The organism is Amycolatopsis sp. QT-25, from assembly GCF_029369745.1.
Taxonomy (GTDB): Bacteria; Actinomycetota; Actinomycetes; order Mycobacteriales; family Pseudonocardiaceae; genus Amycolatopsis.
Map to the genome: position 1 here is coordinate 1139116 of NZ_CP120210.1, position 57671 is coordinate 1196786.

Sequence of the window (57671 nt, forward strand, 5' to 3'; positions counted from 1 at the left end):
ACCGACGAGAAGCCGTTCTTGTGCACGTAGTCGCGCAGGCCGACGACGAGCGCGTGCCACACCTCCGCCTCGTCCGACAGCGGCTCGCTGATCGAGGATCCGCCGCTCGCGCTGTACGCCGGAACCGGGTCCTCGCTGAGTACGCGGCGCTTCACCCGGAGACCCTCGAACTCGCCCTCGGCGGTGTGCCCACCCGACTCGAGGTCCGTGTCGACGACGAGCAGGTGCTCGACGAACTGCGGCGCGCGTGCCAGCAGCCGGCCGTCCGCGCCGACCACGATCGAGTCGCCGTCGAAAACGAGGTCGTCCTGCCCGCCGATCTGGTTCGTGTACACCAGCGGCGCGCCGGCCTCGGCCGCGCGGCGGGCGATGAGCGGTAGACGGATGTCGTCCTTCGCGCGCTCGTAAGGCGAAGCGTTGGGCGCGACCACGAGGTCCACTCCGGCCTCGCCCAGTGCGGAGATCGGGCCGCCGTCCTGCCAGACGTCCTCGCAGATCACCATGCCGACGTCGACACCGTGAAAGCGGACGACCTCGAGGTCGTGGCCCGGCTTGAACCAACGGTGCTCGTCGAAGACGCCGTAGTTGGGCAGGTGGTGCTTGAACTGGCGGGCGACCACTTCGCCGCGGTACAGCGCGGCCGCCGCGTCGCGCGGGCCTGCCTCGTCCAGGTCGAGGTACCCGATATAGGTGAGCACCTCGCCGCATCCGGCGTCTTCGAGCCGCTTGGCGAGCGCTTCGACCATCTGCTTCGAGGCGGACGCGAAGGTCGGGCGGAGAGAGAGGTCCTCGACGGGGTAACCGGTGAGGGACATCTCCGGGAAGACGACGATGTGGGCGCCTGCTTCGGCGGCTTTACGAGTCCACGCGACGGTGAGCTCGGCGTTGCCTTCGAGGTCCCCGACGGTGGTGTTGACCTGGGCCAGTGCGATGCGCAGTTGCGGCATGCCGACATTCTCACCCACCGGCGTCCGCGGGGACGACTGGATGTGCCGAATCGCCCACCTGGGGACGGCCGGGCGAAAGGAGAGCGGGGGACCTTTGCTGTCGCTCTCCGAGAGAGAGTGATAGCAAAGGTCCCCCGCTCCCCGCGCAGGACCGTGGGCTATTTCCGCTTGATCATGCTCCGCACCTTTTTGATGGTCTGCTCGAAGTCGGAGTCGAACGGGTTGTCGTGCACCAGGTAGGTCCACGTCGTGTTCGCCCGCCGCACGCCCGCGTCACCGAGGTCGATGCCGTTCTCGGTGATCTCGGCCTCCTCGAGCGTCTTCGCCGCCCGCTCGGCCGCCTCCGGGATGATCTTGTGGAACTCGGGGATCGCCGCGCGGTGGAACTCGTCGATCGGCGTCTCCCGTGCCAGCGCCCGCAGGTGGATGCTCTCCCGTACGTCCGTCAGGAACGCCAGATGGTCCGACCACAGCTGGTCGATGTGGAACAGCAGCACCTCCCGGCACAGCTGGTGGACGCGGTCCTCGTCGTCGACGGCCTCCGAAAGCTCCTTGAACTTCTCCGGGTGCGCCTTCTCCAGCACCTCCGCCGCGTGCGCGGTCCGCAGCACCTTGTCCCGGTGCTCGAGCAGTTCACCGCGCTGCCGCTCGATCAGCCGCGTGTAGCGCCAGGTGTTGCGGTGAATCTCCAGGTCGACGCCCTCGGCGACGCGCTGCGCGTGGTTGATCTGCCGCAGCGCCGCCGGGTCGACGATCTCGCCGCTGCCCACGTCGGAGCTGATGCCCTCGGGGATGTCCGGCGCGTTCGACAGCACGAGTTCGTCGTTCAGGCTGGCGAAGAACACCGCGCTGCCCGGGTCGCCCTGCCGTCCGGACCGGCCGCGCAGCTGGCCGTCCAGCCTGCTCGACGGGTAGCGCGCGGTGCCGATCACGTGCAGACCGCCCAGTTCGACGACCTCGTCGCGGCCGGCACCGTCCTTGCCGCCCAGCCGGATGTCGGTACCGCGGCCGGCCATCTGGGTCGAGACGGTGACCGCGCCCTTCTTGCCGGCGTCGGCGATGATCTCGGCTTCCTCGGCGTCGTTGCGCGCGTTGAGCACGACGCATTCGAGGTCGGCCTTCGCCAGCTTCTCGGCCAGCTCTTCGGATTCGGCGACGTCCTGGGTGCCGACGAGAATCGGCCGCCCGCTCTCGTGCACCCGCCGGATCTCCTCCTCGATCGCGCGCAGCTTCTGCGACGGCGACCCGAAGATCCGGTCCTCCTGGTCTTCACGGATGTTCGGCGTGTTCGGCGGGATGACCGCGACCTCGAGCTTGTAGAACTCGCGCAGCTGCTCGGCGACCGCGACCGCGGTACCGGTCATCCCCGCGACCTCCGGATATCGCGCGAGCAGTGCCTGCACGGTGATCGAGTCGAGGATCTCGCCCCGGTCGGTCGCCTTGACCTGCTCCTTCGCCTCGACGGCGGCCTGGAGCCCGTCCGGCCAGCGCTGCAGTTCGGCGACGCGGCCGCGCGCGGCGTTGATCAGCTGCACCTTGCCGTCGCGCACCAGGTAGTCGACGTCGCGGGTGAGCAGCGCGTGCGCGTGCAGCGCCACGTTCACCGCGGGCAGCCTGTCCGAGCCCGTGTCGTCGTAGAGGTTGATGTCGTCGCCGAGGGCCTTCTCGACCACCGACGCGCCCGCCTTGGTCAACCAGGCGTTGCGGCCGTCGGCGTCGGTTTCGTAGTGCAGCCCGAGCCGCAGCCGCCGGACGATGTTCGCGACCTCTTCGTCGGCGTCGGTGTGGTCGATCGACCCCGCCATCACCAACGGCACGCGAGCCTCGTCGACCAGCACGGAGTCCGCCTCGTCGACGATCGCCACCTCGGGCGCGCGCTGGACCAGGTCCTCTTCGCGGGTCACCAAGCGGTCGCGCAGCACGTCGAAGCCGATTTCGCTCACGGCGCCGTACGTGACTTCCTTCGCGTACGCCTCGCGGCGCTCGTCGCGGGAGTGAGCGGGCTCGACCCAGCCGACGGAGACGCCGAGCAGGTCGTAGATCGGGCCCATCCACTCCGCGTCACGACGGGCGAGGTAGTCGTTCACCGTGACGACGTGGACGTGCTTACCGCGCAGGGCGTACCCGGCGCCCGCCAGCGCACCGGCCAGCGTCTTGCCCTCACCGGTCTCCATCTGCACGATATGCCCGCTGAGCAGGCCCATCGTGCCCAGCAGCTGGACGTCGAAGGCACGCTCGCCGAGGGCCCGCCGCGCGGCCTCACGACCGAGCGCGCAAACCTCGATCAGCTGGTCGTTGCCGAAGGAAGCGGCGTCGCGAAGCTTGCCGGCCCGCTCTGTCAGCTCCTCGTCGGAGAGCTTCTCCAACTCGGGCTCGAGCTTCTCGATGGCCGGCAGCAGCGCTTCGTAGCGGGTCAGCTCGACGCTGCCCGGCCGCTGGATGATCCGGCGCAGCTTCTTGCCCACCCGGCTGATCAGTGCTGCCACCCCTGTGCTCCCGTCTGCTCTTCTGCCGTCCGCACCCGTACCACCCCAACGCGGTGGGGGTGCGGCCGAGTTCCACGGCCGATGGCACGATCCAACCGTGTCCACTCATGTCAGCGCCAGGTCCCGTGCCCGTCGATTCGCCGCGATCACGCTGTCCGGCCTGCTCGCCGTCACTTCCGCCGCGTGCTCGTCGGGAGAGGGTAGAACCCAGCCCCCGCCTCCGGCCACCGAGTCGCACGCTCCGACCGGGCCGGTGCCGTCCGGCCTCGAGAAGTTCTACGGACAGAGCCTGACCTGGGCCGACTGTGCACCCTACGCGACATCCGATGACGCGAAAGCGGCGTTTCGAGTGAAGGACGCACAATGCGCCCGGTTGACCGTCCCGCTCGACTACGCGAAACCCGAAGGCGACTCGGTCACGCTCGGCCTCCTGCGCCGGAAGGCACTGGAAACCGACGAAAGGATTGGAGCGCTCGTGGTCAATCCCGGTGGTCCCGGCGCTTCCGGGATGGCGGCCGCGGCCGGTCTCGCCTCCCGGACGGCGACGAACGCCCTGGGCAAACGCTTCGACATCGTCGGCTTCGACCCGCGCGGCATCGGCGCGAGCCAGCCGCAGATCCGCTGCCTGACCGACGCCGAACGCGACGCGGACCGGGCGGACGACAGCGAGACGGACGGGTCACCCGAGGGAGTGAAAAAGCAGGAGACCGAGTCCCAGTATTTCGCGGCCAAGTGCGCCGAGCGGACCGATCACGGCCCCTCGATGCTCGCGAACGTGGGCACCCGTGACGTCGTCAAGGACATGGACGTCCTGCGGTCGGTCCTCGGCGATCCGAAACTGAACTACCTCGGCTACTCCTACGGGACACGGATCGGATCCGCCTACGCCGAAGCGTTCCCGGCGAACGTCCGCGCGCTGGTGCTCGACGGGGCCGTCGACCCGGAGCAGGACGCGGTGGAGTCGCTCGTCGCGCAGGGAGAGGGCTTCGGCAAGGCGTTCGGGGAGTTTTCGAACTGGTGCGCCGCGCGCGAGGACTGCGCTCTGGGGCGCGACGCCGCCGGCGTGACGAAGGCGTTCCAGGATTTGGTGCGGCCGTTGATCGATTTCCCGGTGCCGGTCAGCGACGGCCGGAAACTGTCGTACGAGGACGCGACGACAGGCGTGATACAGGCTCTCTACCAGGAAGATCTCTGGGAACCGCTGAACACCGCGCTCAACGACCTGAAGCGCCAGCGCGGCGACGGTCTGGAGAAGCTGGCCGACCTCTACAACGAACGCGGCGCCGACGGCCGCTACGGGACGACGCAGGACGCGTTCGTCGCGATCAGGTGCGTCGACGACCCGCGAGTCACCGATCCGGCGAAGCTCCTCGACGCGCAGAAGCGATACGCGCAGGCGGCGCCGTTCCTCGACGACGGCAAGCCGGACGGTTCCGCGCGCGACGCCTGCGCCTTCTGGCCGGTGCCGAACACCTCGGAGCCGCACCTGCCCAACGTCGAGGGCCTGCCGAAGACGCTGGTCATCTCGACCACGAACGACCCGGCGACCCCTTATCAGGCGGGCGTCAACCTCGCGAAAGCGATCAAGGGAGCTTTGCTGACGTTCGAGGGCAACCAGCACACGGTGTTCCTCCAGGGCGTCTCGTGCGTCGACCAGATCGGCATCGATTACCTGGTAAACGGCGCCCTGCCGGACGAAGGCACCCGCTGCGCCGCCAAGTAACGCCTTTGGCGCGAAGGGCCCTGACCGGCCGGGACGCGTGAAGATCCGCGTCCCGGCCGTGCTCGTCGCCGCCGCGCCGGTCGCCTCCTGCGCCAGCCGCAACCCGCGCCGGCGGTGTCTCCGACGACCACCGCGTCGCCGACCCCGGACCCGGAGGCGCTCGAGAAGTTCACTCGGCAGAAGCCGGCGTGGGGCGCCGGTGCGTCCTCCGCGGACAAGGGGCCCGACTGCGCGCAGCACACCGTCTTCCTCGACGGCAGCGAGTGCGTCGACAGCTCCGGTCTCGCGTACTTGATCGACGGCGAACTACCCGCTCCGGACACCCGCCGCTCCTGGCGGAAGAGCAAGGGACCTTTGCTATCGCCAGCCCCGCTGACCAGGTTTTTCCCGCCAAAAGGGAGCAAGGGACCTTTGCTATCGCCCGTTCCCCACGACGACCGCGTTATGCCTGGTCAACGCCAGCTCCAGCATCACCGCGAACTCCTCGGGCTTCGTCGGCGGCACCTGCAGCCACACCCGCACCAGCCGCCGCGGCTCGTCCCGCGAAATCCACAGCTTCGCGAACACGTCCGACTTGATCTCCGGCACGATCCCGCCGATCACCGCGGCCGGCACCTTCGCGGCGATCCGGAACGAATCGGTGTCCTGTACGCGCTCCCACCGTTCGCCCCGCAAGTCGGTCGCCCCGGTCAGCAGCCGCCGAAGCCCACCTTCGGCCCCGAGCATCGCTTCAGGAGTGTACGGTGCCGAAGCCGCAAGCACCCGCTCCCCAGCAGGCCCGCTGAGCGTGATCTCCGAGCCGGACAGCCGGTATTCGACCTTCACCCGTTCGAAGTCGTCCTGCAAGTCGGCCTTTCCGACCGCGCCACCCTCGCGACTGATCTCGCCGTCGAGCCCGCGCACCGGCAGCCCCGTGACGACGCCGTTCACTCCGAGCGTGAACCGCACGCTGCGCAACGAGACGAGGGAGTCGGCCGCCGCGCTCACGTAATCCTCGGCAGGCGGCAACGGGGGTGACCCCGCGCAGCCGCCGACGAGCCCGATCGTGAGCAGCAGCGCCGGCACGAGGTGACGGCAGCGCATGGCCAGAGCCTAGGTCCTTGGCCCGAATCTTTCGCACAGTGTCCTTCCAGCCGCTTCCGCCGGAAGCTGTCGCCGATGACGCTGTACCCGTGCAACCTCAGACCCGGCTCCACCGCGCGTGGTTCGTCGCAGCCGCCGCCTTCATCGCCCTGCTCGCCGCCGCCGGTTTCCGCGCGGCACCCGGCGTGCTCATCGACCCGCTTCACGACGAGTTCGGCTGGTCGCGTGCGACGATCGCGTCGGCCGTCTCGGTGAACCTCGTGCTCTACGGCCTCTTCTCGCCCTTCGCAGCAGCTCTCATGGAGCGCTTCGGCATGCGACGCGTCGCCTCGACGGCGCTGTGCGTCGTCGCGATCGGCGCGGGCGGCACCGTCTTCATGAATTCGAGCTGGCAGCTCATCCTCTGCTGGGGTGTCCTGGTCGGCGTCGGCACCGGCTCGATGGCGATGAGTTTCGCCGCGACGGTCGCCGCCCGCTGGTTCGTCCGCAGCCGCGGTGTCGTCACCGGGGTCCTCACCGCGGCGGGCGCCACGGGCCAGCTGATCTTCCTCCCGATCGTGGCGAACCTCGCCGTCGACGAGGGCTGGCGCACGGCGTCACTCGTCATCGCCATCGCCGCGCTGGCCGTCGTCCCCGTCGTCCTTCTGGTGGTCCGCGATCACCCGTCCGACATCGGAACGACCGCTTACGGCGCGGAGCCCGGCGAAGTCACTCCCGTCATTCCCACGGGTGGTTCCGTTCGTCGCGCGCTCTCGGTCCTCGGCTCGGCGGCGCGCACGAGGACGTTCTGGCTGCTCGCCGTCGGTTTCGCGATCTGCGGTGCCACGACGAACGGCCTGGTCAGCACCCATTTCGTCCCTGCGGCGCACGACCACGGCATGCCGCAGACGACCGCCGCCGGCCTTCTCGCCCTCGTCGGGATCTTCGACGTCGCGGGCACGATCGCCTCCGGCTGGCTCACCGACCGCGTGGACCCACGGATCCTGCTCGGCGTCTACTACGCCCTTCGCGGCGTTTCGCTCGCCCTGCTCCCCCAGTTGTTGAGCGGATCGGTGGAACCCAGCATGTGGGCGTTCATCGTCTTCTACGGACTCGACTGGGTCGCGACGGTCCCGCCCACCGTCGCGCTCTGCGTCCGGCAATACGGCGCCGCCGGCCCGATCGTCTTCGGCTGGGTCTTCGCCAGCCACCAGCTCGGCGCTGGTCTGGCGGCTGTCGGCGCCGGCGCGATCCGCGATACGTCGGGCAGCTACGCGCTCGCCTGGTACATCGCGGCAGGCCTCGCCGTGCTCGCTTCGATCGCTTCGCTGTCGATTTCCAAGGCGACCGAACCCGAACCGATCCTCGTGGCGTGATCCACCACTTCCGTTCGATCGGCGCGTCGCGAAACATGTCGTTAACACGGCCTCGTTAGGGTGCGGCCATGGATCGCCAGCAGGAGTTCGTGCTCCGTACCTTGGAAGAGCGCGACATCCGTTTCGTCAGGCTCTGGTTCACGGATGTGCTGGGGTTCCTCAAGTCCGTCGCGGTGGCGCCGGCCGAACTCGAGGGCGCCTTCAGCGAGGGGATCGGCTTCGACGGATCGGCCATCGAAGGCTTCGCGCGTGTCTACGAGTCCGACATGGTCGCGAAGCCCGACCCGGCCACCTTCCAAGTCCTTCCCTGGGAGACCCCGGACGGCGGCCCGTACTCGGCGCGCATGTTCTGCGACATCGCGATGCCGGACGGATCCCCGTCCTGGGCGGACCCCCGGCACGTCCTGCGCAGGCAGCTCTCGAAGGCGGCCGAAGCGGGTTTCACCTGCTACGTCCATCCCGAAATCGAGTTCTTCCTGCTCGCGAGCCTGCCGGACGACGGCAGCGAACCCGAGCCCGCGGACAACGGCGGCTACTTCGACCAGGCCAGCCACGCGACGGCGACGCACTTCCGCCGTCACGCCATCGAGACGCTCGAAGCGATGGGGATCTCCGTCGAATTCAGCCACCACGAGGGCGCGCCCGGTCAGCAGGAGATCGACCTCAGGTACGCGGACGCGCTGACCATGGCCGACAACGTGATGACCTTCCGGTACGTCGTCAAGGAGGTCGCGCTCACCCAGGGTGTCCGCGCGACCTTCATGCCGAAGCCGTTCACCAACCAGCCGGGTTCCGGGATGCACACCCACGTGAGCCTGTTCGAGGGTGACCGCAACGCCTTCTACGACGCCGAAGACCCGTACGAGTTGTCGGCGACGGGTAAAGCTTTCGTGGCGGGGTTGTTGCACCACGCGAAGGAGATCTCGGCGGTCACCAACCAATGGGTGAACTCCTACAAACGGCTGATCAGCGGCAGCGAAGCCCCGACGACCGTGTCGTGGGGCCGCGCGAACCGCTCCGCGCTGGTCAGGGTGCCGATGTACTCGCCCGGCAAGGCGTCGTCACGCCGCGTCGAGATCCGCACACTGGACTCCGCGTGCAACCCCTATCTGGCGTACTCGGTCATCCTGGCCGCCGGCCTCAAGGGCATCGAGAAGGGCTACGAGCTACCTCCCCCCGCCGAGGACAACATCTGGCAGCTCTCGGACGCCGAGCGTCGCGCGGCCGGATACGCCCAGCTCCCGCAGAACCTCGGCGAGGCGCTGTCCGAGATGGAAAAATCGGAACTTCTGCCCGAAGCGCTCGGAGAGCACGTTTACGACTTCTTTCTGCGTAACAAACGTGTTGAATGGGATAACTACCGCAGCGCGGTGACCCCGTACGAGCTGCGGACCCTGCTTCCGGTTCTCTAGACGAAGGAGACCTGATGGTGCGGCGACCGGTATTCGGAGTTCTGACGACCTTGGTCGCCGCGACCGTCGCGGCCACAGCCGTGCCGGCGGCTTCCGCAGTCGGAAAACCTCTCGATCTCGACGCCGCGGACATCCCCGCGCTCCAGGCCCGGATGTCCTCCGGACGGCTGACCGCGGTCGGGCTGACCTCGGCTTATCTCGAGCGCATCCATCGGGTCGACCGCAAGGTGAACGCGGTCATCGCGGTCAATCCGGCCGCGATCGTGCAAGCCGCCGAGAGTGACGTCCGGCGTCGCGCGGGCAAGACGCGGGGGCCGTTGGACGGCATCCCTGTCCTGGTGAAGGACAACGTCGACACCCGCTCCATGCAGACGACGGCGGGTTCGCGCGCACTGCGCAGCAAGCCCGCGAAGGACGCGACGTTGATCCGCCGTCTGCGTGACACGGGCGCGGTCGTCCTCGGCAAGGCGAACCTGTCCGAATGGGCGAACTTCCGTGCCGCCAAACCCACTTCCGGGTGGTCCGGCGTCGGTGGGCAGACGAACAACCCATACGTGCTCGATCGCAACCCTTGTGGGTCGTCCGCCGGGTCCGCCGTGAGTGTCGCCGCGTCGCTCGCCCAGGTCTCGATCGGCAGCGAAACCGACGGTTCGATCGTCTGCCCGGCCGGGATGACCTCGACGGTGGGGCACAAACCGAGCCTCGGCCTGGTGAGCCGCACCGGCGTGGTGCCTATCTCGGCCGAACAGGACACCGCCGGCCCGATGGCCAGGCACGTCGTCGACGTCGCGTTGACCCTGTCCGCGCTCCAAGGCCGCGACCCGAGCGACCCGGCCACCGGCGCCTACCCGCCGAACCAGCCGACCGACTACGCCGCGCATCTCCGGCCCGGCGTGCTGAAGGGCTCCCGGATCGGGCTCTGGCGCCTGCCGGTTCTCGGTCCGGATGTCGACGCCGTAGTGACGCGAACCAAGAATTCGCTGGTCAAGGCGGGTGCCGAGGTCGTCGAGGTGACGCCGCCGTACCAGGCGAGGCTCGGCGAACTGGAATTTCCGGCCCTGCTCACCGAGTTCCACCGGGACATCGATCGCTACCTGGCCACGCGCCCCGAAGGACCGCGCGACCTCGCCGCGTTGATCGAGTACAACCGCTCCGATCCGCTGGAGCAGACCTGCTTCGCCGGGCAGGAGCTCTTCGAACAAGCACTCGTCGCGCCCGGTCCCTCCGATCCCGGCTATCAGGCCATGCGGCGCGAACTCACCGATCTGGCGAAACGCTCGATCGACGAGACCCTCGCCAAGTACCGCCTGGACGCGATCGCCGCGCCCACGAACCCGCCCGCCTGGAAGACCGACTGCAAAACCGGCGACAACGACGTGATCCCGTCGTCGACGCCGGCCGCGGTCTCCGGCTACCCAGCGGTGACCGTGCCCGCCGGTTTCGTCGGCGAACTCCCGGTGGGGGTCTCGTTCATGGCGGGGCAGTGGACCGACGCCCGGGTGCTCGCCTACGCGGCCGACTTCGAACGCATCGTGCCCGCCCGTAAACCGCCCCGCTACCTGAAGACCGTCGGGTGAGGGTGGTTCACCCCGGCTGACCTGCGTCGATGTCGTTAAGTGACCCCCCTGTTTTCAGGGGGTTCCGGAGCATGTAATCTTCTCTTCGTCGCCAGGAACACCGGGCCACCGGGGCCGAAAGCCCCGAGGCAAGGAACCAGGGCCGAGCGGGTTGACACCGCGAACCGGACCAGGTAATGTTCAGCGTCGGCCCACGAGCGGCCGCCGACCCCCTACGAGTAATACTGTAGGATTCGGCATGCTCGACCAAAGCTTGTGAATATCGCTTTGAAACAAAGCGTGTTGCTTGAGAACTCAACAGTGTGCTAGTGAACTAAGCCAGTAGAGCTTATGTATTTGAACCTCGTTTGAGGTTCCTTTGAGAGCAAGTATTTGCCTCGATTGAATTCGAAGACATTGTTGGAGAGTTTGATCCTGGCTCAGGACGAACGCTGGCGGCGTGCTTAACACATGCAAGTCGAACGATGAAGCCTTCGGGTGGATTAGTGGCGAACGGGTGAGTAACACGTGGGCAATCTGCCCTGTACTTTGGGATAAGCCTGGGAAACTGGGTCTAATACCGGATATCACTATTCCTCGCATGGGGGGTGGTTGAAAGTTCTGGCGGTACAGGATGAGCCCGCGGCCTATCAGCTTGTTGGTGGGGTAATGGCCTACCAAGGCGACGACGGGTAGCCGGCCTGAGAGGGTGACCGGCCACACTGGGACTGAGACACGGCCCAGACTCCTACGGGAGGCAGCAGTGGGGAATATTGCACAATGGGCGCAAGCCTGATGCAGCGACGCCGCGTGAGGGATGACGGCCTTCGGGTTGTAAACCTCTTTCGCCAGGGACGAAGCGCAAGTGACGGTACCTGGATAAGAAGCACCGGCTAACTACGTGCCAGCAGCCGCGGTAATACGTAGGGTGCGAGCGTTGTCCGGAATTATTGGGCGTAAAGAGCTCGTAGGCGGTTTGTCGCGTCGTTCGTGAAAACTCCACGCTTAACGTGGAGCGTGCGGGCGATACGGGCAGACTTGAGTTCGGTAGGGGAGACTGGAATTCCTGGTGTAGCGGTGAAATGCGCAGATATCAGGAGGAACACCGGTGGCGAAGGCGGGTCTCTGGGCCGATACTGACGCTGAGGAGCGAAAGCGTGGGGAGCGAACAGGATTAGATACCCTGGTAGTCCACGCTGTAAACGTTGGGCGCTAGGTGTGGGCGACATCCACGTTGTCCGTGCCGTAGCTAACGCATTAAGCGCCCCGCCTGGGGAGTACGGCCGCAAGGCTAAAACTCAAAGGAATTGACGGGGGCCCGCACAAGCGGCGGAGCATGTGGATTAATTCGATGCAACGCGAAGAACCTTACCTGGGCTTGACATGTGCCAGACATCCCTAGAGATAGGGCTTCCCTTGTGGTTGGTGTACAGGTGGTGCATGGCTGTCGTCAGCTCGTGTCGTGAGATGTTGGGTTAAGTCCCGCAACGAGCGCAACCCTTATCCTACGTTGCCAGCGCGTCATGGCGGGGACTCGTGGGAGACTGCCGGGGTCAACTCGGAGGAAGGTGGGGATGACGTCAAGTCATCATGCCCCTTATGTCCAGGGCTTCACACATGCTACAATGGCTGGTACAGAGGGCTGCGATACCGCGAGGTGGAGCGAATCCCTTAAAGCCGGTCTCAGTTCGGATCGCAGTCTGCAACTCGACTGCGTGAAGTCGGAGTCGCTAGTAATCGCAGATCAGCAACGCTGCGGTGAATACGTTCCCGGGCCTTGTACACACCGCCCGTCACGTCATGAAAGTCGGTAACACCCGAAGCCCATGGCCCAACCCGCAAGGGGGGGAGTGGTCGAAGGTGGGACTGGCGATTGGGACGAAGTCGTAACAAGGTAGCCGTACCGGAAGGTGCGGCTGGATCACCTCCTTTCTAAGGAGCAACACATCCATCGTTCCCGGGATACCCGGAACCAGAACGATGGAGTGGCCAGGGTTTCAGCACCGACCGTGTGTTGGCACTGGTTGCTCAAGGAATTGTGGAACTACTGGTTATGGTGTCGCCGGCTTTTGCTGGGACGCTCAAGTACTGGACGAGTCGTGAGACGAGTTCGTGGAACGGGTGTTTCCGGGAAGTCGGGGAGATTGTTCGCTGGCATGCTGTTGGGTCCTGAGGCAACACGCCGAGGGGTTCACACGAGCTCCGGGAGTGGTTTGTTTCTGGTGTGGTGTTTGAGAACTGTAGAGTGGATGCGAGCATCTTTGTGGTCAAGTTGTTAAGGGCACATGGTGGATGTCTTGGCTTCAGGAGCCGATGAAGGACGTGGGAGGCTGCGATATGCCTCGGGGAGCTGTCAACCGAGCTGTGATCCGAGGATTTCCGAATGGGGAAACCCAGCACCAGTTATGTGGTGTTACCCGCATCTGAATATATAGGGTGTGTGGAGGGAACGCGGGGAAGTGAAACATCTCAGTACCCGTAGGAAGAGAAAACAACCGTGATTCCGTGAGTAGTGGCGAGCGAAAGCGGAAGAGGCTAAACCATGCACATGTCAAGCTGTCAGGCGTTGTGTGTGTGGTGTTGTGGGACCCGCCTTGAGAATTCTGACAGGTTCTCGGGTTTACGCGTGTGTTAGTGGAACGCCTTGGGATGGGCGACCGGAGTGGGTGAGAGTCCCGTACGCGAAAACACATGTTTGTGAATCTTGGTGGTGTTCCCGAGTAGCAGCGAGCTCGTGGAATTTGCTGTGAATCTGCCGGGACCACCCGGTAAGCCTAAATACTTCCTGAAGACCGATAGCGGACTAGTACCGTGAGGGAAAGATGAAAAGTACCCCGGGAGGGGAGTGAAAGAGTACCTGAAACCGTGTGCCTACAAGCCGTCAGAGCCCGAGTACATCCTTGTGGTGTTGAGGTGATGGCGTGCCTTTTGAAGAATGAGCCTGCGAGTTAGTGCTGCGTGGCGAGGTTAACCCGTGTGGGGTAGCCGTAGCGAAAGCGAGTCTGAATAGGGCGAATGAGTCGCGTGGTCTAGACCCGAAGCGGAGTGATCTACCCATGGCCAGGCTGAAGCGTCGGTAAGACGACGTGGAGGGCCGAACCCACTTAGGTTGAAAACTGAGGGGATGAGCTGTGGGTAGGGGTGAAAGGCCAATCAAACTCCGTGATAGCTGGTTCTCCCCGAAATGCATTTAGGTGCAGCGTCACATGTTTCACCACGGGGGTAGAGCTACTGGATGGTCTAGGGGCCTTACCGGGTTACCGAAATCAACCAAACTCCGAATACCGTGGTGTGAGAGTGTGGCAGTGAGACGGCGGGGGATAAGCTTCGTCGTCGAGAGGGAAACAGCCCAGAACACCAGCTAAGGCCCCCAAGTGTGTGCTCAGTGGGAAAGGATGTGGGATTGCCCAGACAACCAGGAGGTTGGCTTAGAAGCAGCCACCCTTGAAAGAGTGCGTAATAGCTCACTGGTCAAGTGGTCCTGCGCCGACAATGTAGCGGGGCTTAAGCACACCGCCGAAGCTGTGTCATTCGCACATATACATCCATCACCTCCTTGAGAGTGTGATGCAGTGGTGTGGATGGGTAGGGGAGCGTCCTGCATCCGGGGAAGCGGCGGCGGAAGCCAGTCGTGGAGGGTGTGGGAGTGAGAATGCAGGCATGAGTAGCGAATGCAGAGTGAGAAACTCTGCCGCCGGATGACCAAGGGTTCCTGGGCCAGGCTAATCCGCCCAGGGTAAGTCGGGACCTAAGGCGAGGCCGACAGGCGTAGTCGATGGATAACGGGTTGATATTCCCGTACCCGAGCACGTGCGCCCAGGATGAGGCGGTTGATACTAACCACCCAAAGCCAGTGATTGAAGTCTTCGGATGGAGGTTGCTGTGTGGAGCGTGGGATCTGATTCCGTAGTAGTCGAGTGATGGGGTGACGCAGGAAGGTAGCTCCGCCAGTGAGTGGTAGTACTGGTGTAAGCGTGTAGGCCGGAGTGTAGGTAAATCCGCACTCTATATAGGCTGAGACGTGATGCGTAGCCGATTGAGGTGAAGTAGAGTGATCCTATGCTGCCGAGAAAAGCCTCTAGCGAGTGCGTGCACGGCCCGTACCCCAAACCAACACAGGTGGTCAGGTAGAGAATACTAAGGCGATCGGGTGAACTGTGGTTAAGGAACTCGGCAAAATGCCCCCGTAACTTCGGGAGAAGGGGGGCCAGGGTTCTTGAAGCTTCTTGCAAGCTAGGGAATCGTGGCCGCAGAGACCAGCGGAAAGCGACTGTTTACTAAAAACACAGGTCCATGCGAAGTCGCAAGACGATGTATATGGACTGACGCCTGCCCGGTGCTGGAACGTTAAGAGGACCGGTTAACCCTTTCGGGGGTGAAGCTGAGAATTTAAGCGCCAGTAAACGGCGGTGGTAACTATAACCATCCTAAGGTAGCGAAATTCCTTGTCGGGTAAGTTCCGACCTGCACGAATGGCGTAACGACTTTCCGGCTGTCTCAACCACAGGCCCGGCGAAATTGCACTACGAGTAAAGATGCTCGTTACGCGCGGCAGGACGGAAAGACCCCGGGACCTTTACTATAGTTTGGTATTGGTTTTCGGTTCGGCTTGTGTAGGATAGGTGGGAGACTGTGAAGCTGGCACGCTAGTGTTGGTGGAGTCGTTGTTGAAATACCACTCTGGTCGGATTGGGAATCTGAACCTCGGACCATGATCTGGTTCAGGGACAGTGCCTGATGGGTAGTTTAACTGGGGCGGTTGCCTCCTAAAGAGTAACGGAGGCGCCCAAAGGTTCCCTCAGCCTGGTTGGCAATCAGGTGTCGAGTGCAAGTGCACAAGGGAGCTTGACTGTGAGACAGACATGTCGAGCAGGGACGAAAGTCGGGACTAGTGATCCGGCACCACCTGGTGGAAGGGGTGTCGCTCAACGGATAAAAGGTACCCCGGGGATAACAGGCTGATCTTGCCCAAGAGTCCATATCGACGGCATGGTTTGGCACCTCGATGTCGGCTCGTCGCATCCTGGGGCCGGAGTAGGTCCCAAGGGTTGGGCTGTTCGCCCATTAAAGCGGCACGCGAGCTGGGTTTAGAACGTCGTGAGACAGTTCGGTCCCTATCCGCCGCGCGCGTAGGATACTTGAGGAAGGCTGTCCCTAGTACGAGAGGACCGGGACGGACGAACCTCTGGTATGCCAGTTGTCACGCCAGTGGCATGGCTGGTTGGCCACGTTCGGAAGGGATAACCGCTGAAGGCATCTAAGCGGGAAGCCTGTTCCAAGATGAGGTATCCCACCCCTTGTGGGTTAAGGCCCCCAACAGACCATTGGGTTGATAGGCCAGAAATGGAAGCACAGTAATGTGTTGTCGAGTTGACTGGTACTAATAGGCCGAGGACTTGCCCACGAAGATGTTACGCATCCACTCTACAGCTCTGAAACACCACACCGATCTGGAAACAGACTCAGTGTGTGTTGTTTCGTAGTGTTTCGGTGGTTATAGCGTCAGGGAAACGCCCGGTCCCATTCCGAACCCGGAAGCTAAGCCTGACAGCGCCGATGGTACTGCAACCGAAGGGTTGTGGGAGAGTAGGACACCGCCGAACCCACCTTGAACAGGGTCCAGGCCCCGGTCGAGAACCACGAGTTCTCCCGGGGCCTGAACCCTATCCCCATACCCAGGCCCCGCCCGTGACAGCAAAGGTCCCTTGCTCTCCGCGGCCTCGCTCAGTAGCTCCATCGGCCGACCGTGCGTCGGCGTACAGGCGACGAGAAGACCAACGAAGTCGTCGTTTCCCCATAGCGCTGCATCCGCTCGATAAGCTTCTCTAATTCTGCGTTGTTCCGGCACGCCACCCGTGACGTGATCGGCGTCGAGCATTTGTGGCAGCGCCAGGATGGTTTCGCGGAAGCGAGTCGTAGCGAGTCGTGTCGAGGCTCCGCACCTTCGCCCGGACTATCGCCTCGATCGGTAGCCCGAGTTTCGCCAGGTCGATGCTGGCCGAGTATCCGTTGATGACTCCGTTCTCCTCGAGCCGGCGGATCCGCTCGGTTACTGCGGGCGCGGACAGCGACACCCGCCGGCCGAGTTCCGAGAAGGTCAGCCAGCCGTCGGCCTGGAGCAGTTCGAGTAACTGCCAGTCGACGTCATCGAGGTTCATGGAACTCCAGGTCGATCGTCATACCAGCCAGAGATCTCTAGGCTAACCGCCGGTGAGACCGGGATTTTCCGATGTTCGGATTGATCAGTGACCACCAGGATTGAGACATGACGACCGAGCCCCGTGTACTGATGTTCCCGGCCCTGAACAGCGCGATCGCAGCCGCGCACTTACGAGCCGAACTCGCACACTTGAGGTGGACCCCGACGATCTTGCTCGAGACCTCACGTCTGATGCTCGGCACGGATACGTGATTGTCGAGACTCGAGTGCCTGAAGCCTTCGCGTCGGCCCGCATCCCCGGGGCGGTCAACCTCCCGTACCGGGACATGACTCTCGAGTCGGTCAGCAAGCTGGATAGCGACCTTGTGTACATCTGCTCCTGCGAAAGCATCCACTGCAACGCCGCCACCAAGGGAGCCCTGAAACTCGCAGAGCTCGGCTCCAAGGTCAAACGCCTGTCCGGTGGCATCACCGCGTGGCAAGCAGCTGGCTATCCCGTTGACCGGGACATTTCGACGACTGCCCTCACTGCCGTGACCCCTTCACGCTGCACCTGCTGACCAGAGGAGAGCAGGGGACCTTTGCTACCGCCTCGCTCCGGAGCGATAGCAAAGGTCCCCTGCTCTCTCGACGGTCGTAGGCTGGCGGGGTGACCGCCCTCAAGTTGCTCGTCATCCAGCTGGATGCATCAGACCCGATCGGCCCGCTCGGCGACTGGCTCACCGAGGCGGGAGCCGAACTCGACGTCCGGTTGCTGCCCGATCGAACGCTTCCCGCCGACCTTGATGGATACGGGGGCGCCGTATGTCTCGGCGGCGGGATGGGCGCCAACGATGACGCCGCACATCCGTGGCTCGCGGATGTGCGGAAGGTTCTTTCGAAGGCTGCTGGCGCGCGCATCCCGACGCTGGGAATCTGCCTCGGTGGTCAGCTCCTGGCGGTGGCGTTGGGCGGCAGTGTCGCCACAGGTGATCGAGGGCCTGAAGTCGGCCCGGGACTCGTGTCCAAGAAGGACGCTGCTTGGACCGACCCGCTCTTCGCGGACCTACCGCTCATGCAAGACGTCCTGCAGTTCCACAACGACGCGATCACCCGGTTGCCCGCGGGTGCCGAACTCCTGGCTTCTTCGCCGCGGTATGCCTACCAGGCGTTCCGTTTCGACCGTTGTGCCTACGGTGTCCAGTTCCATGTCGAGACGACGCCGGACGTGGTCCTCGACTGGGCGCGGCAATCGCCGGAAATGGCGGAACTCACCCGGCCGGGCGTACTGACTCCGGAAAACCTCGCCCGGGTGCATGCCGATATCACCGAAACCTGGCGACCGTTCGCCCACCGCTTCGTCCGACTGGTGTCCGGTGACCTCGCCCCGGCTGCGGACCGTCAACGTACATTGCCGATGGCTTAACGACTTATGTCTCAAATGCGTATGGGTTGTTAACACTCCGGGCTTGCCGTCAGGTACCTTGCGAAGGGAATTTCGAAGGGTTCGGAGGTCAGGGTGGAGCCCTCACTGTTGGTCGTGCTCGTCGTCGTCACGGCCCTGATTTTCGATTTCACGAACGGGTTCCACGACACGGCCAACTCGATGGCGACGTCGATCGCCACCGGAGCGTTGCGTCCCAAAGTCGCGGTGACGATCTCCGCGGTCCTGAACCTGGTCGGTGCCTTCCTCTCCGTCGAAGTGGCCAAGACCATCTCGAATGGATTGGTTGACGACACCAAGATCGGACCGGCGATCGTGTTCGGTGGTCTGATCGGGGCGATCGTGTGGAATCTGGTCACCTGGTTCGTCGGACTACCGTCCAGTTCGTCCCATGCGCTGTTCGGTGGCCTGATCGGCGCTACATGGGTGTCGGCAGGGACGGACTCCGTCCATTTCGGAAAGATCGTCGAGAAGGTGCTGGTTCCAGCGGCCCTGTCGCCGGTCTTGGCCGGCCTCTTCGCGATGATCGTGACTTACTTCGTCTACCGGATCTTCGTCCGCCGCGGCCGGACTGCCGGCTTCCGAGTCGGGCAGATCATCTCGGCTTCGCTGGTCTCGCTCGCCCATGGCACGAACGACGCGCAGAAGACCATGGGTGTGATCACGTTGACGATGATCACGGCCGGAACCCTTCCCGCGGGGGCCGGACCACCGCTCTGGGTGATCGTCAGCGCGGCACTCGCGCTGGCGCTCGGCACGTACCTGGGCGGCTGGCGAATCACCTACACCCTGGGTAAAGGGCTAACGGACATCGATGGGCCGCAGGGCTTCGCCGCGCAGACCAGCTCGGCTGCGGTCATCCTCGCTTCGACGAACTTCGGTTTCCCGCTTTCGACCACGCACGTCTGTTCTGGTGGCATCGTCGGCTCGGGCGTGGGCAGGAACGAGTCACCGGTCCGCTGGCGTACGGCCGGCCGCATGGTGATCGCCTGGCTGTTCACGCTTCCGGCAGCGGCCATCGTCGGTGCTGGGGCCGGTCTCGTGACCTCGACAGGCACGGTGGGCACGATCTCCGTCGGTGTGGTCGGCCTAGCGATCGGCGTCGGGATCTACTTCCTTTCCCGGCGAAGCCCGGTCAACGCCGGCAGCTTCACCACTCCCGTCCCGCCCCTTCCTGAACCGGAAGTCGGCAGGATCGCCGCCTAGCGAAGCAAGGGACCTTTGGTATCGTCGTGCGAAGGTGACACCAAAGGTCCCTTGCTCCTTGCGCGTCCGCCTGGCCATGGCCGGAAGAGCGACTACGGTGGAAGCCGATGGTTGAGCGAGCCAGGCCGACCGCTTCCGTGGCGAGATACGGCTTCACCGACCCCCGCGCCGACGGGCAGCTACGTGCTGCCGGTTGGTGGACCGAATCCGGCCCGGAAGGCTCCGCCGCCGACGTGTTGTCGGCACTGTCCCGCACGGCGGATCCCGATCTCGCCCTGAGCGGACTGGACCGGATCCGAGAAGCAGACTTGTCCGCCTGGGACGAGCTGGACCAGGCGCTACGCTCCAATCGCACCTTCCGCGGTCGAATGCTCGGTGTCTTGGGTACTTCGAGCGCGCTCGCGGACTTTCTGGTCGCGAACACCGACCGTTGGAAGACCCTCGCACACGAGAAGAGCGCTGAGCCGAATCAGTACGTGAGGAGTCTCCTCAAGCACCTACGGCCGCAAGAGGAACTGCTTACAGGGCTTGAGTCGGAGCATGCTCTTCGCGTCGGATATCGCGAGCTGCTCCTCGGAATCGCGGCCGCGGACCTCGGTCATTTGGTCGAGCCAGGCCTCCGCCAGCCGCCCTACGCCGAGATCGGCGCTCAGCTCACCAAGCTGGCCGAGGCCGCGCTGACGGTAGGACTTCTGGTCGCGGAGGCTGAGGTGGGCGCCGGGGCCGAGGATCGGCTTGCCGTGATCGCGATGGGTAAATGCGGTGGTCGAGAGCTGAACTATGTGAGCGACGTGGACGTCATCTTCATCGGTGACGGAGATCTCTCGGTTTCCACGCGGCTGGCCAGCACGATGATGCGTGTGGTCGGCAAAGCCTGTTTCGAGGTCGATGCCGCGTTGCGTCCCGAGGGCAAGGCGGGCGCCTTGGTCCGGACTCTCGACGGACATGCCGCCTACTATCAGAAGTGGGCCAAGACTTGGGAGTTCCAGGCCTTACTCAAGGCACGGCCGGTCGCGGGCGATGCCGAGCTCGGGCGCCAGTACGCGGAGATGGTCGCGCCGAAGGTGTGGGCAGCGGCCGATCGGGAGAACTTCGTCCCCGAGGTGCACAAGATGCGGCGCCGCGTCGAAGGTCATGTGCCTTCCGCGCATGCCGAGCGGGAGCTGAAGCTAGGGCGTGGAGGCCTTCGCGACGTCGAGTTCGCCGTGCAGTTGCTGCAACTGGTCCATGGCCGGATCGACGCGGAGCTACGTTCTTCATCCACGATGGACGCGCTCGCCGCCTTGGGAGAAGGCGGGTACGTCGGCCGTACGGATGCCGCGGAGCTCGCCTCCTCGTACGAGTTCCTCCGGACCATCGAGCATCGGCTCCAGCTTCGCCGACTACGGCGTACGCATCTGTTCCCTGCCGCTTCGGACTCCAGCGAGCTGCGAACGATCGCGAGGGCGAGCGGTGTACGACCCGCCCGTGGCAGAAGCGAGGGCGACGCGTTGCTGGCGGAATTCCGTCGCCACCTGCAAAACATCCGCCGTCTTCACGAGAAGCTCTTTTACCGCCCACTGCTGCAGTCGGTCGCGAACGTGCCGACCGAAGCACTACGGCTGACTACGAAACAGGCGGAGAGCCGTCTCGCCGCGCTTGGTTATGCCGCGCCGGACGGGGCCTTGCAGCACATCAAGGCACTGACCGCGGGAATGTCCCGTCGGGCGGCCATCCAGCAGGCGCTGCTGCCGGTTCTGCTGGATCTTCTCGCCGACACCCCGGATCCTGACCGCGGACTTCTCTCTTACCGGAAGGTGTCGGAAGCGCTCGAAGAAACGCCTTGGTATCTCAGGGTCCTCCGTGATGAGGGTGCCGTTGTCGAGCGGCTGGCTTTCCTGCTGGGTACGTCGCGGTTGGTGCCCGACTTGCTTGCGAGAGCGCCGGAAGTTCTGCAACTGCTCGGTGATCCCGCGCGGTTGGCCGGTCGCACTCCGGCTGAAGTGGCCACTTCGCTACGAGCCACGGTGCGGCGCCAACCAGGCTTGAACGCCGCGGTCGCGGCAGCGAGATCGCTTCGCCGGCATGAGATGTTGCGGATCGCCTCGGCGGACCTGCTGGGGCTGCTCGACGTCCCAGCGGTCTGCGAGGCGTTGTCGAGTGTGTGGGCCGCCGTATTGCAGGGTGCCTTGGCCGCTGCTTTTCGTCAGCGTCAGGCGGAACTCGGCCAGACGCCTGCGACGATCGCTGTCATCGGTATGGGGCGTCTCGGTGGGGCCGAACTCGGCTACGGGTCCGACGCGGACGTCCTGTTCGTATGCGAACCTGCCGAAGGGGTGTCGGACTCCGAAGCAGCGAAGTTCGCTTCCTCTGTCGCCGAGACGGTGCGCAAAACCCTCGGTGCGCCCAGCCCCGACCCGGCGTTGGTCGTCGACGCCGATCTTCGGCCGGAGGGGCGGAGCGGCCCGTTGGTGCGAACTCTCGAGTCCTATCGCAGCTACTACGGGCGATGGGCCGAGGTCTGGGAATCGCAGGCGCTGCTCCGCGCCCGGTTCATCGCCGGTGACGACGACCTCGGGGCACGGTTCATCGAGATGATCGACCCCATTCGGTACCCGCAGGAGGGCCTCGACGCGATCCGGGTGAGGGAGATCAGGCGAATCAAGGCGCGGGTGGAGACGGAGCGAATGCCCAAGGGCGCTGACCCGACACGGCACACGAAGCTCGGGCGCGGGGGGCTCGCCGACGTGGAGTGGACCGTGCAGCTCATGCAGCTGCGTCACGGGCATCGGGTCGAAGGGCTTCGGACCACTTCGACAATCGAGGCGCTGAAAGCCGCGGCGGAGGCCGGGCTCGCCGAGATCGCCGAGATCGAATCCCTGACCGAGGCGTGGTTGCTGGCCACGCGTGTCCGTAACGCCGGAATGCTGGTCAGAGGTAAGGCCGTCAACGAGATCCCCAGCTCTGGTCGAGACCTCGCCGCGGTCGCACGAGTGCTCGGTTACTCGGCCGACGACGATCCAGGCGAATTCCTCGATGCCTACCGGCGGACGACGCGACGCGCCCGCGCAGTCGTGGAGACCCTCTTTTACCAGGGCTGATCAGCTCTGATCTACGGCAAGTGAGCAAGGGACCTTTGCTGTCACTTGCCACGGGATGGGCGAGCGTGGCAGCAAAGGTCCCTTGCTCACACTCAGCGTCGCGGACGGAGGGGGGCACTTACAGTGGAGCGGTGACTGTGCGCGAGCCATTTCGCACCCGGATCAAGGTGCGCCACTACGAGCTGGACACGCTGGGCCATCTCAACCACGCCGTCTACCACTCGTACGGCGAGGTTTCCAGACTTGAGCTGATGGAGCTCGCAGGTGGCCTCAACTCGGGCATGCGCGACGCGAATCTCGCCTTCGTGCTGCTCGAATCCCACATCGTGTTCCGGCGCGAGCTTCGGGCCGGCGATGTCGTCGACGTGACCTGTGACGCCAAGTTCGGTGCCGGCAAGACCTTCCACATGGACTCGAACATTTACAAGCTCGACGGCACCCTCTCCGCGGAGATCACCTGCACCTTGGGGCTGATGGATCTCGAGCGGCGCAAACTCGTGGACGACCCGCGTGGCCGTATCGAGCGGGCGGGCGTCGATCTGAGGGTTCTCTCAACTTCGGAGTAACGCGCCGCGTAGATCACATAAAGAAACGCCGGTGGTGAGGGCGCTTCCGCACCTCACCACCGGCGTGCTCTTGGTGTTTCCTACCGCACGATCACACGTCGTAGTACAGCGAGAACTCGTACGGGTGCGGGCGCAGCCGCAGCGGATCGATCTCGTTCTCACGCTTGTAGGAGATCCACGTGTCGATCACGTCCGGGGTGAACACGCCACCCTCGAGCAGGTAGTCGTGGTCGGCTTCCAGCGTGTCGAGAACCGCGCCGAGATCGCCAGGAACGAGCTTGACGTTCTGCGCCTCTTCCGGCGGCAGCTCGTAGAGGTCCTTGTCGATGGGCTCCGGCGGCTCGATCTTGTTCTTGATGCCGTCGAGACCGGCCATCATCATCGCCGAGAACGCCAAGTACGGGTTACCGGACGAGTCCGGGCACCGGAACTCGGCACGCTTGGCCTTCGGGTTGTTGCCCGTGATGGGGATACGGACACAAGCCGACCGGTTCCGCTGCGAGTACACCAGGCTGACCGGAGCCTCGAAGCCCGGCACGAGCCGGTGGTACGAGTTGACGGTCGGGTTGGTGAAGGCGAGCAGGCTCGGCGCGTGCTTGAGCAGGCCACCGATGTAGTGACGGGCCGTGTCGGACAGGCCCGCGTATCCCGACTCGTCGTGGAACAGCGGCGTGCCGTCCTTCCACAGCGACTGGTGGCAGTGCATGCCCGAGCCGTTGTCGCCGGCGAGCGGCTTCGGCATGAAGGTCGCGGTCTTGCCGGCGGCGAACACGGTGTTCTTCACGATGTACTTGAACAGCTGCAGGTCGTCGGCAGCGTGAAGCAGGGTGTTGAACTTGTAGTTGATCTCGGTCTGACCGGCGGTGCCCACTTCGTGGTGCGCGCGTTCGATCTCGAAACCGGAGCCCTGCAGGTTACGGACGATCTCGTCGCGCAGGTCGGCGAAGTGGTCGACCGGCGGGACGGGGAAGTAGCCGCCCTTGAACTTCGTCTTGTAACCCTGGTTGCCGCCCGGCACGTCGGCACCGGTGTTCCACCAGCCCTCGACGGAGTCGATCTCGTGGAACGAGGCGTGCTCGGCGGAGTCGAACCGGATCGAGTCGAAGATGTAGAACTCGGCTTCCGGACCGAAGAACACGTTGTCGGCGACGCCGTACTCGGCGATGTACTGCTCGGCCTTGCGCGCGATGTTGCGCGGGTCGCGGCTGTACGCCTCACGGGTGAACGGGTCATGCACGAAGAAGTTCAGCGAGAGCGTCTTTGCCTTGCGGAACGGGTCGATACGCGCCGTTTCGGGGTCGGGGAGGAGCAGCATGTCGGATTCGTGGATCGACTGGAACCCGCGCACCGAGGAGCCGTCGAAGGCCAGGCCTTCTTCATACGCTTCCTCGTTGAACGCCTTCGCCGGAACGGTGAAGTGCTGCATAACGCCGGGCAGGTCGCAGAACCTGACGTCGACGACTTCTACGTTCTCGTCGGCGATAAGGCGCTGAATGTCGTCTGGAGTAGTGGGCACCCTCGGTGACTCCTTCTCGTTCGTTGCCGGCGGCAGTACTCTCTTCGGCTCACGCTAAGAGCGCGGTGTTGCCCGACCGTCACCCGTATGTTTCGCCGGTGTTAACGGGGCGGCGATATCAGGTAGCCGACCAGGGCGAATGTGGCCCGCGCCACCGGCATACCCTGGACGGGTGGCGAGATGGACCGGAGAATGGCTACCCGGAGCCGGGGATGAAACGACGGCCGGTGGCGAGGGTACGCAGCGGTGGCGTGGCGAGCGACTCGGCTTGCCCCAATCGGGCGTCGGCTCGGTGGCGGGCGGTGGTGCACGTTTTCTCGGGCTGATCATCGACTTGGTTCTCGCCTCGCTGGTCACCACTCTCTTCGTGACTCCCAGCCTTCAAGATCCGGCCGTCATGCAGACGTTCAATCTCTGGTCGGTCGGCGTCTGGGCGGCGATCACGGCCATTCCGGCGGCCTTCTTCGGCTTCACGCCCGGTATGGCAGCGGTCGGAATCCGCGTCGCCCGGCTCGACGGCGCGCAAATGGTCGGCGTGTGGCGTGCCATCGTGCGGGCGGCGCTGACCTTCGTGATCATTCCGGCGGCGATCCGCAACATCGACGGCCGAAGCTGGCTCGACCGGCTGACCGGCACCGTCGTGATCCGCATGCGATGACCTCGGATGACGAGCAAAGGACCTTTGCTCTCGCCGAAGGGAGCGGCTGCCGAACCGGCTGTGGTCAGGCGGCCGGTGCCGCAGGAGTGCAGCTGACATCCGGAGGCGGTCGTTGGCGAGCACGGCGGTGGGCAGTTCGTAGCTCTTGAATCACTACCAGCGGCTCGTCTCGTAGTCGCGCGGGACTTACCCGGACGACGATGAGGCCCGGTGCGGCAAGAGCCGGCGTTTCGGACACCTTCTCCGGTTCGAGAGCGACCTCGTCGTGACGAACTTGCACGGCGACGCCGACCTGCGACCACCAGGCGTCGGCGACACCGACTACGTGCCCGTCCGAAGTTCGTAGCTCTGCATTTCGCGCTGGACTGGGCAAGCCGCTGCGCTCGAGCACGGATTCCAGCCATTGCTCGACGGCGGAGTCGACGCCGTCCTGAAGGGCGTTGACGACGATTCGGGGTAGTGCCGAGCCGATCGTGCTGGCTTGCGCCAGCTCGTCTCGGAGTTCCTCTGGAGTGCAGAGCCCACGATGGACCGCGTCGTGGATCATCTCGCGCACCGTCTTGAGTTCGTCCATGCGCCGAGCCGCGTCGATCAGGGCCCGGGCGAGTGGTGCTACGGGAAGCCCCTCGATCTCAACTGGTTCCGGCAGATGGATCGTCCGTTCGACGACGGCGAACCCCCAGGTGGCGACCTTGCTTCGATGAGGAATCAAGGTGTGGGCCCGTCTTTCGGGCGGGAGTCTTCGGACTCCGTACAGCCTGGCGGCTTGCACTCCGGTGAGCATCGCGTCTGAGCCTGCATGGGTGAGGGCCACCTTCAAGAGTTGACGCCTGGTCGGTGTGGCATTGGTCAGGAGGATGACGCCGGGGATCGGACGCCGCCAAGGGCCACTTTCGCGGCAACGGCGAGAAATCCAGGAATGGGAGTGCCCCAGGGCGACGAGGTTCGCCCGGGCGGCCACGCCGTCCGGGAACATCGCTGCCAGCGCCGTCTCCCGGGCGCTCGAAGTTCTGTCCACTCGGTGATCATGCGACCACCCACCGACAGTTTTCGCCCGGAGATGAATCAGGGGTCCTTTGCTACCGCGTGCGATAGCAAAGGACCCCTGATTCTCGCTTGGTCAGCGGCGGCGGATGGTGCGCTGAACGTTGCGCATCTTCGCGCCGGCAGGCATCGGCCCCTTGGGCATCGCGGCGCCGCGGCTGCCAAGGGCGGCCAGCTTCGCTTCCAGCGCGTCGACCTGGGCGGGCTTGAGGTTCCGCGGAAGCTTCATGAGATAACTCTGCAGCTTCTTCAGCGGTACCTGCTGGTCTTCGTTCCCGATGATCACGTTGTAGATCGGGGTCTCACCGATCAAGCGGGACACACGCTTCTTCTCCTGCGCGAGCAGGGACTTCACGCGGTGGGGCGCGCCCTCGGCGACGAGCACGACGCCCGGCCCGCCGAGTACCCGGTGCACGGCGTCGAGCTGAGTCGTGGCCGCGACGGTCGGCGTCACCTTCCAGCGGCCTCGCATGTTCTCGAGCGCCCAGGCAGCGGCGCCCGGCTGTCCGTCGGCCTTCGAGTACACGGTCTTCTGGACCCGCCTGCCGAAGATGATCACAGCGGCGAGTGCGCCGAGCAGAATGCCCAGCGGCAGCACGACCCAGTGGACATCGAAGATGAACCCGATGCCGAACACGACACCCGTGATGATCAGGAGCGATCCGACCATCCAGGGGATGAGCGCCTTGTCTTCCTTGCGCTGCATCTTGAAGGCTTCGAAGATCTGCCCGCGGCGAGCCTTGCTCGCGGCACGCTTCTCCTTCTTGGCCAGCTTCGCTGCTTCCTTGTCCTGCTTTCCCGCCATGTGTCCAGGATACGGCCGCGTGCCCAGCGACGATCCCGTCGGGCCCTCTGCGAGGATCGGGGCGTGGCTAGCGCATCGTCCTCGAAGAGTCGTCCAGGCCTGCTCGATGGGCTCGATCCCGAGCAGCGCGCCGCAGCCTGCGCGCCGAGAGGGCCGGTCTGCGTCCTGGCCGGAGCGGGGACCGGCAAGACACGGACGATCACGCACCGCATCGCCCACCTGGTCCGTTCCGGCCATGTCGCCGCTGGTCAGGTGCTCGCAGTCACTTTCACGACCCGCGCCGCGGGCGAGATGCGGGCTCGCCTTCGGGGGTTGGGTGTCGACGCCGCCCAGGCACTCACCTTCCACGCGGCTGCCCGCCGCCAGCTTCGGTACTTTTGGCCGCAGGTGGTCGGGGACAGGCCTTGGGAGCTGCTCGAGAACAAGTTCCGATACATCAGTCAAGCCGCCAACAAGGCCGGCCTCGGCACCGAGACAGAGCTGCTACGCGACCTCGCCAGTGAGATCGAGTGGAGCAAGGCCTCTTTGGTGTCGCCCGACGACTATCCGGCGGTCGCCGCACGGACGCAGCGGGACACGCCGACGCCCGCGTCGCAGGTAGCGGAGGTCTACCGCAACTACGAGAAGGTCAAGAACGCCGCCCAGGTTCTCGACTTCGACGATCTTCTCCTGCACACCACCGCCGTCCTCGAGGAGCACACGGTGGTGGCCCAGGAGTTCCGCGAGCGCTACCGCTGCTTCGTCGTCGACGAGTACCAGGACGTCACCCCGCTGCAGCAGCGGCTGCTCGACGCGTGGCTCGGTGGACGCGACGACTTGACCGTCGTCGGCGACGCCAATCAGACCATCTATTCGTTCGGTGGGGCTTCTCCGCGGCCGCTGTTGGAGTTCACCCGAAGGTTCCCTGAGGCGACGGTGGTGAGGCTCGAGCGGGACTACCGGTCAACGCCGGAGGTCGTGGCTCTTGCCAACCAGGTGATCGGTGCCGCGCGCGGCCGTCCCGCGGGGTCGAGGCTGAAACTTGTCGGCCAGCGTCCTTCGGGCCCGGTCCCGCGTTTCGCCGAGTACGACGACGAAACCGCCGAGGCCGCCGCTGTCGCACGCAGGATCCGCGATCTGCTGGACAGTGGGGTGGCGGCCAGCGAGATCGCGGTGCTTTACCGCGTGAACGCCCAGTCGGAGGCCTATGAGCAGGCGCTGGCGGAGGTGGGCATCCCGTACCTGGTCCGTGGTGGCGAGCGCTTCTTCGCCAGGGCCGAGGTCCGGCAGGCGATGTCCGCGTTGCGGATGGCGTCGACCGATGCCGACACCGGTGAGTTGGTGACCAGGGTTCGCTCCGTCCTGGCGAAGGTCGGGCTCACCGACCAGCCACCTGCCGGAGGTGCGGCGAAAGAGCGGTGGGACGCGCTTCTGTCGATCGTCGAGTTGGCCGAGGAGCTGGCTTCCACCGTCGATGACGCGGATCTGCCACGCTTCGTGGCGGAGCTTGAGCAGCGGGCGACCGCGCAGCATCCACCGACAGTGGAGGGCATCACTCTGGCCTCTCTTCATGCGGCGAAGGGCCTCGAATGGGACGCAGTGTTCCTGGTGGGACTCGCCGAGGGCACGATGCCGATCCTGCACGCTGACGGTGACGACGCGGCCATCGAAGAAGAGCGCCGTCTCTTCTATGTCGGTGTCACCCGAGCGCGAGAGCACCTCTCGCTTTCGTGGGCCCTGGCCAGGACAGCGGGAAACCGTCGCAATCGGCGGCGCAGCCGCTTCCTCTACGGCCTCATTCCCGAAGATCATCCAGCGGCGAGGGTCGCCCGATCGCAACAGCCGAAGCAGTCCGGCAACAAGGCGCGGTGCCGGGTGTGCGGCGGCCCGCTGCTGGAGACGCTGGACATCAAGTTGGGACGTTGCTCCCGTTGCCCGTCCAACGTGGACGAGCGGCTGCTCGAGAAGTTGAAGTCTTGGCGAGGCGAGCGTTCGCGTGAGCTCAAGGTGCCGGCTTTCGTTGTTTTCACGGACGCGACACTGGTCGCCATCGCCGAGCAGCGACCGACCGACGACACGGCCTTGTGCGCCATCTCCGGGATCGGCGCGACGAAGCTGGAACGCTTCGGAGCGGAGGTTCTCGACGTCGTACGGGCCTCGGTGGGGACTTGACCGCGTTCCAGGCTTGATCCACGCGGCGAACCCGCTGCTCAGAGCCGATCTTCGCAACTTCGACGGATTTTCTGGAAAATAAGTTGCCCCGGTGCGGCCGGTGGCAATAACCTGCAGGTACCGGGCGGGAAGCGCCTGGCTGGGGAAGAACTTCTACAACACAGCGTAGACCGCAGGGCGGCTCGCGCGCGACAGAGAAAGGTGGTGTCAGTGAAATGAGGATCAACATGAAGCTCACGAACCCTGGCACCCGTCTGTCTTGCGTCGCGGAAGTCCCGCAGGCACAGCGCCAGGGCACCTTCATGCCCGTGAGCATCCTTGCCGCCCGCGGCACTCAGCGTCTCGACCGGCGCTGGGTTACCGCCGACGAGACCTTCATGCACGCTGCCGCCTTCGGCGGGGCGTACCTGAACGGTGGCGTTGATCTGCCGGTCATCAAGCAGTTCCGTGTTCCGTTGTCCAAACGGGAGCGAAGTTCCTGACCTAGTCAGGATCAGAGGCTCACGAAGGCCGCGGAACCGGTTACCGGTTCCGCGGCCTTCGTGTTTTTGCTGCACAAACAAGTTGGCTGCACAACCTAATTGGGGTTCAGCGTTGTCCAGTTCCACCGTGAGTACGAAATCCGTTACCGCACAGAGGAGTGCACCTATGTCATCGGCCATAGCTTTCGCGCCGGGAGAGGCTCTGCCTTTCGCTGACGCAGGCGTCGTCGACCTGCTCGACGCCATCGACTCGCCCGAGTCGATGCTCCCCTGCCGTTCGGGCGACGCGGACCTTTGGTTCGCCGAGTCGCCGGCAGAGCTCGAGCGCGCGAAGGCGTTCTGCGTGGACTGCCCGGTCCGGTCAGCCTGCCTCGCGGGCGCCCTCTCGCGGCGGGAGCCGTGGGGTGTCTGGGGTGGCGAAATCTTCGAGCGTGGCGTTGTCGTCGCGCGGAAGCGGCCCCGTGGCCGTCCCCGGAAGAACCCGGTCGTCGAGCCCGCCGCCGAGGCTCGCCCCGTCGCCCGCAAGGTCGAGCGGAGCGCAGCGGCATGACCGTCGAACTCATCACGACCAGGGATTACGAGGCGCGGACGGGTTACCGCACTGTCACGCCGGCCAAGTTGAACGAGATCAAGGTCGAGGAGACCAGCGAAATGTTGCTTTATGAAGAACTGTCCAGGGCCCGAATACGAGACCTCGAGGAGGGAGTCCGCGCTCAGCGGGCTCGGAGCGGCCCACGCGCCGCACGCAGGTGGACCAAGGTCGCCCGCTGGGCGACCCGGCGAGCCGAGCGCTTTCAGGCCTGACCACTCGGGGGGAGCGGGGGACCTTTGCTGTCGCGGCGCGAGAGCAAAGGTCCCCCGCTCCCTTTTGGACGTGGCGCGGCCTGGCGTGGTGTTCACTGGGGGAATGGCCGTACACACGCATGACGACATCGACTGGGCCGATCGGCTTCGATCGCTTCGCTTGGCCGAGGCACTCGACACCGAGCCGATGCGGGTGGCGGCCCGGCGGCTGCTGGAGGGCATGCCGGACGGGCCGACCATCCTCGACGTCGGCTGTGGCGCGGGCGGGATGAGCGTGCTTTTCGCCGAGGAGCTCGCTTCTGCCGGCGCCAAGATCGTGCTGGTCGACGCGACCGAGCACCTGCTGGCCGAAGCACACCGGGTGGTCAGTGCGGCCGCGGGAGACAGGGCCGCCATCGAAACGATCCATGCCGACGTGGCCGACGACGAGTTACCCGCCAAGCTCCCTCCGGCCGATCTGGTCTGGGCTTCCCGCGTAGTCCATCACCTGCCTGATCAGCAAGCGGCCATCGACACCCTCGCCCGGCTCGCCCGCCCTGGCGGGCTGGTCGCCATCGCCGAGGGCGGCTTGGACTTCAACTGCCTTCCCTGGGATCTCGGCATCGGTCGTCCCGGGCTGGAGGAGAGGCTGCTCGCCGCACGCGGCGAATGGTTCGCCGAGATGCGGGCAGGAATTCCGGGCTCCGTTTCCATGCCCTACGGCTGGAGCATCGCGCTCCAACGGGCCGGCCTGGATGACGTCGATTCCTTCGGCGTGCTCGTTCACCACCCGGCGCCCGGACCGGAACTGCTGCGAGAGTTCGTCCTCGAACGGGTGTCTTGGTTGAACGAGTTGGCAGGCGACCGCATCGACGCTGAGGATCACGAGACCGCGGCAGCGTTGGTGGATCCGGCGAACCCCGCCTTCCTCGGCGCACGCCGGGACCTGTTCCTGCTGGGGGCGAAAACAATCCACTGTGGACGGCGATCGTGAGTGATCAGACCGGCTGCTCCTTGTGTGGCCGGATCCGCGGCATCGACGAGGAGCCCGCCCGGACGCTCGCCTGGGTTTCCACCCGCGAGAAGAACGGCGTGCGCTGGATGTGCCCCACCTGCGCCCGCCGCCACGCCCGCGACATCGAGGGAAAACTGCCCGACGAGTACTGGTGAGCCACTCAGGCGGCGTCGATCCGGCCGATCGTGCGGACCTTCGGCCGCGGTGTCCGTGCCGCTTCGCCGAACGCCCTGACGAGTTCCGCCGCGACTTCCATCGGGATCTTCTTCAGCTGGTCGATGGTGCAGCGGACCAGGACGATTCCGGTCGCGGTCAGCGCCAGCGGGTGGAAGTTCGCGGCACCCTTTTTCGGGGCGCGGAACTGCCACGCCAGTCCGATGTCGTCCCACCAGGCGTCGGCAGAGCCGATGGGACGCCCTCGTCTGTCGCAGAGCATCGTGTTCCACGACGGCGAGGGCAGTGGGCAGCTGGTGAGGACCTTCTTCGCCAGCCCATGCGCATAGGTCTCTTCGGGATCGACGTGCCGCAGAGCCGCGCGGACCGCCGCCGAGCCTCGCCGGTTACCGGACTCGAGCTCCTCGCTGAGTTCTTCGAACGTGCACAGACCCCAGTACAGAGGTAGCGAGATCAGCTCGTCGATTCGCGCGGGATCGAGTTCCAGCCGGGCCAGATCGAGTGCGGCCCGGGCAGGCGGGGCGAACGGGACGCCGTCGATCCAGGTCGGCGGCGGCATTCGCGTGGTTCGTCGGGGCAGCATGCCGGGCTCCGCCGGGACGCGTCGATAGTCGGGGACGAGGAGATGGACCTCCCGCGTCCCCGGGCAGTCGACGCCTCGGGCGCGCAGTGCGTCGGCACCCGTCACCACCACGTCCGGTCCGAACCGTGCGACGGCGGCTTGTAACAACTGAAGCCGGGTGGGCGCGGAGTCGCGCAACAGGATCACACCCGGCATCAGCCTTCGCCAAGGACCACCCGGCCCGCAGAGCTTCGCGGCGTGACGTGCGGTGACGCCCGCCTTTCGCAGCTCGCGGCTGGTGACGATCCCTGATTCGCTAGTGTTACTGAGCGCCATGAGCCGGGCGCTTCGTGTAGTGGCCATGCATCGAGGATGACCGCTGCGCCGACCGGGTGGAACCACTTCCGCGAACTTGTGGACAACTGACCCGAACTAACCCGATTTCGGCCCAGCCACGCCGTTCCCTGTGGATAACTTCTCAGGCCGCGAAGCCCGGCTGCCACCGTTCGACGATCGCGCGAGCGGGAATCTCGGCGTCAAGCTGGCAGAGGATGCCGGTCGATCCGGCGGTCACCCGGTGGATCATCAGATACTCGGGCGGCAGGTTGAGGGAGCGGCCGATCCGGAAATCCCGGCCGCGGGTGTCGCCGACCCGGCCCGCCTGTCGTTGCATCCAGCGGCGCGTGAAGTGGAATGTGTCACCCGCCAGCGGCTCGGTGAACGGCGCCAGGTACGCGAGCACATCATCGGCCTGCAGATCCGCGTCGCCCCGGATGAAACCGGACTCCCTGAGCAGCCGCATGAGCTTCGCGGACTCGCCGTCGAGCGCCAGCCTGGTCATCTCGCCGAGGTGCTGCGGAATACCCTCGGGCAGCCGGGACACGCCACCGAAGTCGATGACGCACAACCTGCCGTCAGCGGTGAGCATGAAGTTGCCGGGATGCGGGTCCGAATGCAGGAGCCTGGCACGTTCCGGCGACGAATAGTGGAACTCGGTGAGCAGCCGGCCCGCCCGGTCTCGCGTCTCCTTGTCGCCGCCGGCGATGATCTTCGACAGTGGAGTGCCGGTGACCCACTCCGTGACGACGACCTTGGGAGCGCTGGCGACCACGCGAGGGATCAGGAATCCGGAGACGCCTTCGAACGCCTTCACGAAAGCACGCTGGTTCCGGGCTTCCGCCTGGTAGTCGAGTTCTTCGTTCATCCGCTCGGCGAGTTCCGCCAGGAGCGGTTTCACCTCGGTCCCCGGTACGAAGGCCTGGAACAGCCTGCTGAAACGCTGGAGCTGTCGAAGGTCACTCCGCAGGGCGTCGTCAGCTCCGGGATATTGCACCTTGACGGCGACTTCGCGGCCGTCGTGCCAGGTCGCGCGGTGGACCTGGCCGATGCTCGCCGATGCGGCCGGTTCGTCGTCGAAGGCCGCGAATCGCTGCTTCCAGGTGCGTCCCAGCTGCTCGGCGAGCACCCGATGGGTCTGCCGGGCGGGCATGGGCGGTGCGGCTGCCTGCAGCTTCGTCAAGGCCTCGCGGTAGGGCTTGGCCATCTCGTCCGGCACCGCGGCCTCGAACACGCTCAGCGCCTGGCCGAACTTCATCGCACCGCCCTTGAGCGTGCCCAGGACCTCGAAGAGCTGCTCCGCCGCCTTGGCGGACAGCGTCGCGTTGACCTCTTCGGCGCTTTGTCCGGTCAGCCGCCTTCCCCAGCCGCCGACCGCCCGCCCCGCTATGCCGAGCGGGATACTGGCCAGCTTCGCCGTTCGCGCGGCCCCGTTGCGGGGGATGGCGGCTTCACGGTCCTCGGCGTTGCGGGAGTCGGTCACCTTCGCGATTCTGCCTTGATTCACTACGCCCGCGCAGCCTGCCGAGGGGGTGTGTGTGGCTACATCGCTCGTGGCGTCAACGAGCGCCACAACCGCATCCGGTGTGCGGTGGCCAGTCGCGATGGCGGATCGCGCCGTCGAAGAAGTCGATCTCGAGGGTGGCGTTCCACGCGGGCGGCGCCTGATCGATGGGGGAGAGAAGCCGGAGTGCTTGCGCCGAGGCCAGCGCGGCGCACGCTTGTACGGCGCCCAGGTCCGGCCGTTGCACGCGGCCCGCGAGCTGGGTCGCCACCCTCGGCCAGGAATCGTCGCGGGCGGCGCGATGCAGATCGGCGCAGCGCAGGCAGCTGCTCCTGCCGGGTACCACGAGCGGTCCGACGATGCCGATCCCGTCGCGGACGCGCACCGGCAGGTGGCTGACCCCGTCCCGGACGAGTTCGTCGACCACCTCGGGAGCCGGTACCACCGCGTCGGTGAGCAGGACAAGCTCTGGCTGACGGTCCGAGTAGAGCCGGGTGGTCGACGTGTCCGCCCTGGCGCGGTGCACCACCTGCGCCATCGCATCCCGGCGTGGCATGCCGACTTCGGCTTCGGTGTAGCCCGAGCCCAGGTCGCGTTCGCGAACCGTGCCCGACGCCCGGATGTCGATATGCCCGACTCCGCCGTTCGCGAGCAGGACGGCGATGGCCACGGCCAGCCTGCCGTCACCGTGGATCGCCACCGCGGCGCGGTTGCGGCGTGCCGTCATGGCCGCTTGATGATGGCGGGCACGGAGCGACCAGAGCCCTGTTTCCGCCCTTGGTCTCGGATGGCGCTGAGGCTGCCCCGCGTCGGTCACGAGCCCGCGGGCCGTCAGGTCCGTCATGAGGTCCCGCAGCTGTTCGTCGTGTTCGCTCTGCGCGAGCACGATGTCGTCCACGGCTCGCGTCCCGTCCAGTCCGCGGAGTGCCTCGGCCACCTCGGTGGCCACTCCGGTGAGCACCACCGCGTGCGCGGGGTCGAGGCCGATCTGAAGCTCACCGCTTTCCCGTTCCAGCACCTCCAGGCCGGTAAGCAAGGTAGGGAAGGCGGGCAGGATGATCGATCGCAGATCCGGTTCGCGCAGGTTCATGATCGCAGGATCGCACCGGCCCGCTAACCGCTCGCTAAGAAAAACCCGAGTTATCCACAGGTTGACCCCATTGTGGACAACTCAAGGCTGTGACCTTCCGGCCCTCGGAGTTGTCGGTGACTGGCCTTACCGTGGTCGAGTGGTCGAAGCACGGACGCCCTCGCTGAGGGGCCGGGACACGACGAATCCGTCGGACACTCCCGAACACAAGGTCGAGGTACGGCGTAGCCAGCGCCGTCACCGGACCGTCACCGCGTATTGGGACGAGGACACCCTCGTCGTGCTGATCCCTGCCCGGATGACCCGGGCCGAGGAGAAGCACTGGGTAGCCGAGATGCAGCGCAAGCTGCTGCGCAAGGGCCCGCGGCAGGCCTCGCCGCCGAAGGCTTCCGACGAGGCGCTGCTGGCGCGCTGCGCCGTGCTCTCGGCGAAGTATCTGGACGGAAAGGCGATACCCGCGAGCGTTCGCTGGGTGCCGCCGATGCGGACGAGGTGGGCGTCCTGTACGCCGGTCGACGCGACGATCAGGGTCAGTGATCGCCTGCGCCGGGTGCCGGGTTGGGTGCTGGACTACGTCCTCGTGCACGAACTCGCGCATCTGAAGGAACCAGGGCACAACGCGGCGTTCTGGGAACTCGTTCGCCGTTATCCCAAGACCGAACGCGCCATCGGCTACCTGGAGGGTCTGTCCTCCGCCGCCGGTTGGGGCATCGCGGCGGAGGACTGACGTGCCTCAGCTGTTGTCTTCGTCGCCCTTGGGCTTGTTCTTCTCACGCTCGGTGCGTTCGATCTCGGCGATCGGATCGATGCCTTCCAGCGTCGACTCGCCATCGCCGAGACGTTCGGAGAAGTCAAGCGGCTCGTCGAGATCTTCGGCCGTCGGCATGAGGTCGGGGTGGGACCAGAGGCCGTCCCGCTTCTCGATGCCGTGCTGGTCTCCGACGAGCTTCCACAGCGAGGAGGCCGCCCGCATCCGCCTGGGCCGGAGCTCGAGGCCGACCAAGGTGGCGAAGGTCTGCTCGGCCGGACCACCCGTGGCGCGGCGGCGGCGCAGCGTCTCCCGGAGCGCGTCCGCGCCCGGAAGGCGATCGCCGATCGCCTCGGCGACCACGACGTCGACCCAGCCTTCGACCAGTGCGAGCAGGGTCTCCAGTCGGTTCAGCGCCGCCTTCTGCTCGGGCGAGGTCTGCGGCTCGAGCAGGCCGGAGGACATGGCTTCTTCGATGCTGGCCGGGTTCGACGGGTCGATCTGGCCCGCGAGCTGCTCCAGCGCCGAGGTGTCGACGGAGATGCCGCTCGCGAACTCCTCGACAGTGGCCAGCAGCCGCTGCCGCAGCCAAGGAACGTGGGCGAAGAGCCGCTGGTGGGCGGCCTCGCGCGCGGCGATGAAGACCAGCACCTCGCTGATCGGCAGCTCCAGGCCCTCGGTGAACTTCTCGATGTTCGCCGGCAGCAGCGCGGAGGTGGCCGCGGGGCCGAGCGGAAGACCGACCTCGGTGGAGGTGAGCACCTCGGAAGCCAACTGAGCCAGGGCATTACCGAGCTGGGAGCCGAAGGCCATCCCGCCCATTTGCCCCATCATCGAGAGAAGCGGGCCGGCGGCCTGCTTGGCCTCCTCGGGCAGGGCCTGGACCCATGCGCCCGAGACCTGCTGGGCGACGGGGTCGCAGAGGCGCTGCCAGGTGGGCAGGGTCTTCTCGACCCAGGTGCGCGCGGACCAGGCGACAGTCGACGTCGCTCCGGCGGGCAGGATCGTCGCGGCGTCGAGCCACAGCTCTGCCAGGTGGGCGGCATCGCGGACGGCTGTGCTCGAGTCGCCGCCGCTGGATGACGAAAAGCCGAGCTTGACGTCGTCGCCGTCGCTGCTGCTGAGGTTCTGCAACGCGATCTGTTTCGCCAGGTCGTAGTTGACCGGTCCGGTCGAGCTGCCGGCCTGGCTGAGCATCTGACCCAGCTGGCTGAGCATCTGACCGAGCTGATTGAAGGCCTCGGCGCCGGAGGGCTGGCCGCCGGAATCCGACGGCTCGTTCTCGCCTCGTTTGTCGGGATCGGGCGGTCCGAAGCCGAACGGGGGTTTGCTCATGGCACCACCGTACGCGGGTCATGGGAGCCAGAGCTCGTCAACTGGAGTGATGAGTGTGGCCTTCACCGAGAAGCGAACACAGTCACCGTACGCTGTCACGCGTGACAGAGCCCTCGGAGCAGACCACAGCAACGCGGAGCCGTGCGGGCTCCGCGAGGGACCAGGACCGCTCCGAGCGGCGACTGACCCGGCGCGGTTGGACGCTACTGGTCAGCGGGGCACTGTTCGTCACCTTCGCACTGGTCGGGTTCTTCATCCCGGTGCCGTACGTGGCGATCAGCCCCGGACCGACCTACGACACGCTCGGCAAGGACGCTGCCGGACAGCCCGTGATCCAGGTCAACGGGCACGAGATCTTCCAGACCTCCGGTGAGCTGCGGATGACGACCGTCTCCCTGCGCGATGGCGGCATCACCCTGTTCAACGCGCTCGGGCTCTGGGCGAGTGGCCGGTACGCGCTGGCGCCGCGCGAGGAGTATTTCAAGCCGGGCGAGACCAACGAGCAGGTCCGCCAGGAGAACATCCAGCAGTTGCAGGACTCGCAGAGCGCCGCCCAAGTCGCCGCGCTGCGCCGCAAGGCCCCGGTGAAGGTGCTCGCGAAGACGATCGTCTCCGGCAGCCCGGCCGACAAGGTGCTCGCTCCGGGCGACCGGCTGCTGGTGGTCAACGGGAAGACGGTCACCGAGGCGGCCGACGTGCGGGCCGCTCTGAACGGCACGAAACCGGGACAGACCGTCCAGATCACCTTCAAATCCGACGGGCAGGCCGAACGCACCGTGCCGCTCACTCTTGCGCAGCGGCCCGATGGCCCCGAGGGTTTCATGGGCCTGACGGCGGTGGACCGCGCCGATGTTCCCTTCGATGTGAAAATTTCGCTGCAAGACGTCGGCGGCCCGTCGGCGGGCCTGATGTTCGCGCTCGCGATCGTCGACAAGATGGAACCCGGCGACCTCGCCGGTGGCAGGCACATCGCCGGGACGGGCGAGATCACGGAGAAGGGCGTCGTCGGTGCGATCGGCGGCATCTCGTTCAAGGTGGTCGGCGCCCGCGAGGCCGGTGCCACCGATTTCCTCGTGCCCGCGCACAACTGCGCCGAGGCGAAGACCGCGGCGCCCGATGGCCTGAACCTGATCCAGGTGTCCACGCTGGACGAAGCGATAGCGCAGCTGGAGAACCTCAAGGCGGGCCGGCCCACCGCCTCCTGCTGACTGCCGGGGGAGCAAGGGACCTTTGCTAGCGCCTCGCGGGGTTGACCGAAGAGAGCAAGGGACCTTTGCTACTGCACGCCTCACGACGCGGGCGGGCGGTAGCAAAGGTCCCTTGCTCTCTTTCCGCAGGTCAGGGGAGAAGGGTCGCCCTCAGGGCTTCGAGCAGGTTGGGGGCCAGCTCCGGGTTCTCGATGATCTCGTCGACAGGGACATCACCGGGCTCTTCGGACTGCCCGGCGCCGCGAAGCCGCATGACGCACGCGCCGGCGCCATCTCGCAGGACAGCGGCGACAAGTCGGGCTTCAGTACGGCGCGGGTGGTCGGCGGCCGCTTGACGCAAGCGTTCGGCATCGGTCTCGGGCGCGGCCGGAAGCTCGGCTTCGGCGTCCGGCGGCAGCACGATGATCTCCTGCGCGAGCGCGCATCCCAGCACCAGATCGGGCCACGCGATCTGCGCCAGCGCTTCACCGAGGTCACCCTCCGGCAGCGCCTCCTGGGCGACCGGCGTCAGCGGGGCCGACGCGTCGAGCTGACCGGCCAGTTCGGGCTGTTCGTCCAGCAGTGCCGCGGTCGGCACCAGCGCGAACAACTGCGGCGGCTGATCCCATCCTCCGGAGGCGACGAACTCCTCGACTTCGCGGGCCAGGCCGGCCACGCCCTGCTGCTCACTCGATGCCATTGGCACATCGTTCCAGGCGGCCGGGACGGCGGCCTTCCGAGTCCGGTTTGGGCGGGTTCCGGGAACTTCCGACGGCATCCGTAGAGTTAGAGCAACAGGGGCCGCGCGCGGTACGCGCGCCCCAGCGAAAAGTTCACCAAACCAGGAGCGTGTGCAGTGGCCACTCGGCCCCCCGTGAGCCTGCCGAAGCTGTCCCGGCGCAGCCGGATACTGCTCATCATCGCCGCAGTGGTCATTCTGGCCCTCCTGCTGGGCGCGAGACTGCTGGACACCTACGTCGACTGGTTGTGGTTCGGCGAGGTCGGCGCCCGGACGGTGTTCAGCACGGTGTTGCTCACTCGTGTCGTCTTGTTCTTCGCCGTAGGGCTCTTGGTGGGAGGTTCGCTCGCGGTCAGTTTGATGATCGCGTACCGGTCCAGGCCCGTCTTCGTGCCGATCTCCGGCAACGACGATCCGCTCGCGCGCTATCGGTCGGCGATCGTCGGCCGGATCCGGCTGTTCGGCATCGGCATCCCGGTGCTCACCGGGCTCATCGCCGGCGCGTCCGCGCAGAGCGACTGGCAGGTCGTGCAGCTGTTCCTGAACGGCACGCCGTTCGGTCAGACTGATCCCGAATTCGGCAACGACGTCGGCTTCTACGCCTTCGACCTGCCGTTCTACAACTGGCTACTGGGCTGGCTGTTCATCTCCGTCGTCATCGCGTTCTTCGGCGCGCTGATCTCGCACTACATCTTCGGTGGCATCCGGCTCGCGGGCAAGGGCGGCCAGCTCGCCGGCCCGACGCGCGCCCAGCTCGCCATCACCATCGGCATCTTCGTGCTGCTGAAGGCTGTCGAGTACTTCTTCGACCGCTACAACCTATTGCTGTCGGATCGGGGATTGCCGCTGTTCGTCGGCGCGACCTACACCGACCTGAACGCGGTCCTGCCCGCGAAGCTGATCCTTCTGTGCATTTCGGTGATCTGCGCCGTCGCGTTCTTCGCCGGCGCGTTCCTGCGCAACCTGCAGCTGCCCGCGATCGCGTTGGTGCTGCTGATTCTGTCGAACGTGCTCGTCGGCGTCGCGTGGCCCGCGGTGCTCGACCAGTTCTCGGTCAAGCCCAACGCGAACGAAAAGGAATCCGCGTCGATCCAGCGCAACATGGACGCGACCCGGCAGGCGTTCGGCCTGACCAACGTCGAGTACAAGGATTACACCGGCAAGTCCGAGGCGACCTCCGCGGAGATCAAGGCGGACAAGGGGACTGTGCCGAATATCCGGCTTCTCGATCCGAACATCCTCAGTGACACCTTCACCCAGCGCGTCGGCCGTGAGAACTTCTACGGCTTCCCGTCCAAGCTCGACATCGACCGCTACACCCTGAACGGGGTCACGCAGGACTACATCGTCGCGGCCAAGGAGATCAAGACCGAGGGTCTCACCGGCAACCAGACGAACTGGATCAACAAGCACCTCGTCTACACCCACGGAAACGGTTTCGTCGCCGCGCCGGCCAACACGATCGACCGCGCGCTCAAGGACGCCAACTCCGACGGCGGTTACCCGATCGCCACCACGAGCGACACCCAGAACCAGGCAGGCGCCGGTTCGACCGACCCGAACAAGCCGGGCATCAGGGTGGAAGAGCCTCGCATCTACTATGGCGAGCTCGCGACCGACGCCGCGTACGCGATCGTCGGCGGCAAGGCGGGGCAGGCTCCCGGCGAGTACGACACGGCCGTCGACCGCGCCTACATCTACAAGGGCTCCGGTGGCGTGCCGATCGACAACTGGTTCAACCGGCTGGTCTTCGCCGCCGAGTACGGAGAGCGGAACATTCTCTTCTCCGACGCCATCGGCGACGGATCCAAGATCATGTTCAACCGCGAACCGCGGGATCGGGTCGCCAAGATCGCCCCGTGGCTGACCCTCGACGGTGACCCCTACCCGGCGGTCGTCGATGGCAAGATCAAGTGGATCGTCGACGGCTACACGACGATGAACAACTTCCCGTACGCCCAGCAGACCCAGCTCGGCCAGGCGACCAACGACTCGCTCAGTGGCACCACCCGCCAGGCGAACTCCTCGATCAACTACATCCGCAACTCGGTCAAGGCCACCGTCGACGCGTTCGACGGCACGGTGAGCTTGTACGGCGTCGAGGACAACGAGCCGGTGCTCAACGCCTGGAAGAAGGTCTTCCCGGGCCTGGTCAAGCCGAGCAGTGAGATCTCTCCGGACCTGCGGTCGCACTTCCGCTACCCCGAAGACCTCTTCAAGGTGCAGCGCGAACTCCTGTCGAAGTATCACGTGAACAACCCCGCGGAGTTCTACGCTCAGCAGGCCTTCTGGAGTGTTCCGCAGGACCCGACGCAGGAGGGCGGCGTGAACGCGTCCGCCTCCGGGATCGCCAACCAGCCCGGCTACTACGTCCTGGCCACCGCGCCGGGCGACACCAAGTCGCGGTTCCAGCTCACCAGTTCGCTGACCGGTCTCCAACGGCAGTACCTGGCGGCCTGGATGTCCGTGTCCTCGGATCCCGAGGACTACGGGAAGATGCGGGTCTTGAGACTGCCGACAGGGGCGAGTGGCTCGACTCAGGTCGACGGTCCCGTCCAGGTCCAGAACAGATTCCAAAGTGACCCGCGGGTCGCGCAGGACCGAACCCTGTTCAACAACCCGAACGTCACCGTCACCTACGGAAACCTGATCACGCTGCCCGTCGCCAACGGTTTCCTCTACGTGGAACCGGTCTACATCCGGCAACGGAACCAGCTGAGCTATCCGCAGCTGGCCCGTGTCCTGGTCTCCTACGGCACCAAGATCGGCTTCGCGCCGACACTGAACGAAGCGCTCGACCAGGTCTTCGGCGCGGGTACCGGCTCCGGCGTCAAGCCGCCGCAGAGCGGTGATACACCGGGGCCCACGGCGCCGCCTCCGGGCACGGCGACACCGCCTCCGGCCGCCGGCGGCAACCCGGCCCTCGACAAGGCGGCGGGCGACATGCACGACGCCTGGCTCAAGTTCCGCGCCGCCCAGCAATCCGGCAACTACGCCGACCAGGGTGCCGCCCTGGCCGCCCTTGAAGCAGCTTCCAAGGCTTACGAATCGGCCAAGGCCAACCCGACGGCGACCAGCGCGCCGCCGGCCTCCGGCCAGCCCGGAGGGTGACGTCGCTTACTAAAGGGCACCTGCTTTGCGCCTGCTGGAAACGTAGGCGTAAGGTAGGTGTCACGACGCGGGGTGGAGCAGCTCGGTAGCTCGCTGGGCTCATAACCCAGAGGTCGCAGGTTCAAATCCTGTCCCCGCTACAGAGGTTGGAGGCGTGTGTCTGCGAAAACGCAGACACACGCCTCTTTCGCATTTCTACGCGAATCGAACCCCCGGGGCCCCGCCAGGAGGGCTCCGCCCCCTGGACCCCCGTGTGGTCGGCTGCGTAGGTGCCCGAGGTAGCGGGGGACCTTTGCTGCCGCCGGGCCGCTAAGGAAGCAGGGGACCTTTGGTATCGCCGGAGTGGCGGGGGAGCGGGGGACCTTTGCTATCGCGTGGGGGCGACCCAGCAGGCGTAGCCGTCGGGCCGGTACAGGACGGCCTCGGTGGAGGGCCACGGCAGGTCGGTGACCATCTGGACGGTCAGGTGCGGCGAGTGGGCGCGAGCGGCCTCGACATGGGCCGGAGTGGTCGTCAGGAGCACGAAGTCGCCGGTGTGGAAGAGCGTGCTCGGGCGAAGCGGTCCGGACTCGGTGGTGACGTCCTGGTCGTCGAGCCGCGAGCCGAGCGCGGGATGCGACGTCCCGTAGGTCGGGTAGCGGATCCCGAGCCCGGAAACCATGCCCGCCAGATACCGGTTCACCTCGGGCAGCGTGGTCAGTTCGGCGAAAAAGTCCCGAAGCGCGCGAGCCTCGTGAGACCGCGGAGTCAGTCCTAATTGAGCGGCGACGTTGTGCAGGACTTGAGCGCCGACAGGGTGCCGCTCGGCCTCGTAGGTGTCGAGCAGGTCGTCACCGGCCCAGCCGCGCACTGTCGCGGCGAGCTTCCAGCCCAGGTTCATGGCGTCCTGTACGCCGAGGTTCAGCCCCTGGCCCCCGGCCGGGAAGTGGATGTGCGCGGAATCGCCCGCCAGCAGCACTCGTCCGACGCGGTAGTGCTCCACCTGCCGCGCGGCGTCGGAGAACTGTGACGCCCATCGGATTTCCGACCCGGTCGCGGAGTCGCCGTACGAGTCGAGCAGCGCCTGCCTGACTTCGTCGTGGGAGATGGCGGACCGGAGGTCCGCGGGCCGCGAGGCCCTGTCGCCGTATATGAAGCGGTAGAGCCCGGGTTCTCCCAGCGGGATCAGGCCTTTGAACGTGGTCGCACCGGTCGGCTGCCCGAAGTTCCGCATCGTTCGCCATTGTTTCTGCGCGCTGTCAGGGATTTTGTCGAACAGGACGTCCGCGACCACGCCGAAACCTTCACCTTCCACGCCGGGGAAGGCCACGTCGAGTCCTTTGCGTACAACGCTTCGAGAGCCGTCGCAGCCGACGAGGAACCTCGCGCGCATCCGGTTTTCGCCACTGTCTGTTCGGTACCGGACGGAAACAGAGTCTTTGTCCTGCACGAAATCGATTACTTCGGCGCCCCGGAGCACCTTCGTTCCTCGTGTGGCCAGCCGTTCTTCCAGGTACTCCTCGATCTCAGCCTGCGGAATGCCGAGCTGATAAGGGAATCGAGTGTCCCACCCTGCATAGTCGACAGGGATCATCGCGAAATGTCCGTCCCGCACCGTCGCATACGAACGCTCCTCGACGTCGTCCAGAAGTCCGCGCAGCGCGAACATTTCCGCGGTGCGCGGCTGCACGTTCAGTGCCTTCGACAGTCCTGTGCGCTCCTGAAGCCGTTCCAGTACCACGACGTCGACACCGGCGAGCGCGAGTTCGTGGGCCAGCATCAGCCCGGTGGGGCCCGCCCCGGCCACGATCACGTCCGTCCCCAGGTTGTTCATACCACTCCTTAACGACGTTAAATTGACCTGCGCACAGCGTGCCCTTAACATCGTTAAATTGTCAAGGTGCTACCGCTGGAAGAAGGTTGACTGTGGGTTTGACCAGGCAGGACATCGTCCGGGCCGGGCTCCGGTTGCTCAACGACGTCGGGCTCAACGGGCTGACGCTCCGCCTGATCGCGCAGGAACTCGGGGTCAAGGCGCCGGCGTTGTACTGGCACGTGAAGAACAAGCAGGAGCTGCTCGACGAGATGGCGACGCGGATGTACGCCGACGCGATGCCGGGCCGTGTGCCGGAAGGCACCGGGGAGCGGGAGTCGCTCGAGCTGGCGTCACGGGGCTTACGGCGCATGATGCTCGCTTACCGTGACGGGGCGAAGGTCTTCTCCGGCTCTTTCATGACCGACGACAGCCTTCTCGGTGACAATCCGTTTCAAGGGCGCGTCGACGCGGGGCTCGAACCGCACCTGGCGGGCCGGGCGTTGTTCACCGTCTACAGCTATGTCGTCGGTTTCACCATCGAAGAGCAGGCCGTCTATCCGATTCCGGGCGAACGCGACCCTCGTTACGACACCACGCCCACGGCGTGGGTCTTCGACGAGGACGTCGAGGGCAGGTTCAGCGACGGGCTGACCATGGTCCTCAACGGCGTCTTCGGCTGGCTGGATGACAAAGTCGCGCCATAAGGGCAGGTCAAGGACCCTTTGTCGAGTTAAGGGCACCCCCCTGAAACCGGGTTTCGCCCCCGTGTAATCTATTGACACAACGACGCGGGGTGGAGCAGCTCGGTAGCTCGCTGGGCTCATAACCCAGAGGTCGCAGGTTCAAATCCTGTCCCCGCTACAGAGAAAACGAAGCGCGGATCTGCGGAAATCGCAGATCCGCGCTTCTTGTTTTCCGGTTCCGTGGTCTGCGTGCCCTCCGGGGCGATCATCCGCTGTCGTTGGTCGGGGCGGGGGACGCGTACCGCTGTCCGTGGCCGACATCGGTCGCGCAGCGTGTCCGGTCCTTTGTGGACAGGCGTAGTGCGTTGGGCCGAATGAGCGCATATCACTAGCCACAATGGACAGATGTGCTGACCACAGTGGACACAGGTGCCGAAAAGTGGGACCGTGGAGTGCGTGTCCGAATTGAATGCAACAGCCGCCGCACTGCTCGGTCTTCTCCACGACGGTCCCGCCACGGGCGGGCAACTGGTCGCGGGGGCGGGTGAGCGTTTCGGCGCCTTCTTCAGCGTGACCCGCAGCCAGGTGTACCGGGAGCTCCCCGCCTTGTCGAAGGAGGGCCTCGTCCGCCTCGGCAAGCAGGGGCCGCGGTCGAGTCAGCAGTACCTCATCACCGCGGCGGGCAAGAAGGCGTTCAAGACGTGGCTGACCTCCGAAGCCGGTCCTGACCACCTCCGCAGTCCGCTGATCCTGCGTCTCGTGCACGCCGGTTCGTTGACGGTGAAGCAGCGCTCGGCGCTGCTCGAGTCGGCGCGCGCCAGCTACACCCAGCAGCTCGACGAGGCCAAGGCCGCCACCAAGGCCGCCGACGGTCCCTACGCCAAGGCCGTCGCCGAGTTCGCCCAGGCGCAGGCCAAAGCGGCACTGAAACTGCTGGATTCCATCCCCCAGTCCTGACCCGGACAGGTGCCCACGACCGGTTCCCCGCAACCGGTCGTGGGTTTTGCCGTAACCTTGGCCGACGTGAGTGATGAGTTCGATGCGGCACTGAAGGACCTGGCCGGCAAGCTGAAGCAGATCGAGTCGGTGATGGACCTGGATGCGCTGCGTGCCCAGGTGGCCGAGCTGGAGGAACAGGCATCCAGCCCGAACCTCTGGGACGACCCCGAAGCGGCGCAGAAGGTCACCAGCCAGTTGTCCCACCGGCAGAGTGAGCTGCGACGCATCTCCGAGCTGCGGCAGCGGCTCGACGACCTGGGTGTCCTCTACGAGCTGGCCGAGGCCGAGGGCGATTCCGCCAGTGTGGCCGAGTCCGAATCCGAGCTCACGGCGCTCACCAAGGACATCGACGGGCTCGAGGTCCGCACCCTGCTGTCGGGTGAGTACGACCCGCGGAACGCCGTGGTCACCATCCGGTCCGAAGCGGGCGGGGTCGACGCGGCCGACTGGGCCGAGATGCTGCTCCGGATGTACCTGCGGTGGGCCGAGCGGCACAACTACCCGACCGACGTCTACGACATCTCCTACGCCGAAGAGGCGGGCATCAAGTCCGCCACGTTCAAGGTGACGGCGCCCTACGTCTACGGCACGCTCTCGGTCGAGCAGGGCACGCACCGGCTGGTGCGCATCTCGCCCTTCGACAACCAGAGCCGCCGCCAGACCTCCTTCGCGCACGTCGAGGTGATGCCCGAAGTGGAGGAGGTCGACCACGTCGACATCCCCGAGAAGGACATCCGGGTCGACGTGTACCGCTCGTCCGGACCCGGCGGCCAGAGCGTCAACACGACGGACTCGGCGGTGCGGATCACGCATATCCCGACCGGTGTGGTCGTGTCGTGTCAGAACGAGAAGTCGCAGCTGCAGAACAAGGCCGCCGCGATGAAGGTCCTCCAGGCGCGGCTGCTGCTGCGGAAGAAGGAGGAGGAGCGCGCCGAGATGGACGCGCTCAAGGACGGCGGCTCCAGCTGGGGCAACCAGATGCGCTCCTACGTGCTGCACCCGTACCAGATGGTCAAGGACCTGCGGACCGAATTCGAGGTCGGCAACCCGTCGTCCGTGCTCGACGGCGATATCGACGGTTTCCTCGAGGCGGGCATCCGTTGGCGCAAGCAGTCCGGAGCCGCGTAGCGACCCTGCGTGAGAGAGCAAGGGACCTTTGCTATCGCTCTCTTCCGGAGAGCGATAGCAAAGGTCCCTTGCTCGCTTGGCCGCCGGGACCGGGCTACCCGGGCTTGACGGCGGGCATGGGTAGTATGCCGAACCGTGATCCGGCTCGAAGAGGTTTCCAAGGTCTACAAGACCTCGACCCGTCCCGCCCTCGAAAGGGTGTCGGTCGAGATCGACAAAGGTGAGTTCGTCTTCCTGATCGGTCCCTCGGGGTCCGGGAAGTCGACGTTCCTGCGTCTCCTGCTGCGCGAAGAGGTGCCGAGCAAGGGTCGCGTGATGGTTTCCAACTTCGACGTCGCCAAGCTCGCCCGCCGCCGGGTGCCGCGTCTGCGGCAGACCATCGGCTGCGTTTTCCAGGACTTCCGCCTGCTGTCGAACAAGACCGTCGCCGAGAACGTCGCCTTCGCGCTCGAAGTCATCGGCAAGCCGCGCCCCACGATCCGCAAGGTCGTGCCCGAGGTGCTCGAGCTCGTCGGCCTCGACGGCAAGGCCGACCGCCTCCCCAACGAACTCTCCGGTGGTGAGCAGCAGCGCGTCGCGATCGCCCGCGCGTTCGTGAACCGCCCGCTCGTGCTTCTCGCCGACGAGCCGACCGGGAACCTGGATCCCGACACCAGCCAGGACATCATGCTGCTGCTGGAGCGGATCAACCGCACCGGCACGACGGTGCTGATGGCCACCCACGACCATTCGATCGTGGACTCGATGCGGCGAAGGGTCGTCGAGCTCCAGCTCGGCAAGGTCATCCGTGACGACGCCCGAGGCGTCTACGGCATCGGCCGCTGACCGGCCCCGCCCTCCTCCGTTACCCACGACTTCCAAGGGACATCAACCCCGATGCGCGCCAGTTTCGTCTTCAGCGAGGTAGTCACCGGCTTGCGCCGGAACGTCACGATGACCATCGCGATGATCCTCACCACCGCGGTCTCCCTCGCCATGCTCGGCTTCGGCCTGCTGGCCGTCGGCACGATCGACAAGATGAAGGCCAACTTCCTCGCCGACGTCGAGGTTTCGGTCTATCTGGTCAACGACATCAGCTCCGGTGACCCGAACTGCTCCCAGTCCGCCTGCCAGGCGTTGCGCCAGGACCTGCAGGGCAACGACGGCGTCGAGTCGGTCGTGTTCGAGAACCGCGAGCAGTCCTACGAGCGGTTCAAGAAGATGTTCGAGAGCCAGCCGGAACTGCTCGCGCTGACCGGGCCGGAGGCGCTCCCCGCGTCGCTGCACGTCAAGCTGAAGAACCCCGAGCGCAGCCAGGCGATCATCCAGGAGTACAGCGGCAAACCCGGCGTCAGCAAGGTCGACGACCAGCAGAAGGCACTGGACCGCGTGTTCAACGCGCTCAACGGCGTGCGGAACCTGGCCTTCGGTGCCGCGCTGATCATGGCCATCGCCGCACTGCTGCTGATCGCCAACACGATCCAGGTGTCGGCGTTCACCCGGCGCACCGAGGTCGGCATCATGCGGCTGGTGGGCGCGACCCGCTGGTACACGCAGCTGCCGTTCCTCCTGGAGGCGGTGGTCGCCGGCCTGGTCGGTGCGATCATCGGTATCGTCTTCCTGGTGCTCACCAAGGTGTTGCTGCTCGACTTGGTGCTCACCGGGGACGTGTTCCCCGCGGTCGGCATGCTCGAATTGCTGTTCCCGGTGGCGCCGATCCTGCTCGCCGTCTCGGTCATCATTTCCGCGATCACCGGCTATGTGACGCTGCGCCTGTACGTGCGCCACTAGCCGCCCCGATAACCACCTGCCCGAACACAGAAACTCACGTAGAGTCGCCGCTATGCCCAAGGAACGTGGACGCAAGGTGATCGTGTCGAACCGCAAGGCTCGCCACGATTACTCCATCCTCGACACCTACGAAGCCGGTCTCGTGCTCGTCGGTACCGAGGTGAAGAGCCTGCGTGAGGGACGGGCATCGCTGGCCGACGCGTTCGCCACGGTGGACGACGGCGAGGTCTGGCTGCGCAACGTGCACATCCCGGAGTACGTGCAGGGCACGTGGACGAACCACACGCCGCGCCGCACCCGGAAACTGCTGTTGCACCGCCAGGAGATCGAGCGGCTCATCGGCAAGACCAAGGAGAGCGGGCTTTCCCTGGTCCCGCTGTCGATGTACTTCAAGGACGGCAAGGTCAAGGTCGAGATCGCGCTGGCCAAGGGCAAGAAGTCCTACGACAAGCGGCAGGACATCTCCAAGCGCGACGCGGAGCGCACCATCAGCCGGGCCCTGGGCCGGGCGCTGAAGGGCCGGTACAACGATTGATCCACGGGCCCGCTTCCGACGCCGAGATCCCTGGCTGGATCGCGGCGCTGGGCATCGACGGGCTCGTGGACCTTCACCTGCATTTCCTGCCGAAGCCGGTCATGGACAAGGTGTGGGCCTACTTCGACCAGGCCGAAGAGCACTACGGTATGGCCTGGCCGGTGTACTACCGCACGTCGGAAGAAGAACGCGTCGAAACCCTGCGCTCCTTCGGTGTGCGCAAGTTCGCCCCACTGGTCTATCCGCACAAGCCCGGGATGGCCGAATGGCTGACGTCGTGGGCGCTGGAGTTCGCCGAACGCGTCCCGGACGCCGTGCCGACGGGCACCTTCTACCCGGAACCCTCGGCGTTGTCCGTTGTGGACGGTGCGCTGCGGGCGGGTGCGCGCTGTTTCAAGGCGCACGTCCAGGTCGGCGCCTACGACCCGCGTGACGAACTGCTGGACGGCGTCTGGGGCGCGCTGGCGGACGCCGGTGTCCCCGTGGTCGTCCACTGTGGACACGGTCCGTTGAAGGGTGCCTACACCGGGCTACGGTTGTTCGAGGAGATCCTGGTGCGGCATCCGGATCTGACGCTGGTCCTGGCGCACGCGGGAATGCCGGAGATCGATTTCGCGTTCGAGCTGGCCAGGAAGTATCCGCGCGTGTACCTCGACACCACGATGGTCGGCGTGGAGTTCACCTCGCGTGGCAACCCGCTGCCGCCGGACTGGACCGATCTGCTGGCCGAGTTCCCGGATCGCGTCGTATTCGGCACCGACTTCCCCAACATCCCGTACTCGTACGCCACACAGCTTCAGGCGATCGCCGGCTGGGCCGCCGACGATCGCCTGGGTGAGCCGTTCCTGCGGGCGGTGCTGCACGACACCCCCGCTCAACTGCTCAGCGTTTGAGCTGCGCCACCTCGGTGACCGAGACGGCGCGGCCGAGCAGCCGCGTCCCCAGTTCCGTGACCGGGATCTGCTTGCCCGCCAAAAGGAATCCGCCCGTCGCCAGCGCCACCCACGGCACCGGGCCCTGCGCGAGACCGTCGCTCAGCGGGGCGAAACCGTGCGCGGCGAGGCCGAGCAGGCCGCCGGCGATCGCCAGTCCGGCCAGCACCAGCTGAGGCGTGTGCGCCGTCGAGGCCGGACCGGAGCTCTGTGTCTCGAACCGGGCGAACATCCGCAGCAGGCCGAGGAGCACCAGCCCGCAGGCACCGAGCCAGGCCGGGACCATCGTCAGCCACAGCACGGAACCCGGTTCGGGGGTCTCGTAACCCAGGCCGTAGACCGCGACGCCGGAGACGACGATCAGCGCCGGCATGTGCCACAGGTAGACGCTCATGAACCGCGGGCCGATCCACTTCAGGGCGGCGTCGAGGTTCGGCCGGGCGGCGAGGGCGTTCAACTGCGGTTTGCAGGCGAGCAGGAGTCCGATCTGGCCGATCGCGAGGAAGGCCAGCAGTACGGTCGGCGGGCTCATGTTCGACACCGGGGCGCCCGGCATGCCGATCATGCTGGCCGGGTACGGACCGAAGGCGACCATCAGCGCGGTGATACCGAAACCGGCGGCGGACATGCCCAGCGCGGCGCGGCGGCCGAGCGAGCCGAGCCGGCCTTGCGTGTAGTGGAAGCCGAGCTGGTGCACGGCCATCCAGACGAAGACCGCGTTCGCGAAACCGATCAGGCCGAGGTCGTTGAAGCGGGCGACGTCGACGAGGACGGCGGCGGCGAGCATCACGAGCGGGACCTTCAGGCCCCAGCGGCGATGTGCCGCGGCCAGCAGCGGGGTGAGCAGCACGGTGAGCACGTACACGGCCAGGAACCACAGCAGCTGCGCGGCGATCGCACCGCCCACCTGCAACGGCTGCTCCGGAATGCCCATCCCCCGCAGGATGTCCGGGACGAACAGCCAGACCGCCACCAGCGGCAGCACCGGGATCATCAGCCGCTTGAGCCGGGCCGCGAGCCAGGAACGGGAACTTTTCGCGCGGCTCAGCGAGATCAGGTTGGCCGCGCCGCCCGCGAAGAAGACCAGCGGCATGACCTGACTGAGCCAGGTGACGACCCACCAGCCGGGCGTCGCGAGGGCGTTCCCGGACGAGAGATGGCCGTCGGCGTACGAGAGCACCGGCATTCCCCAGTGCTGAACGACGACCGCGAGGATCGCGACCGCTCGGACGATGTCCAGGAACCTGTCCCGGCCCTGTTTCTGGCTCGTGTGCATGGAAAGGAGCCTGGTGCTTCAGGGCCGCGAAATCAGCGGTGCGGGCCGCCGTATCGATCTTCCTGTTTTCGCCCTCGGCAGGTGGAGTTTTCCCTACCCCACGCCGTCGGTCTCGGGTTCCGGGAGCGGGGCGGAGCTCAGCCGGAATTCCCAGCAGTCGTCCTCGGCACGGCCGAGCTCGTACCGGGTCTCGATCTTCGGCCCGTCGTGCAGGTGGACATGCTTGAGGACGGTGCCCTCGACCGGTTCGGTGTCACCGAGTTCCTGGACGCGGCCGTCGAGCGGCCCGCCGAAGAAGCGGACGCTCCGGGAGGGCCTGCCGGTCATGGGTCCTCCTCGTTTCGGCTCGTCGCTCACCATCAGTCTGCCCATGTTAGGTGAGTGACGGGTTCGCCACCAAGAGCTACTTCAGCGTCCTAAGTAAGTGAGCACCGCGCGGACCCGGCGATGTTCCACCGAACTCGCTTCGAGGCCGAGCTTCGAGAAGATGTTGCCGATGTGTTTCTCGACCGCGCCGTGCGAGACGACGAGCGAGTTCGCGATCGCGGTGTTGGACAGGCCCTGCGCCATCAGCCCGAGAACCTCGGACTCGCGGGCGGTGAGCGCGTCGAGCGGGTTCTTGCGGCCACGGGCCATCAGCTGCGCGATGACGTCCGGGTCGATGGCCGTGCCGCCGCCGGCGACGCGTTTGACCGCGTCGAGGAAGTCCCCGACGTCGGCGACGCGTTCCTTGAGCAGGTACCCGACTCCGCCCGCCCCGCCGGACAGCAGTTCGACGGCGTAGCTCTCCTCGACGTACTGGGAAAGCACGAGAACGGGCAGGCCAGGGATGACCTCACGGGCGCCCAGCGCCGCGCGCAGGCCCTCGTCGGTGAAGGTGGGCGGCATCCGCACGTCGACGATCGCCAGATCCGGCCGGTGTTCCTTGACCGCACCCAGCAGGTCGTCACCGTTGTCCACGGCCGCGACGGTCTCGATGTCCTCGTCGGCGAGGAGGCGAATCACCCCCGCGCGCAACAGAACCGCGTCTTCGGCGATGACAACCCGCATGCTGCCCCCAGCGTCGTGAGTGAATGGCAGGGCCTATTCACTCACGAGCGGATCACCACTGGCACGGCAGGTCCGCACGAATCACCGTCGGGCCGCCGGGCGGGCTGACGACGGTGATCACACCGTCGATCGTGGCCGCCCGGTCGGCGAGACCCGCCAGGCCGCCACCTGGCCGGACTTCGGCGCCACCGTGCCCGTTGTCGGTGATCTCGACGATGACCATCGAGTCCGTGCGCCACACCTTCACACCCGCTTCGGACGCTCCCGAGTGCTTCGCGATGTTCGTCAGCGTCTCCCCGACGATGAAGTACGCCGTCGTCTCGACCGCCGCCGGCGGCCTCGGCTCGACGTCCACCTCGACGTCGACGTGGATCGGCGACTTCGCGGCCTGAGCGGACAAGGCGGCGTCGAGGCCGCGGTCGCCAAGCACCGCCGGGTAGATCCCCCGGGCGAGATCGCGTAGCTCCGACACCGCGAGCTTGGCGTCGAGGTGCGCTTCGTCGATCAGTTCACGCACGGCGTCCGGGTCGTGGTCGAACTTCGACTTCGCGCGGCCCAGGCTCATCGCGACGGCGACCAGGCGCTGCTGGGCGCCGTCGTGCAGATCACGTTCGATGCGGCGGCGTTCGGCCTCGGCGGCGTCGACCCCGCGAGCCCGCGACGCCTGCAGCCGCTCGGCCTTCTGCTCCAGTTTCGCGGCGCGGTTCGGGCCGAGCAGCGAGTACGCCAGATTGCCGTGCAGCCACCCCACCCACGGGGTCACCCAGATCGCCATCGGCAGCAGCACGATCGACGCGATCGCGATCGGAAGCTCCAGACAGGCCAGCGGAAACGCCGCCATCAGGTAGGCGAGGTCACGCCACGTCGTCGCGTCGGTCAGCCGGGTCAGCCAGCGCTTGACCAGCGAAAGCCCCTCGACGGGGAGCCGTTCGACCGGTTCCAGCGGAGTTTCGAGCATCGTCCGCGCCCAGCCCCGCTCCCGATCGGCGGACCAGCGGATGAAGCTGGTCGTGGCCATGAGGATCGGGAAGCCGATCCACACCACCGCCGTCGCGATGCCGACCGTCAGGCCCACGACGATCAAGATGAACTGGAGCAACCGGAACACGAAGCTGACGATCATGTAGCCGATCGACCGCAACGGCCGCGGCCGGGGAATCCCCACCTGCTGTACCTGCTGGTCGATCGTCATCCGTGCACCTCGCCCCATGAATTCTCCAGACGGCGGCGCTGGGCGCGGGTCGGCCCGAGCAGCGCCGTCGCCAGCCGGGCATGCGAGCCCGCCAGCGCCTTCGTCAACGCTACCGACAGGGCGATGCACAGCACTCCGAGCGCCGCCCAAGGCAGGGCCGAGACCGTCGAATCGACGGTGAACCAGGCGTTTTCCCAGGTCGGGAAGCGGTACTCGCCACCAGGCAGGAAGCGGTAGTGAATCGGCAGGGCCGCGAGCCCGAGACTGGTCGACCAGAACACCGTGACCAGCACGAACTCGATGATCCCGAGTGGGAAGAGCAGGAAGAAGTAGCCGAGGTCGCGCCACGTCGAGTGGTCCTTCAGCCGCGCCTTCCACCGCACGGACTGACCCGCGTCGGGCAACGGAAGATACGGCAGGTCGATGTAGCGGTCCAGCAACGCGTACACCCTGGCGCGCTCCATCCGGGCCGCCCCGCGGACCGACAGGACCACCAGCGCGAGGATCGGCAGCCCGAGCCAGACGATCACCGTGCCGATGCCCGCCGAGATGAGGGACATCAAGAGCGCGAAGGCCAGGACACCCATCGGCAGGTTCATCAGCAGATAGACGAGCGAGCCGCCGAACGACGGATCGGCCCTGCTCAGCTCCCGCTCGGCCGCTAGCGAGCTCATGGTCGTGCTCCTCTCTGGTGCGAGGAGTTCAGCATCGCGCCCGCGAACGCTCGCTGACATGGTGCCCGCGGGCATCTCCCCAGTGGGGCTAGCCCCACCTGCGGGAACAATCTGGTTGCCGACCGGGTTATGATGTAGAGGTTGTGTCCCACCAAGGGGGTGAACGGTTTCGACTTTGGACGTTGAATCAGGAGAAGCGTGCCGGTGCAGGCGAGAGACCACCGTAAGCGTCATCGCAAACCAATAAGCGCCGAGCCTAAGAGCCAGCGCGAGTTCGCTCTTGCTGCCTAAGCAGTAGAGCAACTCTGTCGGTCCGGGGTCGCCTCCGACCCGGTCACCGGCATCAGCTAGGAGGCTTACCGCCACACTCGGCTGCGGGGTGTGGTTGGGAATCGAACAGTGGCTGGGCTCGTCACTTCAGCTTGTTCGCGTGACTGAAGGGGCCAAGTAGAGACATAGCGGACTGCGCACGGAGAAGCCCTGGTGATACGCCAGAGGACCCGGGTTCAATTCCCGGCACCTCCACTGGTCGACGGAAGCGGCTCTGCCCCTCGGGGTGGGGCCGCTTCTTCCATGTCCGGCTTGCTGTGGCGTGGTGTTGCTCGGCCGTTGGTGGCCTAGAGGGTTCTTCTGGGGCGACTCCCAGCGACGCTTGGTCCGGCAGCAGGCCCCGGCGATCGACGGCGGGCTTCGTGTGGTTTCGATCCGTCCTTCGCTTGGCGCGGCCATGTGACGAGGTTCGGACGCGGATCTAACGCGAAGCGCTTTTAGCGGCTTATGGTCCTTCGCGCTTTAAGCGCCCTTCGCTGCCTTCTTTGCACGTGCATTTCGGATTTTTTACGCTAGGCCGTCAGGGTTGGCACATCTGTTCGATTCGGAGTAGTCTGGAGCTGTGGACAGCGAAGACGCATCTCCGAAGATGTTCACCGAGTGGTGGCGCGTCGACACCGCGACGCTGCATGCCCGTAAGCAGGAATTAGAAATGCGGAAGCGTCAGTTGGCTGTGGAGCAGAACGCGATCCTGGCGGAAATCAATGCCCGTGGGGTGCGCGGGTGCTCGGGTCATTCGACGTTGCGGCGTTGATTTTCGAGGACTTTCGTGTGGCGGACAAGGAAGCCCATGCCCGTGCCGATCGTGTCCTGGCCCTGCATGTGCGTCCGTCGATCGGGGGAGCTCCTGAGCCGCCACTGGCGCCGTTGACCGCTCACGCCGCGGCGGAGGGGGTGATCGGGGGTTCGCAGATCGACGCGATCATCCGCACCCTCGCCAGGATTCCGTCCTCTGTGCCGGAGGATGTGCGGGCCGGGGAGAAGATCCTCGTCGACCTCGCCCGGCACGCCGGACCGCGGCAGATTGCCCGCGCCGGACGCCGGCTGCTGGACACACTCGACGCCCACGGGAAAGAACTCGTAACGGGGATCCGAAGGACGTTCGGCCGGCGGTGGTCCGAACGCTCACCGTGTCGAGCCGTCCGCGGCTGGAGTCGTTCGTGGTCACGAGGTCGTCAATGCTTGGGACGCCGAACTGTGGCAGCTCCTCACGGGCTCGCTGGAAGATGCTCCTGAGGTCTTCAGGGTCTTCTTCTTGCTCGCCGGTGTGCCGCGGCCCATCCCGGATCCGGTGCCGGAAAACACTGCGGTGGGGGACCCGCGCGCTGATCGGGGTGCGGCCGCCGGGAGACGCGGACTCACCGCTCGATGCGTTGGCGGCGGCTTTCCCGGTGCTCGTGATCATCGGCCGGAGTACGAGGTCATCGCCGACGCGATCGCGGACCGGGCCGGCGTGGTCCGCGACGTCGTGACCGGGATGGGGCATTTGATGGCGACATCGGCGAGCCGTTCAATGCCCGGATTGAGTCCTTCTTGAACCACGGAGAGTAGCGGAAACTAGATCATTTTCGTCTCAATTCACCCGCGCCGGGAACTGCCGCGGGCAGGGATGTCATGCTTAGTGTCCGACCATGGCCCTCTTTCGAACCGACCCCGTGTCGCCGGAGGGCCGGAAGAAGGTGGCAGATGACCTGGGCTAGGCATTCCAGTCGTCCCGATCCCGCAGAAGACCAGAGCCGCATGGCAGGTGTGCGGGCTGAAGAAGAAATCCGCCTCACCGTGCAGAACGGCAGGGCCGCAAGGACCGTCGCCGGGCACTCTTCGGACGCGCTCGACTGCGCCGAACTGCTGGCGATGCTCGGGCTCGAGGGAGTTCAGAAGAGGCACGCTCAGCGCGCCTGACCCCCGATCCGGGTGGTCAGTTCGGCCGCGGTCAGGCGGACCTCTTCGGCGAGGTCGGGCCAAGTTTCCTCGCATCCCTCCGCTCCTGGGCAGAGGTGGCGGAGGGTCACGCTGATCGCGGCCATCGGCCGGGCGCCGTGGTCGAAGACCGGGCAGGCCACCGAGGCGAATCCTTCGGTGACGTGACCGTCTTCGACCGCCCAGCCGAGCCTGCCCTCCGCGTTCAGCGTCCGGCGTAGTTCGGCGAGAGTGCGCGGACCGCGGCCGGTGCGCAGCACGAACGCCGACGCGGCCGGGAAAAGCGCGCGTATGTGCGGCGACGGCAGGTGTCGCAATATCGCCCTGCCCGATGCCGTGAGCTGGCCGGGTAGCCGCACGCCGACCTCGGTGACCAGGGTTTCCGGGCGCGTGGGGCGTTCTTTGACCAGGTAGAGCGACTCGTTGCCGTGCAGTACGCCGAGATGAGCGGTGTGGCCGACCCGGTCGGCGAGTTTACGCAGCAGCGGGACCGCGAGCCGTTCCAGCGGATCGTGCCGCAGGTAGGCCGAGCCGAGTTCGAACGCGGCGATGCCGAGGCCGTACCGGCGCTCGGCAGGCAAGTGTGCCACGAAACCGGCGGCCTCCAGTTCGGCCAGCAGGTGATACGTCGTCGAACGCGGGAGACCGAGTTCGCGTGCGATCGTGGCCGCCGACACCGGTCCAGGCCGGGCGGCAAGGGTCCGGAGGATGCCGAGGCCGCGTCGCAGAGCCGGGACTTCGCTGCTCTCTCCCATGACGACCTCCTGTTTCACTCGGCGCGAGAGCAAGGGACCTTTGCTCTCGCTTCTCTCGACGTTGAGCCAGGCGGTAGCAAGGGACCCTTGCTACCGTCCTGCGTGTCTTGAATACCAGACACAACCACCGGTTGGGGCCGCCCACCAGCGGGCATGGCGTTGTCCAATGGGGCTATGCCGGAAACCGTACTTCTGGGGTCCGAACCGCTACGGCCCGAACAGGTCGTCGCGGTCGCCCGTGACCACTCGCCCGTCGCGGTCAGCGAGGCGGTCGAGAAGAACCTCGCCGCGACGCGTCAGCACATCGACGACCTCGCCCACGCCGAGACGCCGACGTACGGTGTTTCGACGGGCTTCGGGGCGCTCGCGACCAGGCACATTCCGCTCGAAAGCCG

48 protein-coding genes, 2 tRNA genes, 3 rRNA genes, 1 other RNA gene and 1 pseudogene (2 of these 55 only partly in view) are annotated in these 57671 nt (G+C 66.0%); 36 read left to right on the plus strand and 19 right to left on the minus strand.

The window, feature by feature from the left end; genetic code table 11:
* Both P3102_RS05630 and secA2 read right to left on the minus strand, forming a co-directional pair.
* Positions 1-947 carry the 5' portion of an NAD+ synthase gene (locus P3102_RS05630; RefSeq protein WP_276367108.1) on the minus strand. Its footprint begins 811 nt before the window's first position, so only the first 947 of its 1758 coding nucleotides appear in the window; its start codon is at positions 945-947; the stop codon falls past the left edge of the window.
* 158 nt (positions 948-1105) lie between these two features.
* Positions 1106-3433, minus strand: coding sequence for an accessory Sec system translocase SecA2 (gene secA2, locus P3102_RS05635; RefSeq protein WP_276367110.1), 2328 nt, complete (start codon positions 3431-3433; stop codon positions 1106-1108).
* A gap of 97 nt (positions 3434-3530) precedes the next feature.
* Here secA2 and P3102_RS05640 point away from each other — a divergent pair, with 97 nt between their 5' ends.
* A complete protein-coding gene (locus tag P3102_RS05640) occupies positions 3531-5156 on the plus strand; it encodes an alpha/beta hydrolase (RefSeq protein WP_276367111.1) in 1626 nt (541 codons plus the stop codon).
* 414 nt (positions 5157-5570) lie between these two features.
* Here the strand turns inward: P3102_RS05640 and P3102_RS05645 are convergent, their stop codons facing one another.
* Entirely contained in the window at positions 5571-6239 is a 669-nt protein-coding gene (locus P3102_RS05645) for an LppX_LprAFG lipoprotein (protein ID WP_276367113.1), read from the minus strand.
* A gap of 89 nt (positions 6240-6328) precedes the next feature.
* On the opposite strand from P3102_RS05645, the gene P3102_RS05650 reads away from it, so the two are divergent.
* The 6 genes from P3102_RS05650 (at position 6329) to rrf (ending at position 16165) form a co-directional block, all read left to right on the plus strand.
* Positions 6329-7594: an MFS transporter gene (locus tag P3102_RS05650; RefSeq protein ID WP_276367115.1), complete on the plus strand. Its 1266-nt coding sequence runs from the start codon at positions 6329-6331 to the stop codon at positions 7592-7594.
* 68 nt (positions 7595-7662) lie between these two features.
* Entirely contained in the window at positions 7663-9006 is a 1344-nt protein-coding gene (gene glnA / locus P3102_RS05655; protein WP_037303423.1) for a type I glutamate--ammonia ligase, read from the plus strand.
* Between the two features lie 14 nt (positions 9007-9020).
* The gene (locus tag P3102_RS05660) at positions 9021-10583 is read left to right on the plus strand and encodes an amidase (protein WP_276367117.1); all 1563 of its coding nucleotides are present in this window, start codon (positions 9021-9023) and stop codon (positions 10581-10583) included.
* Between the two features lie 396 nt (positions 10584-10979).
* Positions 10980-12494: ribosomal RNA gene (locus P3102_RS05665) — 16S ribosomal RNA — on the plus strand.
* A 333-nt stretch (positions 12495-12827) separates the two neighbouring features.
* Positions 12828-15966 (plus strand): 23S ribosomal RNA (locus P3102_RS05670).
* Between the two features lie 82 nt (positions 15967-16048).
* Positions 16049-16165, plus strand: a 5S ribosomal RNA gene (gene rrf / locus P3102_RS05675).
* The 16S, 23S and 5S rRNA genes sit together here, the layout of an rRNA operon.
* 121 nt (positions 16166-16286) lie before the next feature.
* Here the strand turns inward: rrf and P3102_RS05680 are convergent.
* Positions 16287-16720 (minus strand): annotated as a pseudogene (locus P3102_RS05680) (Lrp/AsnC family transcriptional regulator).
* 268 nt (positions 16721-16988) lie between these two features.
* Here P3102_RS05680 and P3102_RS05685 point away from each other — a divergent pair.
* The 5 genes from P3102_RS05685 (at position 16989) to P3102_RS05705 (ending at position 22997) form a co-directional block, all read left to right on the plus strand.
* Positions 16989-17282: a rhodanese-like domain-containing protein gene (locus tag P3102_RS05685; RefSeq protein WP_346660158.1), complete on the plus strand. Its 294-nt coding sequence runs from the start codon at positions 16989-16991 to the stop codon at positions 17280-17282.
* An 89-nt stretch (positions 17283-17371) separates the two neighbouring features.
* Positions 17372-18127 (plus strand): type 1 glutamine amidotransferase, encoded by a 756-nt coding sequence (locus P3102_RS05690; protein WP_276367119.1) that lies wholly within the window; start codon positions 17372-17374, stop codon positions 18125-18127.
* A 93-nt stretch (positions 18128-18220) separates the two neighbouring features.
* Complete coding sequence (locus P3102_RS05695) at positions 18221-19351, plus strand: inorganic phosphate transporter (protein ID WP_276367121.1); 1131 nt, start codon at positions 18221-18223, stop codon at positions 19349-19351.
* A 107-nt stretch (positions 19352-19458) separates the two neighbouring features.
* A complete protein-coding gene (locus tag P3102_RS05700) occupies positions 19459-22431 on the plus strand; it encodes a bifunctional [glutamine synthetase] adenylyltransferase/[glutamine synthetase]-adenylyl-L-tyrosine phosphorylase (protein ID WP_276367122.1) in 2973 nt (990 codons plus the stop codon).
* Positions 22432-22562: 131 nt separating this feature from the next.
* Entirely contained in the window at positions 22563-22997 is a 435-nt protein-coding gene (locus P3102_RS05705) for an acyl-CoA thioesterase (protein WP_276367124.1), read from the plus strand.
* A gap of 91 nt (positions 22998-23088) precedes the next feature.
* Here P3102_RS05705 and glnA (P3102_RS05710) read toward each other — a convergent pair whose 3' ends face one another.
* Positions 23089-24513 carry a type I glutamate--ammonia ligase gene (gene glnA, locus P3102_RS05710; protein ID WP_276367125.1) on the minus strand — a complete coding sequence of 475 codons (1425 nt, stop codon included), beginning with the start codon at positions 24511-24513 and terminating at the stop codon, positions 23089-23091.
* Between the two features lie 172 nt (positions 24514-24685).
* Here glnA (P3102_RS05710) and P3102_RS05715 point away from each other — a divergent pair, with 172 nt between their 5' ends.
* On the plus strand, positions 24686-25171 hold the full coding sequence (locus tag P3102_RS05715; RefSeq protein WP_276367126.1) for an RDD family protein: 486 nt from the start codon (positions 24686-24688) through the stop codon (positions 25169-25171).
* Positions 25172-25235: 64 nt separating this feature from the next.
* Here the strand turns inward: P3102_RS05715 and P3102_RS05720 are convergent, their stop codons facing one another.
* Together P3102_RS05720 and P3102_RS05725 are read right to left on the minus strand one after the other, a co-directional pair.
* A complete protein-coding gene (locus P3102_RS05720) occupies positions 25236-26189 on the minus strand; it encodes a hypothetical protein (RefSeq protein WP_276367128.1) in 954 nt (317 codons plus the stop codon).
* Between the two features lie 102 nt (positions 26190-26291).
* Complete coding sequence (locus P3102_RS05725; RefSeq protein WP_276367129.1) at positions 26292-27020, minus strand: DUF4191 domain-containing protein; 729 nt, start codon at positions 27018-27020, stop codon at positions 26292-26294.
* Between the two features lie 63 nt (positions 27021-27083).
* Here P3102_RS05725 and P3102_RS05730 point away from each other — a divergent pair, with 63 nt between their 5' ends.
* The 6 genes from P3102_RS05730 (at position 27084) to P3102_RS05755 (ending at position 31606) form a co-directional block, all read left to right on the plus strand.
* Positions 27084-29171, plus strand: coding sequence for an ATP-dependent DNA helicase UvrD2 (locus P3102_RS05730; protein WP_276367132.1), 2088 nt, complete (start codon positions 27084-27086; stop codon positions 29169-29171).
* A 227-nt stretch (positions 29172-29398) separates the two neighbouring features.
* Positions 29399-29653, plus strand: a complete 255-nt coding sequence (locus P3102_RS05735; protein WP_276367135.1) for a hypothetical protein — start codon at positions 29399-29401, stop codon at positions 29651-29653.
* Positions 29654-29819: 166 nt separating this feature from the next.
* Complete coding sequence (locus tag P3102_RS05740; RefSeq protein WP_276367136.1) at positions 29820-30203, plus strand: WhiB family transcriptional regulator; 384 nt, start codon at positions 29820-29822, stop codon at positions 30201-30203.
* On the plus strand, positions 30200-30457 hold the full coding sequence (locus P3102_RS05745) for a hypothetical protein (protein WP_276367138.1): 258 nt from the start codon (positions 30200-30202) through the stop codon (positions 30455-30457). The genes P3102_RS05740 and P3102_RS05745 overlap by 4 nt, the downstream gene beginning before the upstream one ends.
* Before the next feature lie 103 nt (positions 30458-30560).
* A complete protein-coding gene (locus P3102_RS05750; protein WP_276367140.1) occupies positions 30561-31430 on the plus strand; it encodes a class I SAM-dependent methyltransferase in 870 nt (289 codons plus the stop codon).
* A complete protein-coding gene (locus tag P3102_RS05755; RefSeq protein WP_276367142.1) occupies positions 31427-31606 on the plus strand; it encodes a hypothetical protein in 180 nt (59 codons plus the stop codon). The genes P3102_RS05750 and P3102_RS05755 overlap by 4 nt, the downstream gene beginning before the upstream one ends.
* Positions 31607-31611: 5 nt before the next feature.
* Here P3102_RS05755 and P3102_RS05760 read toward each other — a convergent pair whose 3' ends face one another.
* From P3102_RS05760 to P3102_RS05770, 3 genes are all read right to left on the minus strand, one after another.
* Complete coding sequence (locus P3102_RS05760; protein WP_276371000.1) at positions 31612-32523, minus strand: hypothetical protein; 912 nt, start codon at positions 32521-32523, stop codon at positions 31612-31614.
* A gap of 142 nt (positions 32524-32665) precedes the next feature.
* Positions 32666-34006, minus strand: a complete 1341-nt coding sequence (locus P3102_RS05765; RefSeq protein ID WP_276367143.1) for an AarF/ABC1/UbiB kinase family protein — start codon at positions 34004-34006, stop codon at positions 32666-32668.
* A 76-nt stretch (positions 34007-34082) separates the two neighbouring features.
* Positions 34083-35117: a hypothetical protein gene (locus tag P3102_RS05770; RefSeq protein WP_276367145.1), complete on the minus strand. Its 1035-nt coding sequence runs from the start codon at positions 35115-35117 to the stop codon at positions 34083-34085.
* A 163-nt stretch (positions 35118-35280) separates the two neighbouring features.
* Here P3102_RS05770 and P3102_RS05775 point away from each other — a divergent pair, with 163 nt between their 5' ends.
* Entirely contained in the window at positions 35281-35844 is a 564-nt protein-coding gene (locus P3102_RS05775; protein WP_125789290.1) for a M48 family metallopeptidase, read from the plus strand.
* A 6-nt stretch (positions 35845-35850) separates the two neighbouring features.
* On the opposite strand, the gene P3102_RS05780 is transcribed toward P3102_RS05775, so the two are convergent.
* A complete protein-coding gene (locus P3102_RS05780; RefSeq protein ID WP_276367147.1) occupies positions 35851-37200 on the minus strand; it encodes a zinc-dependent metalloprotease in 1350 nt (449 codons plus the stop codon).
* A gap of 101 nt (positions 37201-37301) precedes the next feature.
* Here P3102_RS05780 and P3102_RS05785 point away from each other — a divergent pair, with 101 nt between their 5' ends.
* Entirely contained in the window at positions 37302-38408 is a 1107-nt protein-coding gene (locus P3102_RS05785; protein ID WP_276367149.1) for a PDZ domain-containing protein, read from the plus strand.
* A gap of 130 nt (positions 38409-38538) precedes the next feature.
* Here the strand turns inward: P3102_RS05785 and P3102_RS05790 are convergent, their stop codons facing one another.
* Complete coding sequence (locus P3102_RS05790) at positions 38539-39087, minus strand: PPA1309 family protein (RefSeq protein ID WP_276367150.1); 549 nt, start codon at positions 39085-39087, stop codon at positions 38539-38541.
* Between the two features lie 156 nt (positions 39088-39243).
* Between P3102_RS05790 and P3102_RS05795 the strand changes: the two genes are divergently transcribed.
* The gene (locus P3102_RS05795; protein ID WP_276367152.1) at positions 39244-42237 is read left to right on the plus strand and encodes a UPF0182 family protein; all 2994 of its coding nucleotides are present in this window, start codon (positions 39244-39246) and stop codon (positions 42235-42237) included.
* 66 nt (positions 42238-42303) lie between these two features.
* A tRNA-Met gene (locus P3102_RS05800) sits at positions 42304-42377 on the plus strand.
* Positions 42378-42604: 227 nt separating this feature from the next.
* Here P3102_RS05800 and P3102_RS05805 read toward each other — a convergent pair.
* Positions 42605-44050, minus strand: a complete 1446-nt coding sequence (locus P3102_RS05805; protein WP_276367153.1) for an FAD-dependent monooxygenase — start codon at positions 44048-44050, stop codon at positions 42605-42607.
* Between the two features lie 92 nt (positions 44051-44142).
* Between P3102_RS05805 and P3102_RS05810 the strand changes: the two genes are divergently transcribed.
* The 8 genes from P3102_RS05810 (at position 44143) to P3102_RS05845 (ending at position 50040) form a co-directional block, all read left to right on the plus strand.
* Entirely contained in the window at positions 44143-44736 is a 594-nt protein-coding gene (locus tag P3102_RS05810) for a TetR family transcriptional regulator (RefSeq protein WP_276367155.1), read from the plus strand.
* An 83-nt stretch (positions 44737-44819) separates the two neighbouring features.
* Positions 44820-44893, plus strand: a tRNA-Met gene (locus P3102_RS05815).
* 278 nt (positions 44894-45171) lie between these two features.
* The gene (locus tag P3102_RS05820; RefSeq protein ID WP_034322153.1) at positions 45172-45672 is read left to right on the plus strand and encodes a helix-turn-helix transcriptional regulator; all 501 of its coding nucleotides are present in this window, start codon (positions 45172-45174) and stop codon (positions 45670-45672) included.
* 66 nt (positions 45673-45738) lie between these two features.
* Positions 45739-46842, plus strand: a complete 1104-nt coding sequence (gene prfB, locus P3102_RS05825) for a peptide chain release factor 2 (protein WP_276367159.1) — start codon at positions 45739-45741, stop codon at positions 46840-46842.
* 135 nt (positions 46843-46977) lie between these two features.
* Positions 46978-47667 (plus strand): cell division ATP-binding protein FtsE, encoded by a 690-nt coding sequence (gene ftsE / locus P3102_RS05830; RefSeq protein ID WP_005168409.1) that lies wholly within the window; start codon positions 46978-46980, stop codon positions 47665-47667.
* Between the two features lie 51 nt (positions 47668-47718).
* Positions 47719-48612: a permease-like cell division protein FtsX gene (ftsX, locus tag P3102_RS05835; RefSeq protein ID WP_276367169.1), complete on the plus strand. Its 894-nt coding sequence runs from the start codon at positions 47719-47721 to the stop codon at positions 48610-48612.
* A gap of 52 nt (positions 48613-48664) precedes the next feature.
* Entirely contained in the window at positions 48665-49147 is a 483-nt protein-coding gene (smpB, locus tag P3102_RS05840; RefSeq protein WP_276367170.1) for an SsrA-binding protein SmpB, read from the plus strand.
* Positions 49144-50040, plus strand: a complete 897-nt coding sequence (locus tag P3102_RS05845) for an amidohydrolase family protein (protein WP_276367171.1) — start codon at positions 49144-49146, stop codon at positions 50038-50040. The genes smpB and P3102_RS05845 overlap by 4 nt, the downstream gene beginning before the upstream one ends.
* On the opposite strand, the gene P3102_RS05850 is transcribed toward P3102_RS05845, so the two are convergent.
* The 5 genes from P3102_RS05850 to P3102_RS05870 form a co-directional block, all read right to left on the minus strand.
* On the minus strand, positions 50030-51355 hold the full coding sequence (locus tag P3102_RS05850) for an acyltransferase (protein WP_276367173.1): 1326 nt from the start codon (positions 51353-51355) through the stop codon (positions 50030-50032). The two genes, P3102_RS05845 and P3102_RS05850, sit on opposite strands and share 11 nt — an antisense overlap.
* A gap of 93 nt (positions 51356-51448) precedes the next feature.
* A complete protein-coding gene (locus P3102_RS05855; RefSeq protein WP_276367175.1) occupies positions 51449-51682 on the minus strand; it encodes a hypothetical protein in 234 nt (77 codons plus the stop codon).
* Positions 51683-51763: 81 nt separating this feature from the next.
* Positions 51764-52405, minus strand: a complete 642-nt coding sequence (locus tag P3102_RS05860; RefSeq protein ID WP_276367176.1) for a response regulator transcription factor — start codon at positions 52403-52405, stop codon at positions 51764-51766.
* A gap of 52 nt (positions 52406-52457) precedes the next feature.
* Positions 52458-53597: a sensor histidine kinase gene (locus tag P3102_RS05865; RefSeq protein ID WP_276367178.1), complete on the minus strand. Its 1140-nt coding sequence runs from the start codon at positions 53595-53597 to the stop codon at positions 52458-52460.
* Positions 53594-54271: a sensor domain-containing protein gene (locus P3102_RS05870; protein ID WP_276367179.1), complete on the minus strand. Its 678-nt coding sequence runs from the start codon at positions 54269-54271 to the stop codon at positions 53594-53596. Before P3102_RS05870 ends, P3102_RS05865 begins: the two co-directional genes overlap by 4 nt.
* A 155-nt stretch (positions 54272-54426) precedes the next feature.
* On the opposite strand from P3102_RS05870, the gene ssrA reads away from it, so the two are divergent.
* The 4 genes from ssrA (at position 54427) to P3102_RS05890 (ending at position 56503) form a co-directional block, all read left to right on the plus strand.
* Positions 54427-54799: a transfer-messenger RNA gene (gene ssrA / locus P3102_RS05875) on the plus strand.
* 364 nt (positions 54800-55163) lie between these two features.
* A complete protein-coding gene (locus tag P3102_RS05880; RefSeq protein ID WP_276367181.1) occupies positions 55164-55355 on the plus strand; it encodes a hypothetical protein in 192 nt (63 codons plus the stop codon).
* Positions 55356-55372: 17 nt separating this feature from the next.
* Positions 55373-55837, plus strand: a complete 465-nt coding sequence (locus P3102_RS05885) for a DUF222 domain-containing protein (protein ID WP_276367183.1) — start codon at positions 55373-55375, stop codon at positions 55835-55837.
* Positions 55838-56287: 450 nt separating this feature from the next.
* Positions 56288-56503 carry a hypothetical protein gene (locus P3102_RS05890; RefSeq protein WP_276367184.1) on the plus strand — a complete coding sequence of 72 codons (216 nt, stop codon included), beginning with the start codon at positions 56288-56290 and terminating at the stop codon, positions 56501-56503.
* On the opposite strand, the gene P3102_RS05895 is transcribed toward P3102_RS05890, so the two are convergent.
* Positions 56491-57276, minus strand: coding sequence for an IclR family transcriptional regulator (locus tag P3102_RS05895; RefSeq protein WP_276367186.1), 786 nt, complete (start codon positions 57274-57276; stop codon positions 56491-56493). The two genes, P3102_RS05890 and P3102_RS05895, sit on opposite strands and share 13 nt — an antisense overlap.
* 174 nt (positions 57277-57450) lie before the next feature.
* Here P3102_RS05895 and hutH point away from each other — a divergent pair, with 174 nt between their 5' ends.
* Positions 57451-57671 carry the 5' portion of a histidine ammonia-lyase gene (gene hutH / locus P3102_RS05900; protein WP_276367188.1) on the plus strand. Its footprint extends 1306 nt past the window's final position, so only the first 221 of its 1527 coding nucleotides appear in the window; it begins with the start codon at positions 57451-57453; its stop codon lies beyond the right edge, outside the window.

Excerpts from the sequence above, each read along its gene's own strand:
- P3102_RS05645 (WP_276367113.1), bottom strand. The coding sequence starts at position 6,239 with ATGCGCTGCCGTCACCTCGTGCCGGCGCTGCTGCTCACGATCGGGCTC.
- glnA (WP_037303423.1), top strand. The coding sequence starts at position 7,663 with ATGGATCGCCAGCAGGAGTTCGTGCTCCGTACCTTGGAAGAGCGCGAC.
- P3102_RS05660 (WP_276367117.1), top strand. The coding sequence starts at position 9,021 with ATGGTGCGGCGACCGGTATTCGGAGTTCTGACGACCTTGGTCGCCGCG.
- P3102_RS05700 (WP_276367122.1), top strand. The coding sequence starts at position 19,459 with ATGGTTGAGCGAGCCAGGCCGACCGCTTCCGTGGCGAGATACGGCTTC.
- P3102_RS05725 (WP_276367129.1), bottom strand. The coding sequence starts at position 27,020 with ATGGCGGGAAAGCAGGACAAGGAAGCAGCGAAGCTGGCCAAGAAGGAG.
- P3102_RS05735 (WP_276367135.1), top strand. The coding sequence starts at position 29,399 with ATGAAGCTCACGAACCCTGGCACCCGTCTGTCTTGCGTCGCGGAAGTC.
- P3102_RS05740 (WP_276367136.1), top strand. The coding sequence starts at position 29,820 with ATGTCATCGGCCATAGCTTTCGCGCCGGGAGAGGCTCTGCCTTTCGCT.
- P3102_RS05745 (WP_276367138.1), top strand. The coding sequence starts at position 30,200 with ATGACCGTCGAACTCATCACGACCAGGGATTACGAGGCGCGGACGGGT.
- P3102_RS05750 (WP_276367140.1), top strand. The coding sequence starts at position 30,561 with ATGGCCGTACACACGCATGACGACATCGACTGGGCCGATCGGCTTCGA.
- P3102_RS05760 (WP_276371000.1), bottom strand. The coding sequence starts at position 32,523 with ATGGCGCTCAGTAACACTAGCGAATCAGGGATCGTCACCAGCCGCGAG.
- P3102_RS05770 (WP_276367145.1), bottom strand. The coding sequence starts at position 35,117 with ATGAACCTGCGCGAACCGGATCTGCGATCGATCATCCTGCCCGCCTTC.
- P3102_RS05780 (WP_276367147.1), bottom strand. The coding sequence starts at position 37,200 with ATGAGCAAACCCCCGTTCGGCTTCGGACCGCCCGATCCCGACAAACGA.
- P3102_RS05790 (WP_276367150.1), bottom strand. The coding sequence starts at position 39,087 with ATGGCATCGAGTGAGCAGCAGGGCGTGGCCGGCCTGGCCCGCGAAGTC.
- P3102_RS05805 (WP_276367153.1), bottom strand. The coding sequence starts at position 44,050 with ATGAACAACCTGGGGACGGACGTGATCGTGGCCGGGGCGGGCCCCACC.
- ftsX (WP_276367169.1), top strand. The coding sequence starts at position 47,719 with ATGCGCGCCAGTTTCGTCTTCAGCGAGGTAGTCACCGGCTTGCGCCGG.
- smpB (WP_276367170.1), top strand. The coding sequence starts at position 48,665 with ATGCCCAAGGAACGTGGACGCAAGGTGATCGTGTCGAACCGCAAGGCT.
- P3102_RS05850 (WP_276367173.1), bottom strand. The coding sequence starts at position 51,355 with ATGCACACGAGCCAGAAACAGGGCCGGGACAGGTTCCTGGACATCGTC.
- P3102_RS05855 (WP_276367175.1), bottom strand. The coding sequence starts at position 51,682 with ATGACCGGCAGGCCCTCCCGGAGCGTCCGCTTCTTCGGCGGGCCGCTC.
- P3102_RS05860 (WP_276367176.1), bottom strand. The coding sequence starts at position 52,405 with ATGCGGGTTGTCATCGCCGAAGACGCGGTTCTGTTGCGCGCGGGGGTG.
- P3102_RS05865 (WP_276367178.1), bottom strand. The coding sequence starts at position 53,597 with ATGACGATCGACCAGCAGGTACAGCAGGTGGGGATTCCCCGGCCGCGG.
- P3102_RS05870 (WP_276367179.1), bottom strand. The coding sequence starts at position 54,271 with ATGAGCTCGCTAGCGGCCGAGCGGGAGCTGAGCAGGGCCGATCCGTCG.
- P3102_RS05890 (WP_276367184.1), top strand. The coding sequence starts at position 56,288 with ATGACCTGGGCTAGGCATTCCAGTCGTCCCGATCCCGCAGAAGACCAG.
- P3102_RS05895 (WP_276367186.1), bottom strand. The coding sequence starts at position 57,276 with ATGGGAGAGAGCAGCGAAGTCCCGGCTCTGCGACGCGGCCTCGGCATC.